Consider the following 57,671-nt stretch of genomic DNA (forward strand, 5'->3'; position numbering starts at 1 on the left):
GCTAATGCATTCTTAGGAGTATGTCACTCAATGGCTCATAAATTAGGAGCAGAACATCACATACCTCACGGTGTTGCTAATGCACTATTAATTAATGAAGTAATAAGATTTAATGCGGTGGACAATCCATTAAAACAAACAGCATATCCACAATATAAATATCCAAATGTTAAAACAAGATATGCTAGAATTGCAGATTACTTAAACTTGGGTGGAAAAACAGAAGATGAAAAATTAGAATTATTAATTAAAGCTATAGATGAATTAAAAGAAAAGTTAGATTTACCAAAAAACATTAAAGAAGCTGGAGTAACAGAAAAGAAATTCTATAGAACCTTAGATGAAATGTCAGAGCAGGCTTTTGATGATCAATGTACAGGAGCAAATCCGAGATATCCATTAATAAAGGAAATAAAGCAGATGTTTATAAATGCTTATGATGCAGCAGAATAAATAGGCGGTATTTTATATAAATAGTAGTTTGGTAAATATTAATTGATTTACAAAACTACTCTATGTAGTAGTTTTTATTTAAAAGGATGGATAGTGACTATAAGATTTTTATAACTTTAAATTTGTCATTAGAAACGTACCACAAATTTGAACTTGTTTAAATTGAAAACGTATTTAGGATGATTTAATATATAAAGTGAAGGAGGCAATATTAATTAACATTGATGTAGTTGCTTAAAAATTAATCAAGACTCAAGTTATTTTAGCAGTATGGTCTCCAAATGAATGTTGACTAAAATGATATAAAAACTTGAAATAAGTCTGTGTCAAGTTAATGATTTTGTTTCTAATGGATGCATGGAATTTTTTGTGATTGGAAAATCTATTTTTAAAGAAACTAAAAAATTACAGCCAATAATGATTCAAGCATTCATGAAAATAGAATATTACAAATATGATCAGTTTGTGAATATAAAAAATAAAAAGTAAGTCAGGTGATATATTATGAATAGTTTAACGCCGAGACAGCAATTTATATTGAACACAGTGTTAAATGAAGAAACTTTTAATATTAAGCGGCTTCATAAAGATCTTGATATCAGTGAAAGAACTATTTTAAGAGAAATTTCTTCTATTAATAAAAGGTTGAAAAAAAATAGTGTGACTATATTTAATGATGAAAATATGAATTTAAGCATTTCAGGTAAAAAAGAAAATATAGAAGATATAAAGAAGTCATTGGAAATAGTTCCGATACCGTGGCTGTTTAGCAAAGAGCAAAGACAAGTAGTAATTATATGTGAATTGTTAGTTAGTAAGGAACCATTAAAGGCTTCATATTTTTCTCACAAATTTAATGTTGTAATGGGAAGCATAAGTCTAGATATAGATAGTATTGAAGAAAGGCTTATTTCTAAGAACTTATGCGTTATTAGGAAGAGAAGTTATGGCATAAGTATTCAAGGATCAGAATGGAATAAAAGAAATGCATTAGTGGAATTAATTTTTGAATTTAAACCATTTGAGGATCTATTAGCATTTCTTTATGATGAAAAAGTTGATCCTATAATTAAGAATTTTTTTAATATTATTTTTGGAAGTGAAGATATTAAATTAATAAAAGATATATTAAAAGATAATGATTTAGGTTACCTTAAGGGAAATGATGTAAAGTATTTCAGTCTATTTATTCAATTATTACTATCAATAAAAAAGACAAAAAATGGAGAAAATATATATTTACCTAACCATATTAAAGAAAATATCTTATCATTAGAGGAATATAAGAAAATACAGTACTTAGGTGAATTATTACAAGAAAAAAATATACATATAACTGAAGATGAACTTGTTTATTTGTGCTTGTACTTAAGTGACTATAAATATTACATTAGTAATGAGCAATTTGTAGAATCAGACATTAATTATGAGAATATAGCTAAGGAAGTTACGGAAGAAGTATCAAAAAAAATACATGTTAATATTGCAGAGGATGGGCAATTAATAAAGGATTTGGCCCAACATTTTAGACAAACATTTTATATGTTAAATTTAGGATTAAAAGTAATAAATCCATTAATTAATGAAATAAAAGAGCATTATACAAATTTATATTCAGTTATAAAAAATACTTGTAGATTAATATTTTCTAGATATAATTTAAAAATTCCACCAGAAGAAGCGGGATATATAACCATGCATATTGCTGTTGCAATACAAAAGCAGCAAGCAATGTTAGGAAATATTAAAGTGCTTGTAATATGTCCAAGTGGTATAGGAAGCTCAAGAATCTTATGTAATAAAATAAAAGAACTTTTTAGCGAAATAGGAATTATTGATGTAGTATCACTACACGACATTAATAATACTATCGATAAAAATAATTATGATTTGATATTGTCAACAGTACCAGTAAACTTAAAGATGAAAGATAATTTAATTGTAATTTCACATTTTATGACGGAAACTGATATAGATAAGATTGGCAATTTTATATCTAATTTTAAAGTTAATAATAGAGAAGAACTAGAGCTATTTGCTGAAGCCGAAGATGATGGGGTTACAAGTAATGAATATGAATTGGCTAATACTATGGTTAAAAATTTTCAATTAAAAAAATCAAACAGTGAGTCATTTGTTGATTTGATAAATTTTATTGTAGAAGATATTCATGAAATAAATATTGGTAAAGATAAGGAAATAATAAGAAAGCTTATTTTTAAAAGAGAAGAAAAAGGGAATGTAGTTATTCCCGAAACTAGTGTAGCACTTATTCATACTAGAAGCGATGAAATAGTAAGACCATTTGTAGGAGTATATAGGATTAACAACCCTCTTTCAATGAAAAGTGTGGGGTTTTCAGAAGAGAAGGTAGATACATTTATAGTTATGTTTGCGAGAAATGATGAAAGTAATTATATACTTAAAATTCTTGGAAAGATAAGTGCATCCTTAATAGAAAAGAAAGAATTTGTAAAGGTTTTAAAGTCAGGTAATGCTATAGAGATTAGAGATTATTTAATTAATATCATTAATAACGAGGAGGAAGATTAAATGGAAAAAGGAATATTAGCAAAAGACGGAATAGTATTAAATGTAAAATCAGAATCTAAGGATAAGGCAATAGAAAGAGTAGGTCATCTTTTAATTAGTGGCGGATATGTTAAAGATAATTATATAGAGGGAATGAAAGCTAGAGATGCAGAAGTTACAACTTATATGGGAAATGGCGTAGCAATACCTCATGGTATGAATGAATATAAAAAAGAAATACTTGAGTCAGGAATAGTTATAGCACAATATCCTGATGGAGTAGATTTTGGTGATGGGAACACAGCATATATAGTAATTGGAATAGCTGGAAAAGGTGATGAACATATGGAAATATTATCGAAAATAGCACTAACTGTTCAATACGAAGAAAATGTTGAAAGACTTAGAAATGCAAAATCTTCAGAAGAAATAATTAAAATTATAGAAGAGGGAGAGATGTAAAATGAAAGCAATTCAATTTGGTGCAGGAAATATAGGAAGAGGATTCATAGGTGCATTACTTTCCAAAGCAGGGTATAATGTAGTTTTTGCAGACGTAAATAAAGAAATAATTGATAAAATTAACGTAGATAAAAAGTATACAATACATGTTATGGATGTAGAGTGTGAGGAAATAGTAGTTGAAAACATAAGTGGAGTTATTTCAATAAATAATGAGATTTTAGAGGAGATAAAGGAAGCTGAAATTATAACAACAGCAGTGGGGCTTGTAGTTTTGCCAAGAATAGCCCCAACAATTGCTAGAGGAATAAAGCTTAGAAAAGAAGCCGGAATTAAAACTCCATTGAATATCATCGCGTGTGAAAATGCCATAAAAGCAAGCTCTCAGTTAAAGGTAGAAGTTGAGAAGTACCTAGATGAAGGAGAAATTGTTTACTTAGAAGAATTTGTTGGATTCCCAGATTGTTCAGTAGACAGAATAGTTCCACCAGTTAAAAGTGAAAATATTCTAGATGTAGTAGTTGAGAAATTCCATGAATGGAATGTTGAAGAAAAAGCTTTTAAAGGAACAATTCCAGAAATAGAAGGTATGAACTTAGCAGATAATTTAATGGCATATATAGAAAGAAAACTATTCACATTAAATACTGGTCATGCTATTACAGCATATATCGGAAATTTAAAAGGATATAACACTATAGATGAAAGTATAGCTGATGAAAAAATATATAATATTGTTAAAAAAGCTATGACAGAAAGTGGAATGGGGTTAGTAGAAAAACATAAATTTGATAAGGAAGTTCATCTTAAATATATTGATAAAATAATTGGAAGATTTAAAAATCCTTATTTAAAGGATGATGTATCAAGAGTTGGAAGGGAACCTCTTAGAAAATTAAGTGAAAATGATAGACTAATTAAGCCATTAATGACTGCTAGGGGATTCAATTTAAATGTGGACAACCTATTATTAGGAATAGGTGCAGCGCTTCATTATAAGAATGGAGAAGATCCACAAAGTACAAAATTACAAGAATTGATAGATGAAAAAGGAATAAAAGATGCTGTGGCAGAGATAGCAAATATAAATGATAATGACTTGCTAGAAAGGATAGAAAAAGCTTATACAGATATTTTAGAAGTATAAGAGCTTAAGGTGGATTTCTATCCACCTTAAATATATTGTTATATTATACATTAATGGCCAATCTTCCATAAGTATGCAAATAAGATTTATAATGGATTTTGTAATAAAAAAGTAATATTTGAATATATATAATATTATATAGACAATTGAAGATAATATGATAAAATAGTCAGTAGGCATAAAAGAAAGTGTGGAGGTGAGGCTTAAGGGAAGAGTAATTTGTATGTTAAAAAAGCGCCAGGACTAAGTGGAATTTAGCTTAAAGCGAATTTTTAGCGAGTTAGTTTTTAAGAAAAAGAATTTAGATGATAGAATCTTTTTAAAGGAAACTAGACTCACATTCGTTTGCTGAGTAAGCTCAACTAATCAAATCGAAGATTTGGAGTTTCACTTATGTTGACGAGGTTGGGGAGTATCGAAACTTCGGCGGGTGCCCCACGGTATCGCACTACCGTAAACGACTGGTAAAACTGTAAAGTGATTTACAGCACAAGTTCAGTCTGGTGTTAAAACCTTTGTTTTAGTTTTAATTCCTAGGATTATTATGCCTTTTTATTTTTTGCTAGGATGGAATTAAAAGAGGATTAAAATTTAATATGTAAAGAAGAGAGGAAGAATAAATATGTGCGGAATAGTTGGATATTTTGGAGACAAGACAGCAAAAAATTTCTTAGTAGATGGATTATCAAAGTTGGAGTATAGAGGTTATGATTCAGCCGGCATTGCTGTAGTTAATGAAGGTAAGGTAAATATAGTCAAGCATAAAGGTCGTCTTGCTAATTTAACAGAGAATTTAGATGGCAATAAAGCTGAAGGCACAGTTGGTATCGGTCATACTAGATGGGCAACTCATGGAGAGCCATCAGATATTAATTCACATCCACACCAAAGTTCAAAAGGAGATATTACTGTAGTTCACAATGGAATTATAGAAAACTATCTAGAATTAAGACAATGGCTTAAAGGACAAGGATATGAATTTATATCTCAAACAGATACTGAAGTAATACCAAATTTAATTCACTATTACTATAAAGGAGATCTTTTTCAAGCAGTAGTAAAGGCAACTGAAAGATTAGAGGGAAGTTATGCTTTAGGAGTAATAAGTGGACAAGAACCAGATAAATTAGTAGCAGTAAGAAAGGATAGTCCATTAATTGTAGGCTTAGGACAAGGTGAAACATTTATTGCTTCAGATATTCCAGCAATAATAAGTTATACAAGAGATATTTATCTTTTAGAAGATAGAGAATTTGTTGTTATAACTAAGGATGGAGCTAAAATTTTAAGCGGTGATGGAACAGAAATAAAGAAAGATGTTTTCAAAGTAACTTGGAATGAGGATGCTGCTGAAAAAGGTGGGTATGATTCATTTATGCTAAAAGAAATTAATGAGCAACCAAAAGCTATTAAAGATACATTGGCTTCAAGATTATCAATGAATAATGACATTAACTTTGAAGATTTTAAATTATCTAAGGAAGATCTTGATAAAATAGATAGAATCTTTATAGTAGCTTGTGGAACTGCATATAATGCAGGGCTAATGGGAAGTGTAGCTATTGAGAAATTAGCAAAAATTCCAGTTGTAGTTGATATAGCATCGGAATTTAGATATAAAGATCCATTGGTAACTAATAAATCTCTTGTAATTACATTAAGTCAATCAGGAGAAACTGCTGATACATTAGCAGTTCTTAGAGATTGTAAGAAAGTTGGAGCTAGAACTTTGGCTATAACTAATGTTGTAGGAAGTAGTATTTCTAGAGAAGCTGACAATGTAATCTATACAATGGCAGGTCCAGAAATAGCTGTAGCTTCTACTAAAGCATATACAACACAAGTAGTTGTAATGTATTTAATGGCAATGTGTTTTAGTGAATTAAGGGGATTAATGACTAAGGAATTAGATAAAGAATTAAGGGAAGCTTTATTATTAGTACCTGAAAAAGTTCAAATAATTTTAGATAAAGCAAACGAAATAGAAGAAACTGCAAATCTTTTAGCTAATGAAAAAGATGTATTTTACTTAGGAAGAGGTGCTGATTATGCATTATGTATAGAAGCATCATTAAAGCTAAAAGAAATTTCATATATCCATTCAGAAGCTTATGCTGGCGGAGAGTTGAAACATGGAACAATTGCACTAATAGAAAAAGGAACTAAAGTAATAGCTCTATTAACTCAAAAATCACTTAGAGAAAAAATGATAAGTAATATAGTTGAGGTTAAGGCTAGAGGAGCAGAAGTAATTGGTATTGCTTATGAAAATGATGTATTAGATGAATCAATTTTCGATAAAGTAATCAGAATTCCAGAACTTTATAACTTGGTTTCACCAATAGTAGCTATAATTGCATTACAACTTTTAGCTTATTACACAGCTAAGAATAAAGGCTGCGATATAGATAAGCCAAGAAACTTAGCTAAATCAGTAACTGTTGAATAATTAGTAGGTTAAAATATTTTACTGTTGTGAGTTATAATTAATGTTGTCATATGCTATAATTAATATTGTCATAATGATTATAATTAGCATTGTCACAATTATGTATTTGCTGTAAGCAATAAAGTTTGTTTAAAAGTTGATGATATGAAATATATAAGGCATAGAGTAATAAGAACAATATTGTTATATTACTCTATGTTTTATTTTATTGCTTCATAAATTTTATTAAGGCTGTTATGTAAAAATAAAGTAATATTGTAAGTTTTAAAGTATAATGAAGATAGGGTATTTGGGAATAAATACCTTATCTTTTTTATTGTGTGCTTTAGCGTTAAAAGACCCCCCCCATGCTATGAGGGGGTGAGCAAGTGGTTATATAGGTATTCCTTCAAGAAAGCTAGTCAGTACGAATATTCCATTGGAAATGAAAAAGCTATATAAGGGATTATTAAATGTGTTATAACTTTCGTAGCAACGGTCGGCAATAACAATTACATCGCCAGATATATTTTTATACCTTGCTCTTTTGAACGATATCAATGTCATTTTGTTAACTAAATGACATTGATCATTTAAGTCGTGAATTTAAGGAATATCTTGGTTTTACTATACATCAATATATTGTAAAGAAAAGACTTCTTATTGCTAAAATTCTTTTACATGATGGGGCCTCTATAGATTCTGCTTATATTTATAGTGGATTTAATAATTATCCTAATTTTATAAAAGCATTTAAATATGAATTTGGGTTCTCTCCCAAAAATATGTTAAATCCCTTGGTGAAAATAAATTATGATATACTACTTAAACTTACATAAATACGATATAGAAAATCTTACATTATTATTTCTCGCTTCCTTTTCAATGAAAGAAATATTATTAATTGAATATGATACTTTTTAATTAAAAAGTATCATATTTTCTAAAGTTCTTTGGTTTTAACATAATTCTTCTATCTTCTTTTCTATAGCTGACAGCTTATTTAAAATACGACCTTGCGTTGTGTATTTAAATTCTTCTGCAATATATATTGACAAGAAGGCTTCTCCAGTATCTTGATCTATTTGGTATAAAACTTCACTTACATATCCATATAAATTTTCCTGCTGTTGATTAAATATATGAACCTTAGAACCTTCTTTGGTTACAATATTTAAAATATCTTTTATTTCTTCTGAGTCTTGAACGACTTTAACTTGACCACCATCAGCATAACAAAATTCAACTTTCATCGTCTCACCACCTTTATACAAACTAATTATACCAAACTCAGTAAATTCCTTCTAGATATATACTTAGAATTTTTAGAAATAATGAAGAAATTGTTGATTTAGATTATTGGTATAAAATATTAATTTAGTATAAACTTTTTTTCAACGCATAATAAAACCATTAAATAAATGACTAGGAGAATTCAATTGAATCCTATGGATTTGATGCTGGCTCATCTTAATAACTAATTGTATCTGATAAGATTATGATGGATAAAAGCTTTATAGAAACCTTAGATAGTTTCAAGAAATTTATGTTAAGTAATAATGTTCCTAATTATGTTGTTCGTTATTGTGTACAGCTAAATAAGATTATTGAATATGTTCTTAGTGAGGATTACGAGTAATATAAAGAAAAATTAAAAGTTCAAATTTAAATGATATAATTTTATCTCCATTATCAAAAATAAAAAATCCTTCAAACTTGCATTCAAGAGCAATAGCAGTTTCTATTAGTTCCTGTTCTGAAAAATTATCTCGATTTAATTTATTAGTTAAATTTTGACGAGAAGTACCAATCATATCAGCTAAATATGATATAGGTATTTTTTCGTCTTAGCAGGATTTTTGTCTTTTGCCTATAGTTAATACCCTGAATATTTACATCTTTAGCTTATTTATATATGACAATATACATTGAATAGATTAACTGAAACTAATGATATTTATAAGAAATAACAGGAAGAAAAGCGTTTTTAGATTCGCAATAAATGTATAAAAGAATTAGATCAATGTTTCTATGATTATTGATATAAAGTGAAAGAAACAATAAAATCACAGGTTAAGGGATACTGTGAAAAAGGTATCATTTTTTAGATTAGGTGTTCAGAAATGAATGCCTATTTTTTATTGCATAGGAAAGTATAGAAGTTTCAAATTTTTAAAGCCAGTTATATCAACACTTAAGAGGAATGTGCTTTGTGAGAATGTGATTAAAAGAGAACTTGGCACAGCTACTTTATTATTATTTGAAAACTTTACGGAGATATTGACTGAATTATTCCGTTTAATCTTAACTAAAACATTAAAAAAGCAATATGTGATAAAAAAACATTTATGATAAATAATGGTAATAATGCCGTAAAATGGTAAACGTTTGCATTAGGGGGTTCCACCAATATTATACAATAAAATTTAAAATAATTTAAAATAATTAAAAAAATCTAAACATTTACAGGAAAAAACTGTAGAATAAGCTGAAAAATTAAGTTGTATTTTATAATATTTTACAGTATAAACCATAATAGGAACGAGCTACAATGAAATTGTGATTGAGAAAATCAAACATAATAATATTAAGGCAAATTTAATGAGTAGCAGATCAATACATTTGTATATTTTTGAAATGTTATGTCGACGAGTTATACTAATATCTTTTACTATGGGCAAACCTACATACTAGTTTGACATAAAGTGAAATATCTCAAATGAATTTTATATTCTACCTGAATCTAGTTAAACTTCAAGTGCACTTTGATTAAGAAAAAATATACAGTGCATATTCGATTTGTTATTTTCTTTTATGTGCCTGATTAAATTTAGAATGGAGGTTTTAAGTTGAAAGGATTAATTTTTAACAAAAACAGAGAAATCGAAGTAAGGGAGGTTAATGAACCACGAATTTGTTCCAAATGTGAAGTTAAAATTGAAATAAAGTATTCAGGAATATGCGGAACAGATTTACAAGTTTTAAAAGGAAATTTAGAATGTAAATCAGATATTATTAGAGGTCATGAAGCAGTTGGTATAGTAACAGAAGTTGGGGTTAATGTGAAAAATGTAAAAGTTAATGATAGGGTAGTTATTGATCCTAATCAATACTGTGGGAAATGCTTTTATTGTAGAAATGATCAAACTAATTTTTGTGAAGGTGATAATGGAAAGTTAGCTGTTGCCGGAATGAATAAGGATGGATTATTTGTAAAATATTTTGTATGTGATGAAACTTTTGTATATAAAATACCAGACGATTTAAGTTTAGAAGCTGCAGTATTAGTTGAACCATTAGCTTGTGTACTTCATAATATTAAAGCTGCAAACATACAGCCAGAAGATTCTGTGCTTATTATAGGTTCTGGACCAATGGGGATGCTTTGTCAATTGATTTGTAAAAGAATAGCTGGGCTTACAGTAAGCATTGAAAAAAATGATTTTAGAAAAAGAATTTCACAAAGATTTGTAGATTATGCATATTATCCAGGAGAATTAACAATAGAAAAAGTAAAAAAAATAAATGAGGGCAAAAAATTTGATGTAATTATAGATGCAGTAGGAAATCAAATGGAAATATGTGAGGATATGATAGAAAAAGAAGGGAGAATTGTCATATTAGGAATAGATACTTCATATAATTTCAAATTTAATCCTGCTCATTATCAAAATAATGGAATAAGAATAATAGGTGCTGGAGAATATAATTTAATGTTTGAAAAAGCTATAAAATGCGCTACAAAGTTGGAAAATCTGGAAGAATTGGTGACTAAGATATACCCTATAGAAAAAAGCAAAGAAGCATTTAAAGAACTGCTATCTGGTGATATGGAATCTGTGAAAACAGTTTTTGAATTCCAGTAAAACAAATTTTAATATGAATTAAATTTAGTAATAAGCAGTTATTCAAATATAAATACTTTATTTATATTTTATTTAATCAAGATCCGTAATTTTAGGAATCGAAAGGAGAAAAATTATGAAGATAAGTAATTTAAGTAAAATAGATAAGTTTGTGAAAAGCAAAATATCTAAAGATCAATATCTAGTATGGATACCTAAAGTTTGGAATACTATATGTTTTCAAAATATATTGTGTGAAAATGAAAATGAAATTAGAGTTGATGCTTATGAATATATTTCTAATTTAATACAATTTTTAAAATCAAAAAATTATAATCTTCCAATGGATAATAATTTTGATAGGAGCTCTATTTACTGTTCACTAGTTAGATATTCAACTGCTTGGGATTATAACCATGATGGAAAATTAGAAATGGGAACCTTTTTAAAAACGATTATATTGTTACCAATGTTAAAGAATATAGGAATAGATATATTATACTTGCTTCCTATAACGGAATACAGCGAATTATATATAAAAGGGGATATTGGCGGACCGTTTGCAATAAAAAATTATTTTAAGCTAGATAAAAATTTACATGATGATATGTTGGATGACATGTATGATTTCACACTTGATGATGAATTTGCATCTTTAGTAGAGGCATGTCACCTTTTAGGAATAAGGGTAGTTAATGATTTTATACCAAGGGTTACTGCGCGTAACAGTGATATAATAAAAGATCATCCAGACTGGGTATATTGGATAAAAAAAGAATATATAAATGATTTTAAAGTGCCTAATATACCAGAATTAGGATTTTTTGAGGAATGTACTCACGATAATTTAGAAACAATATATAAATCAGAAGAAACTAAGATTCATTTAAGTAAATTTTCTAAGTCGCCAGATAAATTAGATAGTAGTTTGTGGAAAAAATTAAAAGAACAATCTGAAAGAACAGGAGAAGATCTGTTATTGCTAGTTGAAAAGGAAATGAAAATAACAACTCCGCCTGCACACTCAGACTGGGTAAATGATGTACAGCCGATTTGGACAGATATCACATTTTTGAAAATATATATGGACGTATATCCAGAAGCTAAAAAATTTTTAAGTGAGAATCAAGCACCTTATGTCATGTTTGATACTATAAAAGCTAATAAGTTTCCTGGCAGAGAGCCTAATTATGGTTTATGGCGACTTTTTGAAGATGTTTTACGCCATAATATCACTAAATATGATATAGATGGGATAAGAGTAGATATAGGACACACTTTACCTCAAAAGCTATTAAATCATTTATTTAATGTTGTAAAAGAGATAAAACCTAATGCAATATTTATGAGTGAAGATTTATTTAATAGAAATCATGAAAGAGCTTATGAAAGTGGATACAATATAATGTTGGGAAGTGAATGGTTAGAAGTGTCAAGGATAAGTAAAGATAATCTAATTAATTTCTTAACAGAATTACGGGACATGAAGATTAAAGTATTTGGATGTGCTGAAACTGCTGATACTCCAAGAATCGTAACTAGAAATGGTGGAATTCAATTAGCTCGTTCAATTGCAGTATTTAATATGTTTATACCCAATGTAGTTCCTTTTATAACTACAGGTGGAGAAGTAAATGAGGATGAACCTATAAATTGTGGGTTAGCAGATAATACAAATGGAGCAGAAATACCAAGAGCATTTTTTAATAAAATGAAGATTGAATGGACTAATAAAAATGCTCAAGCAATGCTTCAGTTATTGAAGAACTTAAAAGAGTGTAAAAGTGAATATTTATCTCTATTAAATTCCGAATATTTTGAAATTTTAAGCTCCTCAAGTGAAGTAATTATATATGCTTATAAAAATGGAAGGAAAGCTCTTGTATTATTATTTAACTTAAATATGAATAATGAAAAAAAAATAATACTAAATGAGTCAATTAACTTTATAGAAAATCCTAAAATTGTTATAAACAGTGTAGAAAATGATCAAAGAAGAGTATTAAATAATGAATCTGATAGGCTAAAACCTGGACAAGCTATTGTTTTAGTTGGTGATTGTAAAATCAATTAAAAGTATTTGAATTGAAAAACTGAAAATATTATATGATATGTGGAGGAATGAATAATGAGCATTGTAGATAAAAATGAAGTAATAATATGGCATGAATTTGATGGAAAGGCAGATACAACATTACGTTTATTAGAAGATATAACTAGAGAAGTAAGCGAAAGAACAAACGTAAATTTTAAACTTAAAATGATGAATATAGTAGATTTTATAAAAGGGCTCAGTGCCATTCATAAAACAAAAAATGGTCCGCATATGGCATTTATACCATCAGATTTAACTGTATTTGCAGAGAAAGGATTATTTTCAGAGGTGCCAGAATTGCTATTTAATGGATATGCTGATAAGAAAATATATGAAACAATGAGCTATAAAGGGAAACAATATGGTGTACCTATATTAGGTGGAAATAATGAAGTTATATATTATAACAAGAAGATATTAAAAGATATTCCAAAGGATTTTGAAGATTTAAGAAAAATGAAGGCTGGCTTTGAAGAAAAGGGAATTATTCCAATAGCTGTTGATATGGAAATACCTTATTGGTTTATACCATTTTTATCAGCTTTTGGTGGATGGCCAATTAAAGATAAAAATTTAGAATTAGATTATGAAGCCTTAAAAGAAACATTTTCATTTTTAAGAGAACAAATACAAGAAGGCATAATTGTTCATTGTAAGGCAACTGATGCTATGTTAAGTAATTTTATTGATGGAAAGATAGCATGCATGATGAATGGAGAATGGGTATATAATTATTTACTTGAAGAATGTGAAGATATATTAGGTGTATGTTTAATACCAACTATAAGGGGCAAGCAAGCAAAGGTAACTACCTCAACTATAGGATGGGTATTTCCTTGTAATTCATTGGAATCAGAATATAAAAAACCTATAATGGAACTTGTAAAATACATGATGAGTGATGAGTGTCAACTAAGGCTATTAAATGGAGTAAATAGAATACCTGTTAATAAAAAAATAATTGAAGAAGTTAAACAAAATGGATCTGAAACTAAAAAAGGTATTTTAGAACAACTTAATTTTAGTGAAACAATTCCAGTAAACTTTAAAATGAGAGAAATATGGGATGATATAGAAAATGGATTGAAAATGTTAAAAAATAATTCAATTTCAATAGATGACATAGTAAAAACTGTAATGCATAAAAAATAATTTAAGGCATCTGTAATAATAATTAATATTTCTTAGGAGGTACACAACACGGGAATAATAAGAAGAAGGATGTGTAAATATGAAAGTAACACTTTTTAGTCAAGTATCAATAGATGGAAAACTAACATTAGGAGCAGGGAGTTCTAGTAAAGATTTATTTACTCTTTTAGATGATAATGATAAAAAATTTATTCATGAGTTTAGAGGAAAAGTTAATGGTATAATGGTTGGTAAAAAAACTATAGATACAGATAATCCATTTTTGACTAATAGATATCAAGAAAATAGAAATCCAATAAGAATAGTTCCAACAAGTAAAATGGATTTAGATTTTTCTTCAAATATTTTTACCGATAACGAAAAGACAATAGTGGTAACAACGGAGGATGGAAAGGATGACGAAAAAATAGATTATATAAAAAGTATAGGTAAAGAATGTTTAGTTTTTGGAAAAGACAAAGTAGATTTTACAAATTTATTTAAACATTTAGAAAAGGAATTTAATATAAAAAGTATAATGCTCGAAGGAGGTGGATATTTAAATTGGACACTTTTTGAAGAAAATCTAGTAGATGAAATAATACTTATGCAATTACCAGTAATAATAGGTGGATATGACAATGTTTCACTAGTAGATGGGGAAGGATTCAAAGATATAGAGTCATTAAAGAAATTTGAATTTTTAGAGTGTAAACCAAGAAAAAATTACAGTATGCTAAGATTTAAAAGAAAAAAGCAGCTAGCAAAATTTGTGATTTAAAGTATAAGATTATCTAGTAACATAATATGCGAAATCAAGGAGGTAAAATTGAATAAACAATGTACTAAGGCAGTTATATTTGATATGGATGGAGTTCTTGTTGATAGTGAACCTATGTATTTTGAAATAGAAAGATATCTATTTTCATACTTCAAAGTAAATGTGTCTCAAGAGCAACATGAAGCTTTGGTTGGTACTAGCTTGGAAAATATGTGGGAAAAGCTTATAAAAGATAATAATTTAAAACAGAGCAAGGAGAAGATTGTGGATTATCATAAAAAATATGTTATAAAACATGTGGAAGGCTTACGTGAACTCTTGCCAACAAAGAATATAAAAGAGCTTTTAGAAGATTTAAAAGAAAAAGATATAAAAATTGGATTAGCTTCATCATCACCAAAAGATTTAATAAATATAATTTTAAATAAGTTAAATATAAAAAAATTTTTTCAAATTATTGTTAGTGGAGATGAGGTTGAAAAAAGTAAACCGCATCCAGAAATGTTTATAAAAGTTGCACAACTTTTAAATGTAGCACCAAATGAATGTGTTGTAATAGAGGATTCATCAAATGGAGTAAATGCAGCTGTTGCCGCGGGCATGAAGTGTATTGGATTTTCAAATCCCCATTCAGGAAAGCAAAACTTGGAGAATGCAGATATTATAATAAATGAATTCCCTAATATAAGTTCATATCTAGACATTTAGCGTATAAATTTATTTTGTTTCGGTATCGATACCAAGAATTATTAAGGAGAAGGTGTTAATAATGAATCTTGAAATAGATGATAAACTTAAAGAAGAATGCGGAGTTTTTGGAGCCATAGATTTCAGTAAAGAGTTAAATTGTAGTGAGTTAACTTATTATGGATTATATTCACTACAACATAGAGGTCAGCAAAGCTGTGGAATAGCAGTACACCTACAAGACAAAATAAAATATCACAAAGAGTTAGGCACTGTAAGTGAAGTATTTAATGAAGATTTGCTTAATGATTTGAAAGGAAATTTATCTATAGGTCATGTTAGATATGCAACGAATGGACAAAATTCAAGTATAAATGCACAACCTTTTATAATTGTTAACGAAGAAAAAAAATTAGCAATTGCTCATAATGGACATATTTTAAATACAAATGCTTTGAAAAGTCAATTGACTAAGTATAAATTAAATTCATCAATAGATTCAGAAGTGCTAGGATATTTGATATTAAAGGAACAAGAGAAGGGCATATCAATAGAAAATAGTATATTAAATTTGATGGATAATGTAAAAGGAGCATATTCTTTGATTATAATGACGAAAGATAAACTTATAGGAGTAAGAGATCCTTTAGGGATGCGACCTCTTTGTATTGGTAAATTAAATAATTCATATATTATAGCATCGGAAAGTTGTGCTTTAGATTCTATAGGTGCTGAATTTGTAAGAGATGTAGAGCAAGGTGAAGTGGTTACTATAGATAAGGAAGGAATAAGAAGCATAAAAAAACAAGTGAAAGAACAAAAAAAGCTTTGTATATTTGAATTTATCTATTTCGCAAGAGAAGATAGTAAAATAGATGGAATCAGCGTCTATAAAGCAAGAGAAGCCATAGGAAGGGAACTAGCAAAATTATATAATATTGATGCCGATCTGGTTGTAGGTGTGCCTGATTCTGGAATACCAGCAGCACTCTCATATGCTAAGGAAAGTGGAGTTCCATATGGACAAGGCTTTGTAAAAAATAAATATATAGGCAGAACATTTATACAATCTACTCAAAGTGAAAGAATAATGTCTGTTAAAATTAAGTTAAATCCAATAGAGGAAAATATAAAAGGAAAAAGATTAATATTAATAGATGATTCATTAGTTAGGGGTACAACATTAAAAGGTATAGTTAAACAATTGAAAGGAGCTGGAGCAAAAGAAGTACATGTTATAATTGCAGCTCCACCTATAAAATTTTCATGTTTTTATGGAGTAGCAACATCAAATAACAAAGAATTAATAGCATATAATAAGTCTATAGATGATATAAAAAAATATATATCAGCAGACTCATTAAATTTCATGAGCATTGAAAATTTATTAAAGTCTGTTAGAAAACAGAATAATAAATGTGAATTTTGTACAGCATGTTTTAATGGAGATTATCCATATTTAAAGGAAGTACAAATTAATTTAGCCAAAAAACTAAGTAATTTTTAGCTTGCTTACATATTAATAAGAAAGTTAATTATAAAAAAGAGTAACACTATATGTGTTACTCGCAAATAAGATGGAAATGAGGAAAAACATGATTGAAAAATTTTTTAAAAAGAGTCCATATTTAAGCACGATGTTAGCAATAGCAATACCGGTGTCCATTCAAAGCTTGTTTCAGGCTTCTTTAAGTGTTATTGACCAAGCTATGGTAGGACAACTGGGAGAAAATGCAATTGCAGCTGTTGGGTTAGGATCAAGATTTCCTAATATTTTTATTATAACTTTGAATGCAATTGGTGCTTCAACCTCTATTATGGTATCTCAATTTTGGGGTAAAAAAGACAAAGAAAATATAGCACGCTCATTTGGTGGAAATTTATTTATTGGACTTGTTATAACTTTAATATTTTCTATACTTTCGTTTGGATTTCCAAATCAAGTATTAAGCTGGTATACAAAAGATGCCAAAGTAATTGAATTAGGAAGTGAATATCTTAAGACTATTGCAGTTGGATATATACCAATACTTTTAATAACTATGTATTCATCGATTTTAAGAAGTACAGAACATGTTAAACTACCTATGTTTGCAGGAATATTTGGTATTCTAATGAACACTTTATTAAATTATATTCTTATATTTGGTAAGTTTGGATTTGGAGCAATGGGATTACAAGGTACAGCTTATGCTACAACTATAACTAGACTTTTAGAAGCTTTAATTCTTTTTACATGCATATATGCAAAAAAATATCCAGGAGCATTTAAAATAAAGGAAATATCTAACTTATCAGCTGAGTTTATTAAGAAAATTATAATTATATCTACTCCAATACTAATAAATGAATTTTTATGGGCAGTAGGGGAAACAATGTATTCTATTGTATATGGGAGAATGGGAACAGATGAAGTTGCAGCAATGACATTAACATTTCCAATACAAAGTTTAAGCATTGGTTTATTTTCAGGTGTTAGCGTTGCAGCTGGAATTATGATAGGAAATAAACTTGGTAAGAATGAAAATGAAGAGGCTTTTAAATATTCAAGAAAGTTTATTAAATTAGGTATTGTAGGTGCAGCAATATTTGGAATTGTGTTAATTATGTTATCTAAATTATATGTAGCTATATTTAATATCTCTAATGATTTAAAGGATTGTACAATCAAGATACTAATTATGTTTGCATTAGTATTATGGATTAAAGTTTCAAATATGATAATAGGAGGTGGAATTTTAAGAAGTGGTGGACAAACTAAGTATACATTATATTTAGATATGTTTGGAACATGGGGAATAGGAGTTCCATTTGGATTTATTTCAGCATTTATTCTCAAGCTTCCTATTGAATGGGTTTATTTGATAATTTCTAGTGAGGAACTAGCTAGATTAATTATTGGACTTAAATTGATGTATTCAAAAAAATGGATGGCAAATATTACTGAAAACAATACAGGAGAATGTAGTATAAATAAATAGCTATAACATATATTGAAATATTAAACAGACAAGCGAAAAATCAAGAGAATAAAAAGATTCCTGATTTTTTTAGTCAATAAATAGTTTTAAATAAATATTGCGTATATAAAAATATAATCCATAATTAAATTCATAACAATGGCTAACCTTTTGACTACAGTACTAAAATAGCATCTGCGAACGTAATGGTAAATTGTTTGAATGATAAAAAATTCTCTCGCAAAATAGGAGAAAATTTAGAAAAAACATATAAAATAAAAAAAGCTGCACTATAAGGCATCTAAACCAAATAATACAGCAATCTATCAATTTTAATGGTGCCGCTAGCCGGACTCGAACCGGCACGGTATCGCTACCAGAGGATTTTGAGTCCACCACGTCTGCCATTCCATCACAGCGGCATGTCAACTGACAAAAGTTATTCTATCACGTTTTAAAAAATATAGCAATAGGAAATTTTAAATTTCTTTATTTTAGTAAAAATTCTAGTATATATACTTATTGATATTTATTATATAATTATAATTGTAGAAATATTTAGACAATATTTTAGCAAATTAAACCTAATACATGTTATTTATTCATGTTAAGTGAGTATCTTGAAATAAAAGTAGAGAAAAGTGTATAAATTTTTAAATAAAGGTTGTGGGGAAGCAAATGATTTGCTAGAATAGGAATAGGGGAAATGTGCCCCAGCGGGTTATTTCATGACCAGCTACAATTTTAATGCTTAGAAATAAGATTAAGAATTTGTAATTATCTAATTAATTAGGGAGGAGCAAAAATATATGATGTATTCAAAAGAAGTTGAAGAAATGTGTGTACTTGCTAAAGGTCCTAATCACGGATCAGCGCCAATTCCTGTAGAAGGAAGATGGGTTCAATCAAAAGAAGTAACTGATATATCAGGATTAACTCACGGAATAGGTTGGTGTGCACCACAACAAGGAGCTTGTAAATTAACTTTAAATGTTAAGGATGGTATTATCCAAGAAGCATTAGTTGAAACAATTGGATGTTCAGGAATGACTCATTCAGCTGCTATGGCTTCAGAAATCTTACCAGGAAAGACTATATTAGAAGCATTAAACACAGACTTAGTTTGTGACGCTATAAACACAGCTATGAGAGAATTATTCTTACAAATCGTTTATGGAAGAACTCAAACTGCATTCTCAGAAGGTGGACTACCTATAGGAGCAGGTCTTGAAGATTTAGGAAAAGGTTTAAGATCTCAAGTTGGTACTATGTATGGAACTTTAGCTAAAGGACCAAGATACCTTGAAATGGCTGAAGGATATGTTACAGAAGTTGCTGTAGACGAAGATAAAGAAATCATTGGATATAAGTTTGTTAACTTAGGAAAAATGATGGAAAGTATCGCTAAAGGTATGGATGCTAACGAAGCATTAGAAAAAGCTAAAGGTCAATACGGTAGAGTTGCTGACGCTGCTGAATTATTAGACCCAAGACATAAATAATTATTTGTAAAGGAGGATTTTTAAAATGGCATTATTTGAAAGTTATGAAAGAAGAATTAACCAAATCACTCCAGTATTAGAAAAATACGGAATGAAAACTCTAGAAGATGCAAAGGCAGTTTGTGCTGAAATTGGAGTAGATCCAGCTACAATAGTTAAAGAAACTCAACCAATCGCATTTGAAAATGCTGGATGGGCATACGTTTTAGGTGCTGCTATAGCAATAAAGAAAGGTTGCACTAAGGCTGCTGATGCTGCTGAAGCAATCGGAGAAGGATTACAAGCATTCTGTATCCCTGGATCAGTTGCAGACGATAGAAAAGTTGGTTTAGGACATGGAAACTTAGGAGCTATGCTTTTAAGAGAAGAAACTAAATGTTTCGCATTCTTAGCAGGACACGAAAGCTTCGCTGCTGCTGAAGGTGCTATTAAAATAGCTGAAAAAGCTAACAGAGTAAGAAAAGAACCATTAAGAGTTATCTTAAACGGTCTTGGAAAAGATGCTGCATTCATCATTTCAAGAATCAATGGTTTCACATATGTTCAAACTCAATTTGACTACTACACTGGAGAAGTTAAAGTAGTTAAAGAAAAAGCATACTCAAACGGAGAAAGAGCAAAAGTAAGATGTTACGGTGCTGACGACGTTAGAGAAGGTGTTGCAATCATGCATAAAGAAGGAGTTGACGTATCAATCACTGGTAACTCAACTAACCCAACTAGATTCCAACATCCAGTTGCAGGAACATACAAGAAAGAATGTATCGAACAAGGTAAGAAATACTTCTCAGTAGCATCAGGTGGTGGTACAGGAAGAACTCTTCACCCAGATAACATGGCTGCAGGTCCAGCTTCTTACGGTATGACTGATACTATGGGAAGAATGCACTCAGATGCACAATTCGCAGGATCATCATCAGTTCCAGCTCACGTTGAAATGATGGGATTAATCGGAGCAGGAAACAACCCAATGGTTGGTATGACTGTTGCTGTAGCTGTTGCTGTTCAAGAAGCACTTGCAAAGTAATTGATTTTACTAGATTAAGGGCGAATTAGTAAGCTAATATAAACTATTTTAAATACACATATCTAATAGATTTTAATGTCTATAGATGTGTGTATTTTTTTATACTCAAAAAGAGACTCCCATCTATATGTGTGTGGAGGTGGATATTGTTGAAGAAAATTAATATGAGAATAAAAAGTATCAGCTTATTCAACAGGTGTAAGAAGGTCAACATTAATAAATATACAAATAAGTGATTTAGATTTAGAAAATGGATATTGTTACTATAGGCACACTAAAAACAGAAAAGCTCAAACAGTATCTATACCACCAAGTATGTGTAACATTCTAAAAGAATATTTAGAATATTTGCCAAGTGAATGTATATATTTATTTCTGACTATCTTAGGTGAGCAAATGAAAGTTGCAAGTCTTACTCACACATTAGAAGAATATAACCGTTCTAGAGATGTACAAAGGACAGGTATCCATAAGTTTAGACATTGGTTTTGTAAGAAAAGCGTACTGCTAGGAATGGATTTGATTAGGCTGCAAAAAATTGTGGGTCATAGTAATCTAGAGATATTGAGAAATTATGTGAATTTATTAACTCAAGATTTAAAGAAAGATGAGGTTGTTTTTAATCCGCTAGAAGATATTCAGAGGAAAAATAAAGAAGCAAAACATATAAGACTTAGAAAATAATTAAACTCTGGGCATTGTTCATGAGTCAAATTTTACTTAAAAATTATTCAGTAAATCAGACTTTGGTAAGAAAATAAAAAAATGACTTATTGTGGTGTAATAAGTCATTTGAAAATAGTACTGAGCTTGGACAATATTAAATTATAGTTGCAGTAATAATTTAACAAGCCTAACAATTATAATTATAAGAAGTAATTGTGACAACATTATGTCAAATTAATCAACTTGATACAAATTATTCTATTTAAGATAGTAAATGAAATGATGAGTAGATAATTATAAAAATAAAAAGGACAATCTCCTAATGGGTAACAGACTATCCTGAATACTGTGTAAAAGGGTAATATTATGAAAAATTATCGTCATCATGGTTTTATTATATTTACAAATGCACCTAATGAAATTATACCGAATATAGTAGAAGCTAATGTTCCATATCAAGGTTGTATAAATATAATGAAATCAAATATAATTTGGTATAAGTACAAAGAAAAAAAGAATTATTAATATAGAAAGGACTATCAAAAAACAGATAGTCCTTTCTTATGCAAAAAAATAGAAGCCTTGATTTTTCATTATTTAGAAAACCTGCAGGCAAATTAATAGTTACTTGCAGGTTGTTGCTAACATTTTCTATTACTGAGTAAATCCGAATTGACTACTGTTGTAGATTGATAGAAACAGACATAGTCGTTGGTTTCATCAAATACTTTGTAACCAGCACTTTTCAAGAGTTCGATCTCTTTTTTAAAATCTTTAATTGAAGTATCCTCTCGATGTATTTCGATTGATTCTCTAATTACCATCAAAGCCCCACCTTTATATAAAATATTATTGACTATTTGTATTTAGTTGCTCTTTGTATGCAGCAATGATTGCTTTATCCAATTTTTGACTTAACTTCAAAACATAGTCGTTGGTTAATTCTTTATTGTTTGCTATTTCTATATGTAACATATCTCTATACATATCTATATTGTATGATATTAAATCATCCATTATTCTCACTCAACCTCCTTTCATGCCTATAAATTGCTTGTATCTATGGATAAACTTGTTATTTATAGATATCATTTAGAAGCGAAAAATTATAATATGCATATTTGTTAATAATTAAATATACATATGAGAAAGTGTCGTTTCTTTTGCAATCCAGTTAGTTGGATTTTATATAAATTGTAATATACATATTTGATAATAAATTGTTACATTATATGAAATTGATATTTGTATAAAAACAACAACAAATTTTAAGTTTCCCTCTTAATACTACTTGCTATTTACTTTAAATGCTTATCACAAAATCAATTATAGAGGTATTTCCAGCAGTTTACAAATTTAAAAAAAGTAAGTGATTTCCATTAAATTCACTTACATTTTTCCTTGTTATCTTTGCAACATTTTTAGTCTTCATGTATTGAGTCATTTATGTCTAAATTTAATGATACTATTTTTGTATTCATTGGATACGTAAATTTTCCGAATAGTGCAATTTATTTTTTGTTGAAATAAGTGTGACATTTGAAAGCAATACTACTAATGCTATTGTTTCTAATATTATGTTATTTATGAAATTTAACATCTTTAAAATGTAAAAAGAGTCGACATTATTTTATTTATCATTGTAATATAATGATAAAATTTGCGATAAAAAATATTTTTTATGTTTTTTTAAAAATACGTTTAATTTTTATAGAAGATTCTGTTTGTTTAATATTTAGTTTTTCATCATTAGTCACTCCATAATACGCTCAAACCTTTGGATAATTAAAGAATAATCTATATTTAACTCTTTTGCTTTTTCAACATCTTTAACGCTTTACCATATTAATATTAGTTTTTTATATATCAACGCTCTAACATAGGATGTTTAACAATATAAGATTATTTATATAGAAATTTTAAGTAGATAAAACAATAAAGGGCTGTTTGCAACAGCCCTTTAATACAATTTTGTTATATAAGAAATAACACTTTTAAGTTTTGAATAAAGTTTAATTAAAATATCTAACTTTTATTGTTATTAATTTGGATCTAGTGTATTTAAGTGATATACATTATTTGGATCCACGCTAGACACTGTACTATTTTTAGTAATCTTAGTATGTGTAGTTTTAGTTGACGCAAATGCAACATTTGTTAATAACATTGATGTTGCCATTACTGCCAATATAATTTTTTTCATAAATTTCCCTCCTAAAAAAGTTTAGTTAAATCTATAAATCCTTTATTTAACATTATAGCATAATATTAGAAAATATAATGAAAAATTTTTTTTATCTGTTTCATTTTTTCTCTTGACTTTCTGCTGAAATATTTACTTTTTTCTTCATTTCGACCTCTATAATACTCTCCAATCTCTGAATAGATTAAAGAATAATCTATATTTAATTCTTTTGCTTTATCTGCCATCAGCATTAAATTTTCTTTATCTTCTTTTTTTATATAAATAAGCACTAACTCATAAATTACTTGTTCAATTAAACTTAGATTTTCCTTATCATTTTTTTCACATAGTTCTAATGCCTGTAAAAGATACGTCTCAACATCTTCATTTACATATATAAGCACTTTTGCAGCCAAATACAAAATCTCGTTAAGATATTCACTGTTTAGACTGTATATCAAAGATTCTTTGATATACATGGCTGCTGTTTTATAATCTTTTTTATTAAAATATAATTCGGAAAGATTCCTGTAAGTCATGGATATAAAGCCTTTATCATCATAGTTCATAGCAATACTTAGTGTTTCCTTGTATTCTTTTTCGGCTTCGTCAAATTTATGATAATCATTGAAACAATTAGCATATACCATTTTTACCTTTAATAACATTTTATAATCCTTAATTTCAAATTGTTTTAGTATTTCAAAATACTTTAAAGCACTATCATATTCACCTAGTTTTTTATATGTCAATCCCCTGAAGTGAAGTATCATTACAGAAAGATCATCATTCACTATACTATTATTTAGTTTTTCTGCGTAGTCTAATTGTTGCAATGCTCTAGCATAATTCTCGGTAAATATATTGTTTCTGGATTTATATATATATAAATTTACTTCCTCAAAACTATTTTGAGAATTAATGCTTATTTTTAATCCAAGATCACACATTTGATCACTTTTAGAATAACTATGTTTATAGTAGTACAAATCAGCAGATAATTTATAAAAATCTATTTTTTTATCATCTGTAATGTTATACTTTTCAATTAGTTTTTCGGCTTCAATAATTTTTTTTTCAAGAAAATTAATTTCAATTGAATTAATTTCTATTTTATGTAACTCATTTAAAATATTATTTTGGAAAACATAATTTGCTTGTTCATCTTCATCTATCATTAATTCCTTTGGTGTAAGTAATGATAAATCCATTCCTTTCTCCTTTGCAATTCTATTTAAATTTTCGGCAATTCGATATGCTAAATTATAACTTAACTTTTGCTTATTATTTTCGATCAGGCATATCATAGTTCTTGTACATACACCTGCTGAAATTTCCTCTTGAGTCGCTCCAAGAATTATTTGTCTTATCTTCTTTAATTTTTCACCTTGCATCATGATTTCATTATCAAACATTGTTATAGCCCCCCACTCTGCCATTTTTATCATTAGAAAATAATCATATAACTCTACATTACTAAAAATGGACTAAAAACGAAATGCACTTTTATGCTATTTTTAAGACGTTTTATTTTTTCATTTATATATAACACGAAATTTAACATATATTTCTATATATAAACATATTATACCAAATCGGATTAATATTCAATAAATCTTAACTTAATATTTGTATTAAATTGTTATTTTATTTAATATGCTTAAATTCTTATATCTCAAATTTTACAAGTTGATTCTTTTTATACATAAAAATGTATGTTTAATGACAAGAATATTAATTATTTGGTAAATGTAGTGTGTGATTCGAAAAATATATAAATAATTAATATGGGATAAGTGTTTATGGGGCAAAAAATTAAAGTGAATTTTATTAAGTTGGAGAGGAAATTAAAATATCCATCAGGAAATCGCCCAGAAATAATAAAAAGTAATGAATATGAAAGCATAGCTGTAACTTTAAATGTTATTGATAGTCTACTAGATGAAGAGCGTGTATGGGAATTAAAGATGAAAATGCAGATGAATATGTTGAAGCAGTAGATGATGATGAAAGCATTAAAGTATCAGTAAAAGATAACGAAGTAAATATAAATGATTTATTTGAGGGTCTTGTTAGTAACATAAGTATTGATGAAGTAATGATGTGAGAACCTTAGAAATTGAAGCATTAAGCAAAACAGTTTTGATGGATATAGAAAAAAAGAGTAGAATGTTCCAAAAACCGTTGTTATTTCACAACTTTTTTATTTACAAAGAATAAAGCAAAGTAATAGTATGATGTTGCAAACTAAAATGTTAATATATTCATATAGTGGAAAAATAGTAAGTGGCTATTATATAGGGATAATTAAGAACCTTTGTGTGAGAGGTAAACGTTGATGAGTGAGGAATATAAAATTTATTTAGATAGTTTTAATACAAATGAAAAGATTGATTAGTACAAGATTTGATCAAGATGGTGATCTAAAGTTTTATTGTAACAAGATAGAGATAATTTCAGTTGATGAAAGTAATTATAAATTATAGATTTATGAGAAGGAAAATGTAAATTAATAAGAGAGGACTAAATATAATGAATATAGATGTAATTAAAAACAGCCTTATTTCCATGGCTGCTCTGGATATTATTTTTAGTGAAGAGGAATGGTTAAGAGTATATACATGGTATTCAAATTGGAATGAAAAAAGTTCTTTAGCAGTAATTGATAATGGTGGTGGAGATACTATGCATATAGTATTTTCAAATGATGGATGTATTATCAAAGGGTTTGATCATGAATCTGAGTTATCACCTCATGCTCAGGAAGAATTTGAAGTCTGGAAAGGAATTTATGATGATGTTCCAAAGGTGTTATTAGACTTACTTGATGATGAAGAAATTGAAAAAGATGATGTGACATTCTGCATTTGGCAGGATAAGAATCATAAGGAGTGGCAAAAGGGAAAAGTAGAACTTCCAGAAGGTTGTGATGATGGTTCTAATTATATGCTTAGTAGAATATTTTCAGCTGAAGGTTATATAGATTGGGCAAAAGATTATTGGGAATTAGGAGAGAGATTAACTTTTGAAGATGTTAAAAAGGTATTTAACCATCAACCAATTACCGAAGAAATGGTAAGAAAAATAAATCCAGATAGAGACATAAAAAAGGTAATGGAGGAACTTATAAAAATAAATTATCCAGTAGAGTACAAAAGTTAATTAAATAGAAAAAATAATTAATGTGTAAAAGTTTTGTGTTAGGGTGTACTAAGCATAGATAAGAATAAGCAAAGTAATAGTAGGATGTTGCAAACTAAAATTTTAAAATATTCATTTATAAGCAATATATGGAGTTGATTTAAAATGGAAGAGAGAAATAAAAGAAAAGAACGAATGCAAGAATTACTACAAAAAAACAAAGAGAGTAGAAAATTAGAAATTGAACCATTATTAAAAGAATGTGTTGAGGTATTACAATCTAATGTAGAAATTTTATCACAAGTTGAATCAGAAGAGATGTATTATGCTCTGCAAAAAGCATTTCCATATACATCATGGGGAAGAATAGATTGGGATAACCTTAGAAATAAAATTAAAGTTGCAAACTTACAAGATATTATTGGTATTTTGAGTAAAAAATATAAAACAAGAGATTATGATATTATTACCTTATGGGGGTATGGAAATTCGCCAGTGATTAGAACAAATTTACAAAATGCCATTAAGCATATTGAGTCTATAAATGCTATCGGCAGCGACCAGTGGGTATATTGTCCTTCATATAAATTTGTAATAGAATTTTATCATGATGACAGTATAGTAATAGGATTTCATAATTAAAATGCAATATTATTTGATGAAAAATATTCCTAAAGATATAAAAATTAAAATTTACAAAAATATAAACTTAGTTCTTTTTATCAGGAAAGTTGGTGATAGTGTGGCATGTATTGCTGAGTTTGGTATTATAAATGAATTTGAAAAAGATAAAGATTATTCATTGGAATATAAGCCGCAAAAATACAATTGCATTGCAATTGATGATAATATTTTAAATGATTGGTGGAACGAACTGATTTTAATTAAAACTTACTTTAATAGTTATTCTAGGCCAAACTTTGCATTAGCAAGGTGGGGAGTTACTCTTATTCCACCAGAATCATTAGAGGATTTTTATAACATTGTATCAAAAGATAAACGTTCTAAATCATCAAAAGAATTGATTGATTTAATGATATTATTAAGAAAGGCAATTTCCGAAAATAAATTTATAATTCACTATGGAGTATAAATACAATTTTACTTAGTTAGAAATTTTATTGAAATGCATAAGAATTACAAATCTATAGTTTTTGCAGAAAATTAAATTTTGAAAATTAACTATTTACATTATTGAAATTATGTTTAGTTAAAATGAAGTATTAAAGGAGAGGTGAATTTTATGTTATTGAATAATGGAATTACTGGGTTTTCAGATGATAAAGCATTACTACCAATGATGAGTTGCGATGAATTTAAAAGAATTTGTTATGAAATCGCTATTAGCCTCAAGTTTAATATAGAAAGTTTTGACTTTAAACTAGAAGGGAAGAACTTTTATTCTGCTAAAGTTAAAATTAATAATGATACAATATTTATTTTACTTAATGCGTATTATCCGATTATTACCTTTGCATTAAAAATCAGTCCATTTAATAATGAATATTTAGATATTGAAATGCTAAGTAATGAATTCATAAAATTTTATCATATATTAACTGTTTCAGAATTAGAATCTTCAATAACAAATGAAGAAAAAGAATGTTTAAATGATTATGAATTGAAGCAATTAAAATATTATAAGCCTGATAATGTAGCAGGAGTTATTTTTAATTATTGGGATTGATAAGGATAATATTGAGTATTAAAACATGAAAAGTTTTTTGGAGGAATTCAAAATGAAATTAATTTCAAAATATGGGTGTTCAATAGTTCCTCAAGGTAACAGTTTTTTGTATTATGAGATGAATAGTAAAGGTGAAGAAATAGGCTATTTTAGATATTCTTTTGATAATAGTATTGTTAAGAGAGATAAGGATACTTATTCTGAATGCAAATATGGTAAAGGGTATAAGAACATATTAAAGTATTTTGAGAATGATGCAGTTGTACCAAGTTCTATAGTGTGTGGTGATGGCACAGTTATTGTTACGGAATTTAAGGATTCGTATATTCATATGTTTGATAGAAACGATAATTTGATTTGGATCAATGAATCAATGGGGTCATATAACAATATATACAGTTTAGCATATGAAATTGGCTTTCTTTGTGTGTCTATCCCACCTCAAATATGATAAAAAAATTTTCGTTAAATACCTTTAAAGAAGAAGTTTCAATTACTTAGAATAAATGTTTTTTTGAAGAAATTAACTAAATATAGTACAATTACACATATTATTATATTTAGGAGGACTTGATAAATGAACAGTAGAGAAATAAAAATAGGAAAGAAATATAGACATTTTAAAGGAAATGAATATTTGGTGCTTTATGTGGCAAAACATTCAGAAACCCTTGAAGATATGGTGGTTTATCAAGCTTTGTATGGAGAAAAAGGAATATGGGTTCGACCATTGAGTATGTTTTTAGAGACAAAAGAAGTTGATGGCAAGATTGTAAACAGATTTGAAGAGATTGATAATTAGACAGAATTAGTTTAAGAAATTTACTGTGATGTTGAAATTGCGATGTAGAAAATCATGTTGTTGAAAAAAGTTGCTATCCAAATGGCAATAGTAGGTTAATTTAAGTTAAGGTAAAAAAGGAGCGTTTAATTTGAATTTTATTGGTATAGATGTTCATTTGCATTCAGTAGTTGTTGCTGTTATAGATGAAAATTTAAATATTATAGAAGTTAGCAATGCTACTTTTGAAGATGCTATAATTAAAATTAGAGAATATTTGCCTAGTGTAATTTCTATTGATGCTCCATCAAGTTTGAATAAAGGTCTTATGAATGATGAGGAATATAGAAAAAATATAGGTAGAAAGATAAATGGTCACTATAATAAAAAGGTATCTGAATATGAACTTTCGAGAAGAGGAATAAATCCATTCCCAACACCGGACAATATAGAAAAAGTAAGAAGCAGAAATGATTTATCATGGATGGAGCAGGGATTTTGGTTATATAACAACTTATTAGATAAAGGATACAAGCTCTTAGATCAGAACAATTATGTGGATAGTATGGAGAAGGGGATAGTAGAAGTATTTCCTCATGCATCATTTTCAACTTTGGCAGGACAACTATTGCAAAATAAAAATACTGATGAAGGATTAAATCAAAGATGGTTATTATTACAGCAGTTAGGACTTAATAATTTAGACTTTATTATGAAGGCTGCAAAAAGAAAAGATAAGGATGATTATTTAGATGCAATTGTTGCAGCATATACTGGACATGCAATTAGTAATGGAAAAGGTAGTTTTGTTGGTGATGCAACTGAAGGACAAATTGCTTTACCAATTAGAGATATTAAGGAATCATATAAAAGAAGTAAATATAAAGAAAAATCTATTGTTAAGGAATATCAAGATGATTGTAGTTATGAATATGAATTTCTTCATAATGATAGTGTATTATGGTTAAAGTATTTTACACCAATAAATAATTCTCCTAAAATAAAAGAAGTGATAAATATTGAAGAAGGGAACTTTAGTGTATTTGCTATTATAACAAATAATGAGGGCAAATCAGCTGAGGTAGAATTAACTAACATGAGGGGAAAAACTCAAGGGGTAAAAGTTACTGATAAATATAAAAGCATTTTAAAAGAATTCTGGGGAAGCCATGGTGATGGTATTACATATTCAATTAAGATAATAAATTGATTTCAATAGTAATGGAAAAGTGGTATGAAAGATTATGTTATTCTAAGCTTAATAGAGATTATGCACATACATGGAAATTTTTTTGCTGAATTAAATGAAAAGGACAACTCGCTAAGGGGTAGCAAGTTATCCTGAATACTGATTAGTTATTTAAAGGGTAAATATTTATGAAAAAAAGTCTTATCAAGTTTATGTTTTTATTATAGGGGGAGTTTGTGACAAGTTTATGGCAAAATAATTAAATTAAGCTAAATAATTTATTAAATACAATTAAGGTTATTGAGGTGTTGAAATGGGACTTGTATTAGGTGTAATTGGTGTTTTGATAATGATCATAATTGGTATGCTTTTTGGTAGAATGATGCAGCTTGTGGGATTAATCATTGAAGCAAGTGTGAAATTGTTCAAAAAACTATTTTAAAATTATGAGATATGATAAGGAGAATCGTAAAATGAAAATTTCAGAAAAGTGTTTTAGTCGTACTAACATGGTTTTGTGTCTTTTTCCTTTAATATATATTATCTTTTCTGATACTTTTAATTTTCAAATTAATAAGTATGTAAAGTTTCTAAGTGTAGTTATTATTTGTACTGTTAGCATGCTGTTTGGGATTGGATATCATTTGACTAATAAACCAATTAAAAAGAAGGATTCTATTGGTCTAATATTTGGAAATTTGATAATAGTAAGCTTGCTGATTTGGTGGTATATTCGATTTATATATTAAATTATAATTAATGAAGATATTCAAATTTAATGGTTGTTTATGTGGAATTAAATTTATGTAGTTAGGAGAATGGTAATGGAAATTAAGTTTATGACGTTACTTATGAATTGGATTAATTTTGGATTAATAATTTTAATAATAATAGGAATTTATAAAGGGGTAAAAGGATTAAAAAGTTTTATAAATAGAAACAAGCAAATGAATGAAAAGATAGATGCTATTTTAGAGGAACTAGAAAAGAAAAAGTGAATAATACTAATAATATATTTTACTAAATACTTATACCATATTAATTTTTGATTAATATGTATGAGTATTTTTTTATTTATCTTATTTTCCGAACAGGAAAAGAACACTGGATTTTATTGAAAATTTCAGCGTTAAACCTCAAGGCTGTAATAAAAAAATGCAAGAAATTATTAAGTTAGGTAATTTTTAAAAGGAATTAATGAATCATTTGCACTTTAGAACTAAATGGTCAATGAATTAAAGAAATTAGAACCTGTAACAGAATTAATTCATAATAAGTCGTTCGTATACCATTTTTGCCATAGATTCGTCACTCTCTTTCATACCACTCTTACTCCATTCCATTAAGACATTATAAAAACCTCCTGCTATGAATGCATTGTTATATTTCTGAGATTCAATAGAACAATGATTTTTACATGAAATAGAACTACAAAGTGAATGAAGGAATTTAACAGATTTTTCGAGTATTAAAGTATTTAAATCAGAATTAATTAAATTAGTAATTAATTTTTGATGTTTTCTGAAGTGAGAGAAAAACGAGTATGTAAATTCATAGCTATCGGCCTCAGTATAATTTGAAATAAGATTAGAGTATTCTTCGAAAATTTCATCAAGATAAACACTAATAATATCTTCTAATATATTGTAATTTCTATAAAAAGCCATCCTAGATACGCCAGCTTTCTGAGTTACCTCAGTGATAGAAATGTTTTTAAAGTTTTTTTTCTCCATTAAGATCATAAGAGCTGTAAAAATGCTTTCTTTTGTTATCTTATTTTGAGTATCATTGTATTTATTTGCCATGAACATTATCCTTTCTTTTGTAACATCTTACGTATATACTATTGAACTATTTCTGTATTCAAATTATACTATACTCATCAAGGAGTTACAAGTGAAACGTCTAAAGGAGGATGTTATGAAAGTATTATATTTTACAGCAACAGGTAATAATTTGTATGTAGCTAAGAAAATTGGGGGAGAAAGCTATTCTATTCCTAAATTAATGAAACAAGGTCAATTTGAGTTTGAAGATGAAAAGATTGGTATTGTATTTCCGAGTTATTATGGAGGGGTTCCTAGAATTGTTGAGGAGTTTTTAGATAAAGTTAAACTAAAAAGTAAGTATATTTTTGTGGTAGTGTCATTTGGATCTTTTTCAGGAGCAGTCATACCTGAGCTTTTAGAAATTGGAAAAAGAAATCAAATCCAGTTTTCATACATTAATGAAATACTTATGGTTGACAATTACCTTCCAGTATTTGATATGGATAAAGAGATGAAAAAAGAGCCAAAGAAAAATATAGAAGAAAGTCTTGCACAAATAATCAAAGATATCCAAAATGAAAAAGTATATATCAAGAGACACGCTACAGTTATAAGATTTATTGAAGCAATAATAAAAAAGTTTCATTCTAGTACTAAGGGGAATCCTGAATATGATAAGAATTTCTATGTAGAAGATGCCTGTAATAGCTGCAAAATTTGTGAGAAAGTTTGCCCAGTAAATAATATTAATGTAGATACTAAACCTGTTTATAAAGGAAATTGCGAGCATTGTTTAGCATGTATTAATCATTGTCCACAGAATGCTATTAGGCTAAAAGGTGAAAGAAGTAAAACTAGATTCATTAATAAAAATATTGCATTGAAAGAAATAATAGATTCAAATAACTAGCTTTATACTATGTCACAGCAAAAAAAGTCGAGTCACGAAAAATAAAGTTGTGTTAAAAATGTATGAAATACTATGCAAAGAAGAGTGGAGCAATCTATAATCAAAATAATAAATTTCTTATATTACGAGAATAACCTGTTTTTTTACTTAACGAAAAATATTTTGTCAATCATGGTATCTTGAATTTGTTCAAGAATTTTTCTAATGTCCGATTCTTTGCCAGAAGTAAGAAGCCATTTAATTGTAGTTAGTACTAAAGAGGAGTAAATGGTTGAATAGTAGTCTAATAAAGAGTTGTCTTTGCAGGCATTATGAATTATTAGATATTGTTTGAAATTTTCTTTTAATAAATTTTGACAATCATCATATAGGTGGAGAGAGTCTGTTTTAATTTTCCATAATGCAAGAATGGTCTTTTTTTGGTCATAAAGATATTCGTAGGTTTTATAAAGAATAGAAAAAAGTTCGTTTTCTTTCATGTCACTAAAGCGTTCATTACTAAAAGAAGTAGCATTTTTCATGATTTCATTGATAAGTTGTTCTGCTAATTCATATTTGTCTGAATAGTGTTTATAAAAAGTAGAACGATTTATTAAAGCCTTATTTAATATGTTTTGTATAGTAATTTCATTAAAATCTTTTTCAGAAAGTAATTCAATAAATGTATTTCTAATATTTGCACGTGTTTTAATTACTCTTAAGTCTGTTTTTTGTTGCATATCCGTCATCCCCATTCCATAATTAATTACCATTAAATATATCAGATATTAATTACACATATAAATTTTAACAAAATGAAAATAAAAGGCAAGAGCAACAGGTTGTTTAGTAGTAAGCAACCTGTTGCTTTTTATTTTGAAATAAATAAAAAGTCTAGGAATTACTATTATTAATACATTCTATTTTGTATGGTTATGCAACAAAAAGTAGTATATTTGTTTGTTATCAAACAATTTTACGATTTTTATTGATTGAAAAGAATTGAAGGAAAAAATAAAATAAGGTTATACAATGATAATTAATCTCAATAAGGAAAGAGGAGGTAGAATTTATGATGCTTTTGATGGAATAAAAGTATGCGTATATGATGAGATTTTCAATAGTAAAAAAGAGATCAATAACTTAAAAATGGGATAACTAGAATGCATTTACGCAGCACAAAGTCAAAAATAATGAAAGGTGATGAATATTATGTTAAATAATAAAATAATAAAAGAAAAATTTCCTGTTGGATTTTATAATGATTTGCACCAAGATTTTAGTATCAATTTTCAGATGAATCGCTTTTATAATTGGTCAAATGATGAAGAGATGCTTAAAGAAATGAAAAAAGTTAGTCCATACATTCATAATTATGAAGAATATATTAATAAGTTTCTAGAATTGTCAGAAAAAGCATTGAAGGAAGGAAAAAAATTAAGGGCTGCTTATTACTTGAGAGGAGCAGAATTTTATATATCCGAAACAGATCCGAAAAAGCAAGCTTGTCGTAAACATTTTATTTCATTAATGCAAGAACATTTTCATGTCAAGGATAGTCAACACTACAAGGTTCCTTATGAGAATGGATTTCTTTCGGCTTATCGCTTTACACCAGAAGCGCCAAAGGGAACTTTTGTGATGTTTGGTGGTTTTGACAGCTATATAGAAGAAATATTTTCAGTAGCTATGATAATTAAAGATGAAGGATATAGTGTTATATGTTTTGATGGACCAGGACAAGGGGCTACTCTTGAAGATTATAAAATATCTATGACTCATGAATGGGAAAAACCTGTAAAAGCTATATTGGATTTCTTCAAAACTGATGATGCAACTTTATTTGGACTTTCTTTGGGTGGTTATCTTGCAATAAGAGCAGCTGCATTTGAAAATCGAGTTAAATGCGTAATTGCTGATGATATTTGTGCAGATTTTTATCAGATATTGCTAAGACAAATTCCTGTGAATTTAAGAGAAGAGTTTCAGGCTCTTATGTTGAATCAGAATGACCAAGAAGTGAATTCTTTAATAAAAAAATTAATGAAGGAAAGTCTTATGTTGGAATGGGCAGTAAACCAAGGCATGCATATTACAGGAACTCAAACACCTTACGACTTTATGAGTGAAATGATGCTTTTTAATACAAAAGAAATATCAGCAAAAGTAGAGCAGGACGTTCTTTTAATGGCTGCACAGGAAGATCATTATATACCACTTAACCAATTATTTGAACAAAGTAAATCTCTTATAAATGTACGTTCTTTAACAACACGTATGTTTACAAGAAAGGAGAATGCCCAAAATCATTGTCATGTAGGAAACATTGGACTTTCTATAGAGGTTATACTAAATTGGCTAGAACAAAATTCAAAACAGAAGACATTATTGATAAACAACTTGTAATTTAGACTTATGTGATAACTATTTTTTCATCTGGCTACTTGATTAGGTGCAGTTCAAATAGAACTAGATGCTTATTTTAGTTCGAAATTCATTCACATAATATGTTGTAATTAATACATGATAATTTATGTATTAACATAATAAGCAAATGAATAAAAAGATAGATGGAATTTTAGATGAACTAGAAAAGAATAAGTGAATAATATTAATAATGTGATTTACTAAATACTCACACTATATTAATTTTGGATTAATAGGTGTGAGTATTTTTATGCATAGAAGAAGATACTCCAATTTATAGGTGAGTGGATGTGCATGTCAAAGAAAAATGGAGTTATATTAAAAATTATTATAATAATGGAGAACAATCATTTATTATTTCATAACTTTTTATTCATTTGTTAGATAAAGAATAAGAAAAGTAATAGTAGGATGTTAAAAATTTAAATGTTAAAATATTTATATAAGGGAATGACTATTTTGAAGAAGATGTTCTTTAAAAATTTGCTATTACTGTAACAGTGTAAATGATTTTAAGAATAATGAAGACTTAAAGTTTTATTGTAAAGATTGAAATGATTTTATTGGTTGAAAGTAATAATGAATTATAGATTTTTTAGAAGAGATTTTAAATGAAATAAGGAAGGAAATTGATATGAGCGTGGGTTACTATATGATTAATAAAACAAAAAAAGAGCAAATAACATTTTCTCATCTTCCTGCTGAGACAGCTAGAGAATTAACAGGAAATCCAGTTACTTCAGCAATTACTACTTGGTACATGCTCAAAAACTTAGGTGATGACATAAGTTTTATTCCAGATCAATACTATGAAAATGAATCTTCACTAAAAGAAGTATCATTAGATGAAATTTTAGGTTACAATGATATGACAAATTTAATAATAGAAGATTTAATAGGTTTAAGTATATTAAAGGATAATGGAATTGAACATATTTTTGAGGATGAGCCTGAAGTGTATATAAGAAGATTAGAAAATGTATGGATGGATGAAAACTAAGATAAATTTTGAAAAGTGAAATTGGCTCAGCATATGAGAGGGAAAATAAAGAAGCGCCATGGAAAAAGGTTGAAGATTGATACAATTAGATTCTATGGGAGAAATAATTAAATTTAATATATAATTATAAACTGTTTTAAATGGTTAACAGGAGGAAAAGTGATAAAGTTATTAGAAAGAGATTATTTTAAAAATAAGGATTTTACAGCATATATTATTAAATCAATGCAGGAAGCACTTTCATATGGATTATTAGATGGAATTGATGATGAGCAAGAACTTAAGGATATGGAGGAATATATTGAAACAAATTATGATTTTTTAGATAACAATTGTAATAATTATAAAGAACAATATGTTTCTAGCAAGATACTTCATCTTAATATAAATGATATTAGTTGTTATTCAGATATTTTGGGAGAAAAACTAATTTCTTTGCTTAAAAGTATAAATGCAGAAAATATAGAAATTATACTGGATACAAAATGTGATTGGTTTAGTCAAAAAAATAACTATAAACCAGTTCGTAAAGCATTGAAGGAATTAAGAGAAATAGTTGGAATGAAAAACTATTATGGTGCTTTTGATGTAGATTTAAAGCATCTCAAACAAATGATAGAGATTATATTTTGGTTAGGAAGATGTAATGCTTCATTACCTTACATTCATTTAATTTGTGAAAAACAAAGAGTAAGTTTTATGATATGTAAATATGGGAATTTACATGTTGACACATATTCAAAAGAAATAGATAAAAGTATTGAGGAATCATATTCAAAAAGTGGTTTTATTTCTATAGATAATGAATATGAGTTTCTTGAAGATGAGTTTAAAGGAAGAAAAATCAAAATTTAAATTGTTGAGTAATAGGAGATTTAAGTTTAATGAGAAGAGTAAGAGATGTATTTTATATAAATGCAAATTTTAATGAGAAATATTTTATATATTATGGAATGGAATTTAAAGAATTTATTAAACATAATCCAATAAAGATAGAAAACATTTTGGTCACTGAAGGAAATTATATTGCTAATAATTTTAATAGAAGTTGGTTCTTGGAGACGGCTAATGGAAAAAATGATATTTTAGAGTTATCAAAGGAAGATATTTATGGTTTAGGTAATTTCCATTGGTTAGACTATAATAATGAAGTTGATTTAAATAGCTGCACACCAGAAGAAAAGGCAGAAGTATTATATTTATCACATTTTGGCAAGCCTTTGAATTCACCATTTTTTAGTGGAATAAATAATGACTTTGTTTATCTTTCTCATGATGACGGGTGGTTTTGTAAATTGTATTGCAAAGATATGTGTGTATTTAAAGATATAATTGCAAATAAAATTATAGAGAGTTTTTCCATAAATAAAAGAAGGAAAATATATCCTATGCCTGAAGATATAAAAGAAGAGATCCTTGAATTAACTAAAAAAGGACTTTTAATAGACTTCTCTAATATATACAGGGATAATAAATGTATTAGTTTAAATTATTATACTATTGGTCATTATGAAGATATGGACGAAATGTATAATAATCTCGAACGAAACAAGTACAGAGCGGATGTTAAAGGAATAATTGAGCATAAAAATAAGTCATGGAAAATACAAAGCAGAAATAATTAAAGTATTAATCTATTGGGTATCTTGCTAGTTGTCATAGGGCATCACCTTCTTAAGTAAAGATACAACATTATTATACCAAAACAAAAAGTGACTATGTAAGCCACATAGCCACTAATTTTTATTTTACGCCACGAAAAATGATTTTCACTTATATAAGCTAATAAGATCATTCACAAATATTTCTCCATTTGTAAAATGAATTTTATTGTTGCTTAAAAGTCCATCCAATGATTGAATTGTTTTTTCGATCATAGAAATTTTCCATCTTTTGCTTAAATCCTTTTTAAAACTAATATAAATTTCGTTTTTTAATGGTTCATATACTATTGAACACAAAGTATTCTCCTGACTAGTTTGACTTAAAACTTCAAAGGCTTTATTTATTCCAAAGCTATGAATATTATTATCAATATATTCATGAGCACAAATATATCTATCAGCACCTATACCATATACTTTATTATAATTTGCTTCCTTAAAATCCCCATTTGGAAAATTAGTCATAATAATAAAATCATTATTAATCTGACTTATTATATTTGTATCAATTCCTTCTTCCAGAATAAATGCATCACCAGTTTTATCAGCGATAATAGTATGTAGCCCTAAATCTGGGTATAATGGATTTCTAGGATACGAGATTATTCTTTTATTAAGAATTTCAAAAAATTCAGATGTTTTTCTTGTTTTCTTTAAAGCCTCATCAAAAATATCAAAAGCAAACCAATTATTTTCATCACAACTTGATTTAAAACCTGGACTATATTGTACTGCTTGAGTACAAATAAAAAGACCGTCACTATTAACACCAGCGACATCGATATATTTATTTTCCATTAATGCTGAAAAATTAAAAACATTTTTATCATTATAACTATTAATTTTCAGTTTTAAATCAATTTCATCAGTATCAAAATTCATACCATAAATAGTTTTTTCTTGACCGTATACTGCAAAACTTGTACACATTTTAGAAACTCCTTTTAATTTATAATTTTGTCATATATAGATATTCAAATTAATAATCAAACTTATAAATGTAATATATATGTACTATTGAGAAATTATAATCGTAACACTACACTAGAAATCAGATACATTTTTCTGGAAGCAGGCATGTGAAATTGAGCTGATGATGGTTCTTAAGCAGATAACCCAAATCTGTGATTTGGTGTGAATCGCTTACTCAGCGAACGAACGTGAGTCGAGTTTCCTCTATGGCTTGTTTCATTTACAGCTTATCCAAAAGTGAATGTCCAAAAAGTAAGTGTCCAAATTTTATATTTGGAAACACGAACTTTCTCCCTGGAGCTTTTATATTTGGAAACATGAACTTTCTCCTTGGGGATTTTACATCTGGAACACGCTGGAATGACGACAAGCCGACATTTAGAACCTTCCAGCGAAAATTTCACTAGTCCTGTGGAAGATAAATGCATCTGATTTCGGTAATTGTTGCATAAGTATAATCCTTGCATTATATATCTATAATATGCTTAGAGTATTTAGAGAATCATTTAGTTATTTTACCATTGGTTTCACCACTTTCTTAAACTTATATTTAAATGATATCACTGGCTACATCAATGTATCAACCTAATACATTTTTCAGAAACAAAAATGCGCCATCTAGCGTTTGCTTTATGGCACATTTTATTATTGATTTTCTTTTTTCATTCTAAAAATAATTTTCTGTATACTTTTGGTGGATAAATAATACATTTCAGAAAGACTTTTCACAGAAGTACCCTCTTGATATATCTTATAAATATCTGCATTTCTCGCAGAAGTTTCCTCTTTACTTCTAGTAGTTTCTCCCCAATGCTTTTTGTTGCATTCTTTTTTAGGAATATATATGTATTCACCCTCAACATATTTTTGAATTAAATCCAATAATTCTTGTGGCAACACATCTGTTGCTTTAATATAGCTCATTAGTATGCTCCTCCTAAATACAATTTCATTTTAGGATTGAGCAAAGGTTATTTCATATTTAATTATTGATATCTATGCAATAGCCTCTGCTATGCATTAACTACAGGTCTAGTCATAAGGCAATTTCCTCCATTTCTTCTCAGTTACTGTAAATTATATTTATTATTTCTCACATCTAATGTATAAGTTTAAAATATTATAGTACATTTTACCACAAATTAGGATAAAGCGACAACTATAAAATTGCGCAAAAATTAACTTATGAAAGTAATCATTTAACTTTATTTGTTCCTCATAGCAAAAAAGTCATGGATGTGTTTTATTAGGTTTACTGGGCAAATGTTTTTTTCTTTACTTGGTAATAAATAGATGATAAAATAGTTAAAAAGATTTAATTAAATGTATTTAACTATTTATATAGAAGGTGAAAAATTATGATTGAAAACAATATAGCCTTAATTGCAAATTATTTTTGGAAAGAATCTATTAACAATATTAGTAATACTTTATCTGAGGCACAAATTAGTAATTTTAATATGAATGATTACTATTACCTTACATCAATTTATCAACTAGGTGCGCCTAAATTGGGAGATTTAGCTACAAAACTTAATTTGACAAAGCCTGCAATTTCAGCATTAGTTAAAAGATTAGAGAAGAATGAATTAATAGTAAAAACTCAATCTAAAGAGGACAAAAGGGTTTATTTTGTGAGCCTTACTGACAAAGCAATTAAAATTATTGAAGGAGATAATAAGTTATATGCAAGTTTATCAAGTGTTTTTAGTGATTTCTTAACAAATGAAGAAATGGAGATTGTTGATAATTTATTGCAGAAAGTAGTAGATAAATTTATACAACTGTGAAGATACATTGCTAAATTGGACTTGGTTAGTTTATTGGGGGAAGTTATAATGAAAAATTTAAAGTATTTTGTTTTGATTACAGATATAGGATTCGTGATTTATTGGTTTATTACGCTGTTTCATTTAATTCCACAAAATTTATTGTTTAAAGATTATACTAATCCTATTTTATTTGCATGGAATTGGTCATTCTTTCCGCTTGATATGGCAATTTCTATAACAGGATTTTTAGGGCTATATTTGTATCGTAAAAAGAGTATATTATGGAAGAAAATTAGTTTGATTTCGCTTGTTTTGACAGTATGCTCAGGATTGCAGGCTATTTCATTTTGGTTAATAAGGTATGACTTTGATCCAATCTGGTGGATTTTTAATTCTTATTTGCTTATATATCCATTATTCTTTATAAAAGGTTTATTAATTGATAATTGTGAGAGGTGTTAAAAGTGAGTTGGATTTATTTAATTTTAGCAATAACATTTGAAATTTTAGGAACAACTTTAATGAAGTTGTCAGATGGTTTTTCAAATGTAAAATATGCTATAGCCATGCTTATTTTTTATGTTCTAAGCTTAAGTATGTTAACATTGGCTTTAAAGAAGTTAGAGATAGGAATTGCATATGCAATTTGGTCAGGTGTAGGGATAGTGTTATTATCTATTATTGGAGTTATATTTTTTAAAGAATCAATAAATTTGCCTAAAATAATATTTGTAAGTTTTATCTTGATAGGTACAATTGGATTGAATCTGAGTAGATAATGAAATCTTACGGTAGATTTTGGTTTGATCCTAATTCTGGAGGTATAAAAATATGATTTTTCTAAATTTTAAGAAGAATTAGTTGATTTAATGATATTATTAAGAAATAGGATTTCCGAGAATAAATATATAAAATAAAGAATTTATAAACCTATTAATAATACATATAAATTAGATGTTAAGGTTGGAGTTGAACATTAAACCTCCAACCTTAAAGAATTACTTAAATTATGATTAACACGAACTTGTTCTTAAATCAAAGGTTCCAATTGGTTCTGGACCTCTTAATATTTTTCTTTTTATATGAAGACTTCCATTTGAAGAAGTTCTAATCTTCCATTCAATCAACATTATTTGTCCGTGTACTATCTCAATGCCTTGTATTCCACTTGCTCTAACACATGAGCCGTCATTGAAATAAGGGATTTCATTCACTTTTGGAAAATGAGGTCTATGGGTATGCCCGCAGATGATCATAATTTTGTTAGTTTTAATCCAATTACTATAAATACGTTCAATTTTATGAATCTTTTCTGAACTTTTTACAGGGCTTGCAGGGTTTATAAATCCTACAGAGTGAAGAAATCTCCAAAAATATCTTACTGTGAGCCTAGTAAAAAACCATATCTTGTCATTCATTATATCTCCTTGATGACCATGAACGGTTAATATTTCTTGGCCTGTATCTTTATGCTTAAAAACTACTGACTCATGTACTTGGAGATTGGGGAATAATTCTATTTCTTCTTCGTTATAATCATCATAAAATTTATAATAATTCTTTTCTACAAAATTTTTATATTTTAACTGTATGTTATGATTACCATATAGCATAATCAATCTATCAGAATTGAAGAACTTTTTTAATATAGAATATACATCATCATGTGCAAGTCTTATGTGTTTAAAATTAGAATGTTCCCAAAGCTCATCTCCATCGCCAACTTCAACATAAGTATAGCCATTATTAAAATAGAATTCTAATGCAAATAAAAAGATATTTTGATTTTTTGCAAATTCATCAGATGGGGTACTATCTCCTCTATGACAATCACTGAAAAATATATATTTAGAGTTGTCATCAAAGTATTCAATTTTGGCGTTATTATAAGCTTCTGTTAATCTTTTTTTTGCTAGCTTCTTTTCTAATATCATATAACACCGTTACGCAAAATCTACTAAAATCTAATATTCGGAGTTTTATATTTTCTTTAAATAAGTTTTAATGATCTTTTCCTTTTATACTATTATTAGTTCTAATAAATTTATAACGGTTTTCACCGTCCTTCCAAATTTGAATTTTCCTTGTTGCTTTCGTGAAATAATCTCTTTAATTTATTATAACTCAAACAGATGTAATTAATCTGCCATTTTGAATAAGAATATATTTAAAATAATAAAACTGTCCATCATAAAGGGAGTATTTTATTATATGGGAAAATCAGAAGGTGTTGCAACATAGTCATATTATGTTTATAAGATTATTGTTTTGTATAAGAAAATAAAGTTACTTATAAAAATAAAAATATTTGCTACATAAGGAACATATGGTAAAATTAAAGATAATATTGTAGAAAGTAGGGGAAAAGATGTTAATATGGAAAAATGAATATTCAATAGGCGTTGACATAATTGATAAGCAGCATGAGCATTTGTTTGATATTGGAAATCAAGCATATGAACTATTAAAAAATGAGCTCCGTGTGGACAAGTATGATGAAATTGTTCAAATACTAGAAGATTTGCGTCAATACACTAAATTTCATTTTGAAACAGAAGAAAACTATATGGCCCAAATTAACTATCCTCAATTATCTAATCAGAAAATGGAGCATGAAAATTTTATAAAAAAAATATCGGATATTGATTTTAGAAAGTTGGATGAAAACCCTAATAAGTATCTAGATGATATACTTTCTTTTGTTTTTGGCTGGATATTAGACCATGTTTTGAATAAAGATAAATTAATAACGCAAAATCAAGGTTGAGTAAAGAGCTAATATTAAAGTTTAGTTTTAATTTATAATATAGATACACAGCGTAAGAATTAGATTTATGCAACAAATACCTAAATATGACACATTTATCTTCCGCAGGACTAGTGAAATTTTCGCGGGAAGGTTCTAAAGATGGGCTTGTCGTCACTTCAGCGTGTTCCAGATGTAAAATCCCCAAGGAGAAAGTTCATGTTTCCAAATATAAAAGCTCCAGGGAGAAAGTTCGTGTTTCCAAATATAAAATTTGGACACTTACTTTTTGGACATTCACTTTTGGACAAACTGAAATGAAACAAGCCATAGAGGAAACTCGACTCACGTTCGTTCGCTGAGTAAGCGATTCACACCAAATCAGTTTTTTAAATGAGGTTAACTCAGGAATGAGTTAACTAAGTTCAAGAAACCAAATCATAGATTTGGACTTTCACTTATCTTCTTAAGAACCTTCATCAGCTCAATTTCACATGCCTGCTCCAGAAAAAAATGTATCATATTTCTAGTGTAGTTTTATAATTTTAATTTCTCAAAAGTGTATACATATTCCATTTATAAGTTTGATTATTAAATTGAATATCTATAGCATTACTTTATTGTTTAAAATAAAGTAATGTTACATTCTTAATACTTGAATTGAGGACAGTTGAAATAGACTGTTCTTTTATTATGTAGAAAAATAACATTAGGAGCTTTGGTATTTATAATTATCAATCAATATTTTTTATCCTGTGAAAACTGAAAACAAATAATATCATATTAAAAAGTTAACAAATTTGAATTCAAAATAATATGATATAAAAATAAGTTATTTTGTTTGAGGAGATTATATATGGGGTACTATATTAAAGTAGAACCTAATGTAAAGATTTATGTAGAAGATCTTAATGAAGGAGCTGATAATACTATTTTATTTATACATGGCTGGCCAGGCAGTCATAAATTATTTGAATATCAATTTGATGTTTTACCAAAGTTAGGATATAGGTGTATTGGTATAGATACAAGAGGTTTTGGAGAGTCAGATAAGCCTTACAAAGGTTATAATTTCGATAGGTTGTCAGATGATGTCAGGTGTATAATTGATGCCTTAAAGTTAAGAAATATAACACTAGCAGGACATTCAACTGGAGGAGCAATTGCTGTAAGATATATGGCACGTCATAAAGGTCATGGAGTATCGAAGTTAGCTCTTTTTGCAGCTGCAGCTCCAAGTCTTATTAAGCGCCCGAACTTTCCTTATGGTTTAGATAAAGAGACGGTTATCAATCTTATTGAAGGAACATACAGTGATAGACCAAAGATGCTTCAAGGGTTTGGAGATATATTTTTCTATCAACATATAAGTGAAGCCTTTTCAAATTGGTTTTTCCAATTAGGATTACAGGCAGCAGGGTGGGCAACAGCAGCAATTGCAAATGCCTGGATAAATGAAGTTTTCTTTTCTGATTTAGAAGAAATAAACGTTCCGACTCTAATTATTCATGGGATTCATGATAAAGTTGTGCCTTTTGAATTAGGAGAGATACAAGAAAAATGCATTAAAGATTCGAAGCTTTTGCCTTTTGAATTTAGTGGACACGCTTCCTTTTATGATGAGAAAGATAGATTTAACAAAGAACTTATTAAATTTATTGAAGAATAAAATACTTTTAATTAAGAGTGCTAAAGTAAATATATTGAATGTATTTTAAGGTTATGCAAATGGGAGAAAATATTTATCCTATTTGCATAATCTTTTTTGATTCTAAAATTTTTAGAAGATTTTAGATAATATTCTTAGTTTAAAGTTGCACAATAAAACGAATAATAGCTTATTTAAAATTAAATCATAATACAATTTAATTAAAAAAATATTATAAAAAGACAAGAAATGGTGTAAATAAATGTCTGAAAAGTGAGAAAGTATATATAATTAGTATTATAATATTACAATATGTAAAAACAAAATTATGAAGAAAAAAACAAAAAATAGTATAATATGCTTAAAATAAATAATAAAATTTTGAGAGGTGTATTGAGTATGGAAATTAAATGGGATCAAAATTTAGCTGTTGGTGTTGATAAAATTGATAATCAGCACAAAGAATTGTTCGATAGAATGAATAAATTAATATTAGCAATGAAAGAGGGAAAAGGCAAGACGGAGGTTATGGATACATTGAAGTTTTTAGAAGATTACGTTGTTAAACATTTTAATGAGGAAGAAGAACTTCAAAAAAGAAATAATTACCCAAAGTATGAGACTCAACATAAGGAACATGAAGAGTTTAAAATGGATTTAAATAATTTTAAGAGCATGATTGAAAAGGAAGGTTTATCTTCTGCTTCAGCCATAAAATTACAAAATAGTATGTCACTTTGGTGGAGAAAACATATAAAGGATTTGGATATGGATTTAGGAAAATTTTTGATGAAGGTTTAATTGACATAGGTTTATTTGTTTAATTAATAGATTGAATAATATGGGTATGAAAGAACTATGCAAAGAAAGTAAGAGCAATCCTACTGAAAGGCATAGTTTTTTTATTTTATTTACAACAGAACGTAAGTTCGATATAATGGTTTTATAGTATTTAATTAAATAGGGGAGTAAGATAAGATGGATAAAAATGTTTATGAACTCATAAAAGATATTGAATTGCAGAGAGAAAATATTAATAATTGGGAACAAATAACTAATATATTTGTTAATTCTATCAAAAGAAGAGGGCTTAGTGAAGGTGAAGTAGAGAAAGTTAACAATATTATAATAAAAGGAATTAAAAACGAAGAATTATATTGAGTATGGTGTATAATTGATATAAAAGATAAAATGTTATGAATTAATTACTTTGATTAAGAGATACTAAAAATTTAACAAATAAGTAATTTAAATTTTATAATGGAGAAAAACATATGAAGGATTATATTGAATTTATCACTAAAGCATGGGAAAAATTTATAGATACAGGAAAAGTGGATTCAAAGGTTAGAAGAGAAATTGCTGATTCATGGATAAGATGCAGAAAGTATGGGGTTAATCCTCATAATGGGAAGGGAAATATTAAGCATCCAGATATAAATAAGTTAATCAATAAAAATAGTGAACTTATTTCTGTTGCAAGACCTGTTATAGAAAGTATATATAGTATGGTTCATGGATCGGGCTTTGCTATATTCTTGGTTGATAGAGATGGATATATTATAGATATAATAGGTGATAAGGATATAATGGAGAGAGCAGAAGATTTGAATTTCTTAAAAGGAGAATTGTGGTCCGAAAAAGTAGTTGGAACTAATGCTATAGGCACTGCATTATATCTCAATAAACCAGTTCAAACTATAGGGGCAGAGCATTATGGAATAAATCAACACTCTTGGACATGCTCAGCAGCTCCAATATATGATGAAGATGATAATTTAATTGGATGCATTAATATGTCTGGTAATTATTATAATGCCCATTCACACACTTTAGGAATAGTAACTGCAGCAGCTCAATCAATACAAAAGCAAATGGAACTGGCTATTTCATATAAATTACTAAATGCCACTTTTGATTCCATATCAGAGGGTATGATAGTTATGGATGAGCATATGAAAATAAAAAGAATTAATGGGCAGGCGTTAAAAATTTTAGACATAGCTTTAGAAGAAGCCATGAATATAGATATAAAGCATGTTTTAAAAGGAATTGATTTTTATAAAAGTATAAACAATATAGAATGGGATTTTTCTATAAATAATGAAAGAATTAGGTGCGTTATAAATATACGTCCAATAAGCAAAAATGGAAAAAATAGTGGAATGGTAATAACTTTTTCAAAAGTTGAAGTAGTACATAAATTGATTAATAAATTTGTTGGATACAAAGCTCAATATCAGTTCAAAGATATTACAACAAATAATTTAGAAATGAAAAAAATGATAGATTTTTCTAAGAAGGCTGCAAAGAGTGACTGTAATATTTTAATTCAAGGAGAAAGTGGGACTGGTAAGGAATTAATTTCACAGTCAATACATAATTATAGTAATCGAGCAAGAGGACCATTTGTTGCTGTGAATTGTGCTTCAATTCCAAGTGAACTTGTTGAAAGTGAGTTATTTGGATACGAAAAAGGTGCTTTTACAGGAGCGTCAAAGGAAGGACATCCAGGGAAATTTGAATTAGCAGATGGTGGAACAATTTTTTTAGATGAAATTGGAGAATTGCCTCTAGATATTCAAAGCAAACTTCTTAGAGTATTAGATAATGGAAAGATTGTTAGAGTAGGAGGAACCTTTGAAAAACAATTAGATGTGAGAATTATTGGGGCTACCAATAGGATATTGAAAAATGAAATAAGGAAGAAAAATTTCAGGGAAGATTTATACTATAGGCTAAGTGTAATGGAAATAAAAACAATACCTCTTAGAAGAAGAAAAGAAGATATAGATTTGCTTATAAATGAATTTATTAATAATTTAAATTTAAAAAGTAAAAATAACGCTGTAAGTGTAAAAAACTCCTATATTGATGAGTTGAATAAATATGATTGGCCTGGAAATATACGTGAACTTAAAAATGTTGTTGAAAGAGATTACTATATAAGTGAAGGTGAAATTGTAAATATAGATTTCTTAGATAGTAACAATAATCATGAAAAAATTATTGAACAGAAGTTATTAAAAGAAGGATTTGATATAATACCCCTTAGTGAGATTGAGGAAAAAGCAATAAGAAATGCTATAATGGAGTGTAATGGAAATATTCAATTAGCAGCTAAACTATTAAATATAGGAAGAGCAACTTTATATAGAAAGATAAAAAGTTATGGAATAGATGTATCAAAATGAGAATTAAGTATAGAGTGTATCAAAATGATAATAAAAAAATGTATCATTTTGATACATTTTTTATTTTAAATTAAGTTTACGATTTGCTATAGTTTTATTACGAAGCTTTAGAAAATAAGTCATGTGAAGTTGTTAAAATAAAAATATAATTTTATAGTGACAGCTTTGGCATAGATATTGCTCTATATAAATGTGAATAAATTAACAATTAGTTATTAGGAGGAGTTTATATGAAAGCTGCATTATGGTATGAAAAGAAAGATGTTAGAGTTGAAGAAATTGAAGAACCAAAAATAATAACAAGTGATGGTGTAAAGATCAAAGTAAAATGGTGTGGTATATGCGGTTCAGATTTGCATGAATATTTAGGAGGACCTATATTTATACCAGTAGGACAACCACATCCATTAAGCGGAACAACTGCTCCAGTTGTTTTAGGACATGAGTTTTCAGGAGAAGTTGTAGAGATTGGTAATAATGTAACGAATTTTAAAGTTGGAGATAGAGTAATAGTAGAACCAATAGTTGCATGTGGAAAATGTCCAGCATGTCTTGAAGGAAAATATAATTTATGTTCATCTTTAGGATTTCATGGACTTTGTGGAAGTGGAGGAGGATTAGCTGAATATACAGTTTTTCCAGAGAAATTTGTACATAAAATACCAGATGAAATGTCTTATGAGCAGGCAGCTCTAGTTGAACCAATGGCTGTGGCATTACATTCAATTAGAATTGGTAAATTTCAAACAGGGGATACTGCATTAGTTTTAGGCTCAGGACCAATAGGGCTTGCAACCATAGAATGCTTAAAAGCAGCAGGTGCAAAATTAGTAATAGTATTGCAAAGAAAATCAATAAGACAAGAATATGCTAAAAGAGCAGGTGCAGATGTAGTATTAGATCCTAATGAAGTGAATATAGTAGAGGAAGTTAAAAAGCTTACAAATGGATTGGGGGTTGATGTAGCTTTTGAAACTACAGGAGCTCAAGTAGGTTTAGATATAGGAATTGAAAGTATAAAATTCGAAGGAACCTTAGTAATAACAAGTATATGGGAAGGTGATGCTAAAATTAATCCTAATTCATTAGTATTTTCTGAAAAGAAGATTATTGGAACTTTAGCATATAGACATGAATTTCCAGCAACTATTGCTCAAATGAAGGATGGAAGAATAAAGGCAGAAGGGTATGTGACAAAGAAAATACATTTAGATGATATAGTTGAGGAAGGCTTTGGAGCACTAACAGGTCCAGAAAAAAAGAAACATGTTAAGATTTTAGTAACACCAGATAAAGGACTTTTAACAAATAACTAATATAAATAAATTTGAAGAGGCTATCGTTACGATAGCCTCTTCAAATTTATTAGGTTTGAATCTTTTCTTAAAATTGAGGAAGAAAGATTAAACTTTTTTAGAACACCTTCCATACCTTACAAAGTAGTGCTTCACAAGAAAATAGTAATTTTAATGAATTATTCTAAAATCTTTAACATAACTTGTATATATTTTTAGTTTGTTAAAAATTACTATGTATATATATAGAATATTTTAAAATAACTACCATATATTGATTGATTATTAAAATATGGTAATTGAAGATAAAATTGGTTATAGATTATAATGCATTTAGAAAAATAATATATTGGGAGGTGTTTTTTTTTGAACAGTGTTAATAAAAAATTTGAGATAAGTCATCCACAAAAGAGAATTTGGTACAATGAGATATTGTTTCCTAACACAACAATGCATAATATTGTATCGAAAATTCATATTGGTAGTAACTTAGATATTCATCTATTAGAGAAGACAATAAATCTAATCATTAAAAAAAATGATTCATTAAGGTTAAAATTCTGTGAAGAGGAAGGAAAGTTATATCAATACGTGGAGGAATACAAATTTATTAATATACCTTTTTTAGATTTTACAATATACAATAATAATGCTGAGAAAGAACTTAAAGAATTTTGTATGAATGAAGGTGTGAAAAGTCTATACAGACAAAATGAACTACTATTCAAGTTCTTTATTTATAAAATTAATAATGAAAGAATGGGAGTATGTTTTTTTATACATCACATTATCTTCGATGGTATGTCTTGTAATTTATTACTCGAACAACTTTCTAATATATATCAACAATTATGCAATAATCAAATTGTTGATTCTAATCTTGAAAATTCATATATAGATTTTATAGCTGATGAAAGAGAATACTTAAGTTCTGAAGAATTTAAAAAAAATAAGCAATTTTGGAACCAAAAATTTTCAAATCTAAACGCAAATTCTTTATATATAAATCCTAAAAGTATCAAATCAAAAACAAAAGCATTCGTATTAAATAGTGAGCTGCGAGATACACTTAAAGAATTTTTGAAGGAACATAACATTACTTTAAATAAATTTTTTATTTCTATTTCAAGTATATATATGAGCCGGATATTCGGGGATAATGATATAACACTTGCTGCTGCCTGCTTTAATAGAAGTAATGAACGCCAAAGGAAAACTATAGGTATGTTTACAGGAATTATGCCTTTAAGAATAAATTTAGAAGATGATATTAGTTTTAATGAATTTTTAAATTATTTGAATAGTGAACTCAAAAGCTGTTATGCTAATCAAAAATATCCTTATGACTTATTGGCTCAGGATTTAGAACTAAAGAAAAGGGGAGTTGATTCTTTATTTAAATTTTGTGTAAATTATTTTTCATTTGAAAGTTATAATGTAAAAAATAATTACAATATGAGTATTAGTAATGAGATTTTTGCTCAAGAATACACAAATATTCCATTGCATATTTTTATTAAAGAATTAAAAAAGAATGAAAATATCGAGTTAGAAGTTCAGTACAGAATAGAAGATTACACTGAAGAGCAAATTACACAAATGGTTAATAGTATGGAGTGCATTGCAAAGCAGATTATTAGTGATCTTAATATAAAAATTTCAGAAATACAGATAGTTTCTGAAAAAGAGAAAAATCTTATATTAAATGAATTTAATAATACAAAAAAAGAATATCCTAAAAATGAATCAATAGGTAAATTATTTGAAAAAGTAGTTGATGCCTCTAAGGATAAAATTGCATTGGTGTCAAAAGGTAAAGCTTTAACATATAGAGAGGTAAATGAAAGAGCAAATCAAATTGCAGCTGCATTAAGAAAAAGAGGAATAACAAGAAACAGCATAGTACCAATATTATGTGACAAAAATTTAGAAACTATTATAGGAATGCTGGCTATTGTAAAAAGTGGAGGTGCCTATTTAGCAATAGATGGAGAATATCCTAAATCAAGAATAGATTATATGTTAGAAGAAGTTAGAAGCAGAGTTATTTTAGGAAAAAAGAGTTCATTAGATAAGTTTAAATTTGAAAATTATATGGAAACAATAAATTATGAGGATGAAGAGATATTAAATGAAAGTACAGATAATCTAGAACAGATTAATACTATAGATGATTTAATCTATGTAATGTATACATCAGGTTCTACAGGAAAACCTAAAGGAGTATGTATAAAGCAAAAAAATGTAATCAGACTTATTAAGAATACTAACTTTATTGAATTTAAAGAAGATGACAGAATACTTCAAACAGGCTCTATTGCATTTGATGCATCCACTTTTGAGGTGTGGGGAGCTCTTCTTAATGGAACGCAGTTATTTGTAGAATCAAAAGATGTTATTTTAAATCCAGAATTACTTGAAGGTTACTTAAGAGAAAATAAAATTACAATATCCTGGTTTACCGCACCATTATTTAATCAATTATGTAAAGAAAATATAAATTTATTTAAGCCATTAAGATGTTTATTAACTGGTGGAGATGTGGTTTCGCCTATTTCTGTAAGCAAGCTAAAAAAGGCTCATAAGGATTTGATAATAATTGATGGATATGGACCAACTGAAAACACTACTTTTTCAACTACTTATGCTATAAGCGGAGAATGGGATGAAAATATTCAAATACCAATTGGTAAGCCTATTGCTAATTCAACTGCCTATATAATGGATAAGGACAACAACTTACTTCCAATAGGTGTTCCAGGAGAGTTATGTGTAGGTGGAGATGGAATTGCAGATGGATATTTAAATCGCGAAGAGCTTACAAAAGAAAAATTTATAGAAAATCCTTATGTAAATGGAGAAAAAATATATAGAACTGGTGATCTTGCAAAATGGCTGCCAGATGGGAATATATCCTTTATGGGACGGATTGATAATCAAGTAAAAATTCGAGGCTTTAGAATAGAGCTGCAAGAAATTGAAGCACAATTATTACAATATTCAAGAATAAAAGAAGCTGTAGTAATAGATAAAAATGATGAAAGTGGAAATAAATATTTATGTGCATATGTTTTAAGTGAAGAAAAGGTTTCATCAAAAGAAATAAAGGATTTTTTAAAAAAGGAACTGCCTAATTATATGATACCTTCATATATAATACAGCTTGAAAAATTTTCTCTTAATTGTAATGGGAAGATTGACAAAAGAGCATTGCCAAGCCCTGATTTATCACAAAAGGATACTGAATTTATAAAAGCTAGGAGTGAAATTGAATTAAAACTTGAAGATATTTGGTGTCAGATATTTAATCTTAAAGAGATATCAATAAAAGATAATTTCTTTGATATAGGCGGAAATTCACTAATGGCCATAAATTTAGTTTCTAAAATTCATAAAGAATTTAAGAGGAGAATTGTTGTTACAGATGTATTTAATAAGCCTACCATAGAAGAATTAGCAGAATATTTAAAAGTTATGTCTGTAGAGGAAGCTTTTAATTTTAATGAAATCGAGAAAGTAGAGGAAAAAGAGTATTATGAAGCATCAGCAGTGCAAAAGAGAATATATGCAATAAATCAAATAGATTTAAATAGTACAAACTATAATATACCTATTGCATATTTAATAAAAGGTAATTTTGATAATGGACGATTGGACAAGGCGATTTATGAATTAATAAATAGGCATGAATCGTTAAGGACAAGTTTTCATGTGCTTGATGAAAATATATTTCAAAAAGTTCATAAAAAAGTGAACTTTAAAGTTGAGCATATAAAAATAAATAGTAAATTTAATGAAGATAAAATTAAAATTGAAAATTTTATAAAACCATTTGATTTGGGTAAAGCACCGCTTATCCATGTTAACCTTATCAAATTTGATGACGCATCAATATTACTCATAGATATACATCACATAGTTTCAGATGGAGTTTCGATAAGCATAATAACAAAAGAACTATCTTCATTATATAATGGAGAAAAACTTGTAATGCCCAAAGTTCAATATAAGGATTTTTCTAATTGGCAAAATAATTTATATAGAAATGGGTTATTAGATGGTCAGGAAAAATGTTGGCTTAATATGTTTAAAGGAGAAATTCCTAAATTAAATATGCCTTCAGATTATAAAGAGATACCAGCTGAAAGTTTTAAAGGAGATATATTAACCTTTGAAATGGATGAAGCATTAACTTTAAAAATAAATCAAGTTATAAATAACTTAGGAGTAACAAAGTTTATGTTTTATATGGCAGCATATAATGTGCTTTTATATAAGTATACTGGTCAAGATGATCTAATAATAGGAACTCCAGCAGCGGGAAGAACTTCTGAAGAGTTGAAAGATACAGTAGGAATGTTTGTTAATACATTACCTTTAAGAAATAAAATAAATAAGAATAGTAGTTTTAGGGAGTTCTTAAAGGAAGTTAAGGAAAATTCCTTAAAAGCATTCGAAAATCAAAACTATGATCTTAAGAACATAATTGAAAAATTAAATATAAAGAAAGTATCACTTTTTAATGTGGTTTTATCTTTTCAAAATATAAATATTGATAATTTAAGGTTAGAGGATACAGAAATATCAGCATATAGGTTGAAAAGCACTATGGCTAAATTTCCTATTTCTATGATATTAAAAGAGGATAAGGACAAAATATCAGGTGAATTAGAATATCAAACAGAATTATATAAAAGGGAAACAATAGAAAGTTTTATAAAACATTATATTAATATAATAGAAAGAGTTCTTGAAGATTTGGATAAGCCTATTGATAATTTTGATATGTTATCTAAGTGGGAGAAAAATATTATATTAAATGAATTTAATAATAGAAAAAAAACTTACGCTCATAATAAAACAATAAAGGAGAGATTTGAAGAAGAAGCTAAAAATTTACAAAATAAAACTGCACTTGTATCAAATGGACAATATCTAGCTTATAAGGAATTAAATGAAAGAGCAAATCAGCTTGGGAATTTATTAATGAAAAATGGAATAGGCAGAGAAGACATTGTACCAATATTATGTGATAGGAGTATAGATACAATAATTGGCATGCTCGCTATAATAAAAAGCGGAGCTGCATATCTGCCAATAGATGAAGATTATCCTGAAGCAAGAATAAGATATATGCTTGAGGACAGTGGAAGTAAGATAATATTAATTAAAAGACATCAATTAGATAAGGTTAAATTAGAAAAAATAAATATACAATTAATAGATTTAAATAGTAAAGAAATATTTAAAGAAAGTAAAGAAAATCTTCCCAGCGTAAATTCGGTTACAGATTTAGTATATGTGATTTATACGTCAGGATCAACTGGAAAGCCTAAAGGAGTATGTTTAGAAAATAGGAATTTAGTAAACCTTGTAAGTAATTCTGAGTATATAGGGATTAGCAGCAATGATAAAATTCTTCAATCTGGATCTTTGTCTTTTGATGCATCAGTATTCCAGGTTTGGATCACACTGCTTAATGGAGCAGAATTACATTTGGAAGAAAAAGCTTTAATAATTAATGAGAATGAATTAGAGGATTATATTAATAAAAATGAAATAACAACAATGCTTATGCCAACCCCATTATTTAATCAATATTGTGAGAGCAATATAGAAATATTTAAAGATTTAAGATGTTTAATTGTTGGAGGAGATGTTTTATCTAGTAAGCAGGTAAGTAAAATAACAAAAATATATAAGAATTTAAAAATTCTAAATGCATATGGACCAACTGAAAATGCAGTGATTTCAACATTGTATGAAGTCAAGGGAAAATGGAATGAAAATATAGCAATACCTATAGGAACTCCAATATCTAATTCAACAGCGTATATAATGGATAAAAATAATAACCTGCTTCCAATAGGGATTCCGGGAGAACTATGTGTAGGTGGAGCCGGCATTGCAAGAGGATATTTGGATAGAGAAGAGCTTACAAAAGAAAAATTTATAGAAAATCCATATGTGAGTGGAGAAAAAATATATAAAACTGGTGACCTTGCAAAGTGGCTGCCAGATGGAAATATACACTTTATGGGAAGAATGGATTATCAAGTGAAAATTAATGGCTTTAGAATAGAACTGCAGGAAATTGAAGGAGAATTATTAAAATATTCAAAAGTAAAAGAAGCAGTAGTGGTGGACAAGAGTGATGAGAGTGGAAATAAATATTTATGTGCATATGTTGTAAGTAAGGAAAAAGTTTCTCCAAAGGAAATAAAGGAATTTTTGAAAAGGGAACTTCCAAGTTATATGATTCCTTCACATATAATGCAGCTTGAAAGGATGCCCGTTAATTCTAATGGAAAAGTTGAAAGAAAAGCACTTCCTACTCCAAAGTCATCTGATTTTAATTATGAATATATAATGCCTAAAAATAATATTGAAGAAAAAATTTCTAAGGCATGGAGTAAAATATTAGGGATAAAAAATATAAGTACTGATTTGAATTTCTTTGAAATAGGGGGAAATTCATTAAAGGCAATTTCAGTAGTTTCAAGATTAGCAAAGGAATTTAGTATTGCTATAAATGATATATTTAAGTACCCAACTATACAAGAATTGGCACTTAACATTAAGTTTATAGAAGAAATATCAAGATCAGAGGTTAGAGCAGCTAAGGAAGAGGTAAGTATTACAGAGATTGAGGAAGGAAACAAAATTCCCAAAGCCATAAAATCAGATTATGATTTATATATAAATAATATTAAAAAATATAGAAATTTTCGAGTAAATGATAAAGTGACTTACAAAAATATTCTGCTTACAGGTAGTACTGGGTATGTTGGCATAAATATTTTAAAAGAGCTTTTAATAAGCACAGATAGTAAAGTATATTTGTTATTAAGAGGTAAAGATATTAAAAAAGCTGAAGATAGAGTAATTAAAAAAGCTGATTTCTATTTTGGAAAAGAATTTTATGTCAGATATAAAAATAGAATAACAATTTTAATAGGGAATATATCAGAGGATTATCTAGGAATGGATATTGATACTTATAAAAAATTATCTTTAGTAATAGATTGCATAATTAATTCTGCAGCTAATGTAAAACACTATGGTAAGTATGAAGATTTCTACAATATAAATGTTTTAGGCACAAAGCATTTATTAGATTTTGCTGAAAAAGGTTTAATGAAAGACTTTAATCAAATATCTACCATGAGTGTTGGAAGTGGAAGAATTCCCAATAAAGAAGTTGTTATGTTCTCAGAATTGGATATTGATATTGGCCAAGAGTGCGATAATGTATATGTACGTTCAAAATTAGAAGCTGAAAAGTTAGTTGAAGAAGCCAGTAAAAAATCACTAAATACTAAGATATTTAGACTTGGAAATGTAACGTTTAATTACGAAACAGGACTATTTCAAGAAAATATAACAGAAAATGCATTCTATAAGAATATCAAAGCATTTATTAAACTTAAATGTGTACCAGAAATAAAAGGAAATGTTTTTGATTTTTCTTATGTAGATAAATTGGCTAAAGCAATTATTATTATTTTTAACAAGACCAATTACAGGAATGAAGTATTCCATATAGAAAATCCTAAAAAATTAAATGCAATGGATTTAATGTACGCATTAAGAAGA

General features: G+C 27.9%; 54 protein-coding genes, 1 tRNA gene and 1 pseudogene (2 of these 56 cut by a window edge). 45 read left to right on the forward strand and 11 right to left on the reverse strand.

Features of this window, described 5'->3' with window-relative positions:
* The 6 genes from L3B98_RS07885 to glmS all read left to right on the forward strand — a co-directional run.
* Positions 1-453: the end of an iron-containing alcohol dehydrogenase gene (locus L3B98_RS07885; RefSeq protein ID WP_238916415.1), read on the forward strand. 714 nt of this gene lie to the left of the window's left edge; only the last 453 of its 1,167 coding nucleotides appear in the window; its start codon lies beyond the left edge, outside the window; its stop codon occupies positions 451-453.
* Between the two features lie 357 nt (positions 454-810).
* Positions 811-942, forward strand: coding sequence for a hypothetical protein (locus L3B98_RS28875; RefSeq protein WP_275298392.1), 132 nt, complete (start codon positions 811-813; stop codon positions 940-942).
* Between the two features lie 15 nt (positions 943-957).
* Positions 958-3,006: a BglG family transcription antiterminator gene (locus tag L3B98_RS07890; protein WP_238916204.1), complete on the forward strand. Its 2,049-nt coding sequence runs from the start codon at positions 958-960 to the stop codon at positions 3,004-3,006.
* Positions 3,007-3,447, forward strand: a complete 441-nt coding sequence (locus L3B98_RS07895; protein WP_015392237.1) for a PTS sugar transporter subunit IIA — start codon at positions 3,007-3,009, stop codon at positions 3,445-3,447. It begins immediately after the preceding gene.
* Between the two features lies 1 nt (position 3,448).
* The gene (locus L3B98_RS07900) at positions 3,449-4,594 is read left to right on the forward strand and encodes a mannitol-1-phosphate 5-dehydrogenase (protein WP_238916205.1); all 1,146 of its coding nucleotides are present in this window, start codon (positions 3,449-3,451) and stop codon (positions 4,592-4,594) included.
* Between the two features lie 622 nt (positions 4,595-5,216).
* Positions 5,217-7,043: a glutamine--fructose-6-phosphate transaminase (isomerizing) gene (gene glmS, locus L3B98_RS07905; protein WP_238916206.1), complete on the forward strand. Its 1,827-nt coding sequence runs from the start codon at positions 5,217-5,219 to the stop codon at positions 7,041-7,043.
* A gap of 938 nt (positions 7,044-7,981) precedes the next feature.
* Here glmS and L3B98_RS07910 read toward each other — a convergent pair.
* On the reverse strand, positions 7,982-8,275 hold the full coding sequence (locus L3B98_RS07910; protein WP_015392242.1) for a hypothetical protein: 294 nt from the start codon (positions 8,273-8,275) through the stop codon (positions 7,982-7,984).
* Positions 8,276-8,641: 366 nt separating this feature from the next.
* A complete protein-coding gene (locus L3B98_RS07915; protein ID WP_238916207.1) occupies positions 8,642-8,836 on the reverse strand; it encodes a hypothetical protein in 195 nt (64 codons plus the stop codon).
* Positions 8,837-9,871: 1,035 nt separating this feature from the next.
* On the opposite strand from L3B98_RS07915, the gene L3B98_RS07920 reads away from it, so the two are divergent.
* From L3B98_RS07920 to L3B98_RS07950, 7 genes are all read left to right on the forward strand, one after another.
* A complete protein-coding gene (locus L3B98_RS07920; RefSeq protein ID WP_238916208.1) occupies positions 9,872-10,888 on the forward strand; it encodes an alcohol dehydrogenase catalytic domain-containing protein in 1,017 nt (338 codons plus the stop codon).
* Positions 10,889-11,003: 115 nt separating this feature from the next.
* The gene (locus tag L3B98_RS07925; RefSeq protein WP_238916209.1) at positions 11,004-12,941 is read left to right on the forward strand and encodes an alpha-amylase; all 1,938 of its coding nucleotides are present in this window, start codon (positions 11,004-11,006) and stop codon (positions 12,939-12,941) included.
* Between the two features lie 54 nt (positions 12,942-12,995).
* Entirely contained in the window at positions 12,996-14,114 is a 1,119-nt protein-coding gene (locus L3B98_RS07930; protein WP_238916210.1) for an extracellular solute-binding protein, read from the forward strand.
* A gap of 79 nt (positions 14,115-14,193) precedes the next feature.
* The gene (locus L3B98_RS07935) at positions 14,194-14,874 is read left to right on the forward strand and encodes a dihydrofolate reductase family protein (protein WP_015392247.1); all 681 of its coding nucleotides are present in this window, start codon (positions 14,194-14,196) and stop codon (positions 14,872-14,874) included.
* 48 nt (positions 14,875-14,922) lie between these two features.
* The gene (locus L3B98_RS07940; RefSeq protein ID WP_238916211.1) at positions 14,923-15,582 is read left to right on the forward strand and encodes an HAD family hydrolase; all 660 of its coding nucleotides are present in this window, start codon (positions 14,923-14,925) and stop codon (positions 15,580-15,582) included.
* Positions 15,583-15,643: 61 nt separating this feature from the next.
* Entirely contained in the window at positions 15,644-17,068 is a 1,425-nt protein-coding gene (gene purF / locus L3B98_RS07945; RefSeq protein WP_238916212.1) for an amidophosphoribosyltransferase, read from the forward strand.
* Between the two features lie 88 nt (positions 17,069-17,156).
* Positions 17,157-18,542, forward strand: a complete 1,386-nt coding sequence (locus tag L3B98_RS07950; protein ID WP_238916213.1) for an MATE family efflux transporter — start codon at positions 17,157-17,159, stop codon at positions 18,540-18,542.
* A 315-nt stretch (positions 18,543-18,857) separates the two neighbouring features.
* On the opposite strand, the gene L3B98_RS07955 is transcribed toward L3B98_RS07950, so the two are convergent.
* A tRNA-Leu gene (locus tag L3B98_RS07955) sits at positions 18,858-18,943 on the reverse strand.
* A gap of 387 nt (positions 18,944-19,330) precedes the next feature.
* On the opposite strand from L3B98_RS07955, the gene L3B98_RS07960 reads away from it, so the two are divergent.
* The 4 genes and pseudogenes from L3B98_RS07960 to L3B98_RS07975 all read left to right on the forward strand — a co-directional run bounded on the left by L3B98_RS07960 (position 19,331) and on the right by L3B98_RS07975 (position 22,241).
* Positions 19,331-20,023 carry a nitrogen-fixing protein NifU gene (locus L3B98_RS07960; protein ID WP_011968823.1) on the forward strand — a complete coding sequence of 231 codons (693 nt, stop codon included), beginning with the start codon at positions 19,331-19,333 and terminating at the stop codon, positions 20,021-20,023.
* 25 nt (positions 20,024-20,048) lie between these two features.
* Positions 20,049-21,050, forward strand: coding sequence for a GGGtGRT protein (locus tag L3B98_RS07965; RefSeq protein WP_238916214.1), 1,002 nt, complete (start codon positions 20,049-20,051; stop codon positions 21,048-21,050).
* A gap of 195 nt (positions 21,051-21,245) precedes the next feature.
* Positions 21,246-21,734: pseudogene (locus tag L3B98_RS07970) on the forward strand (site-specific integrase); the annotation flags it as partial.
* A 348-nt stretch (positions 21,735-22,082) separates the two neighbouring features.
* On the forward strand, positions 22,083-22,241 hold the full coding sequence (locus L3B98_RS07975) for a hypothetical protein (RefSeq protein WP_238916215.1): 159 nt from the start codon (positions 22,083-22,085) through the stop codon (positions 22,239-22,241).
* Positions 22,242-22,565: 324 nt separating this feature from the next.
* Here the strand turns inward: L3B98_RS07975 and L3B98_RS07980 are convergent, their stop codons facing one another.
* The 3 genes from L3B98_RS07980 to L3B98_RS07990 form a co-directional block, all read right to left on the reverse strand.
* Positions 22,566-22,733, reverse strand: coding sequence for a Spo0E family sporulation regulatory protein-aspartic acid phosphatase (locus L3B98_RS07980; protein WP_238916216.1), 168 nt, complete (start codon positions 22,731-22,733; stop codon positions 22,566-22,568).
* A 1,024-nt stretch (positions 22,734-23,757) separates the two neighbouring features.
* Entirely contained in the window at positions 23,758-23,919 is a 162-nt protein-coding gene (locus L3B98_RS07985) for a hypothetical protein (protein WP_015392255.1), read from the reverse strand.
* Positions 23,920-23,984: 65 nt separating this feature from the next.
* Complete coding sequence (locus L3B98_RS07990; RefSeq protein WP_238916217.1) at positions 23,985-25,316, reverse strand: transcriptional regulator; 1,332 nt, start codon at positions 25,314-25,316, stop codon at positions 23,985-23,987.
* Positions 25,317-25,703: 387 nt separating this feature from the next.
* Between L3B98_RS07990 and L3B98_RS07995 the strand changes: the two genes are divergently transcribed.
* The 12 genes from L3B98_RS07995 (at position 25,704) to L3B98_RS08045 (ending at position 31,697) form a co-directional block, all read left to right on the forward strand.
* Positions 25,704-25,901, forward strand: coding sequence for a hypothetical protein (locus L3B98_RS07995; protein WP_238916218.1), 198 nt, complete (start codon positions 25,704-25,706; stop codon positions 25,899-25,901).
* Positions 25,856-26,008 (forward strand): hypothetical protein, encoded by a 153-nt coding sequence (locus tag L3B98_RS08000; RefSeq protein ID WP_238916219.1) that lies wholly within the window; start codon positions 25,856-25,858, stop codon positions 26,006-26,008. Before L3B98_RS07995 ends, L3B98_RS08000 begins: the two co-directional genes overlap by 46 nt.
* A gap of 425 nt (positions 26,009-26,433) precedes the next feature.
* Entirely contained in the window at positions 26,434-27,063 is a 630-nt protein-coding gene (locus tag L3B98_RS08005) for a hypothetical protein (protein WP_238916220.1), read from the forward strand.
* 144 nt (positions 27,064-27,207) lie between these two features.
* On the forward strand, positions 27,208-27,684 hold the full coding sequence (locus L3B98_RS08010; RefSeq protein ID WP_238916221.1) for a hypothetical protein: 477 nt from the start codon (positions 27,208-27,210) through the stop codon (positions 27,682-27,684).
* Between the two features lie 16 nt (positions 27,685-27,700).
* Positions 27,701-28,135 carry a hypothetical protein gene (locus L3B98_RS08015; RefSeq protein WP_238916222.1) on the forward strand — a complete coding sequence of 145 codons (435 nt, stop codon included), beginning with the start codon at positions 27,701-27,703 and terminating at the stop codon, positions 28,133-28,135.
* Positions 28,136-28,285: 150 nt separating this feature from the next.
* On the forward strand, positions 28,286-28,729 hold the full coding sequence (locus L3B98_RS08020; protein ID WP_238916223.1) for a hypothetical protein: 444 nt from the start codon (positions 28,286-28,288) through the stop codon (positions 28,727-28,729).
* Positions 28,730-28,781: 52 nt separating this feature from the next.
* Positions 28,782-29,180: a hypothetical protein gene (locus L3B98_RS08025; RefSeq protein ID WP_238916224.1), complete on the forward strand. Its 399-nt coding sequence runs from the start codon at positions 28,782-28,784 to the stop codon at positions 29,178-29,180.
* A 126-nt stretch (positions 29,181-29,306) separates the two neighbouring features.
* On the forward strand, positions 29,307-29,531 hold the full coding sequence (locus L3B98_RS08030) for a DUF1653 domain-containing protein (protein WP_238916225.1): 225 nt from the start codon (positions 29,307-29,309) through the stop codon (positions 29,529-29,531).
* A 130-nt stretch (positions 29,532-29,661) separates the two neighbouring features.
* The gene (locus L3B98_RS08035; protein WP_238916226.1) at positions 29,662-30,720 is read left to right on the forward strand and encodes a DUF429 domain-containing protein; all 1,059 of its coding nucleotides are present in this window, start codon (positions 29,662-29,664) and stop codon (positions 30,718-30,720) included.
* Between the two features lie 292 nt (positions 30,721-31,012).
* Positions 31,013-31,141 carry a hypothetical protein gene (locus tag L3B98_RS28880; RefSeq protein WP_015392269.1) on the forward strand — a complete coding sequence of 43 codons (129 nt, stop codon included), beginning with the start codon at positions 31,013-31,015 and terminating at the stop codon, positions 31,139-31,141.
* Between the two features lie 31 nt (positions 31,142-31,172).
* Positions 31,173-31,448: a hypothetical protein gene (locus tag L3B98_RS08040; protein WP_238916227.1), complete on the forward strand. Its 276-nt coding sequence runs from the start codon at positions 31,173-31,175 to the stop codon at positions 31,446-31,448.
* Positions 31,449-31,523: 75 nt separating this feature from the next.
* On the forward strand, positions 31,524-31,697 hold the full coding sequence (locus L3B98_RS08045) for a hypothetical protein (protein ID WP_015392270.1): 174 nt from the start codon (positions 31,524-31,526) through the stop codon (positions 31,695-31,697).
* A 264-nt stretch (positions 31,698-31,961) separates the two neighbouring features.
* On the opposite strand, the gene L3B98_RS08050 is transcribed toward L3B98_RS08045, so the two are convergent.
* Positions 31,962-32,504, reverse strand: coding sequence for a TetR/AcrR family transcriptional regulator (locus tag L3B98_RS08050; RefSeq protein WP_238916228.1), 543 nt, complete (start codon positions 32,502-32,504; stop codon positions 31,962-31,964).
* A 115-nt stretch (positions 32,505-32,619) separates the two neighbouring features.
* Here L3B98_RS08050 and L3B98_RS08055 point away from each other — a divergent pair, with 115 nt between their 5' ends.
* Entirely contained in the window at positions 32,620-33,378 is a 759-nt protein-coding gene (locus L3B98_RS08055; protein WP_238916229.1) for an EFR1 family ferrodoxin, read from the forward strand.
* 143 nt (positions 33,379-33,521) lie between these two features.
* Here the strand turns inward: L3B98_RS08055 and L3B98_RS08060 are convergent, their stop codons facing one another.
* Positions 33,522-34,097, reverse strand: coding sequence for a TetR family transcriptional regulator (locus L3B98_RS08060; protein WP_238916230.1), 576 nt, complete (start codon positions 34,095-34,097; stop codon positions 33,522-33,524).
* Between the two features lie 292 nt (positions 34,098-34,389).
* Here L3B98_RS08060 and L3B98_RS28885 point away from each other — a divergent pair, with 292 nt between their 5' ends.
* The 5 genes from L3B98_RS28885 to L3B98_RS08080 all read left to right on the forward strand — a co-directional run bounded on the left by L3B98_RS28885 (position 34,390) and on the right by L3B98_RS08080 (position 38,409).
* Positions 34,390-34,515: a hypothetical protein gene (locus L3B98_RS28885; RefSeq protein WP_275298393.1), complete on the forward strand. Its 126-nt coding sequence runs from the start codon at positions 34,390-34,392 to the stop codon at positions 34,513-34,515.
* Positions 34,516-34,569: 54 nt separating this feature from the next.
* A complete protein-coding gene (locus L3B98_RS08065) occupies positions 34,570-35,763 on the forward strand; it encodes an alpha/beta hydrolase (protein WP_238916231.1) in 1,194 nt (397 codons plus the stop codon).
* 673 nt (positions 35,764-36,436) lie between these two features.
* On the forward strand, positions 36,437-36,784 hold the full coding sequence (locus L3B98_RS08070; RefSeq protein WP_238916232.1) for a hypothetical protein: 348 nt from the start codon (positions 36,437-36,439) through the stop codon (positions 36,782-36,784).
* A 159-nt stretch (positions 36,785-36,943) separates the two neighbouring features.
* The gene (locus L3B98_RS08075) at positions 36,944-37,639 is read left to right on the forward strand and encodes a hypothetical protein (RefSeq protein WP_238916233.1); all 696 of its coding nucleotides are present in this window, start codon (positions 36,944-36,946) and stop codon (positions 37,637-37,639) included.
* A gap of 29 nt (positions 37,640-37,668) precedes the next feature.
* On the forward strand, positions 37,669-38,409 hold the full coding sequence (locus tag L3B98_RS08080) for a hypothetical protein (RefSeq protein WP_238916234.1): 741 nt from the start codon (positions 37,669-37,671) through the stop codon (positions 38,407-38,409).
* Between the two features lie 144 nt (positions 38,410-38,553).
* Here L3B98_RS08080 and L3B98_RS08085 read toward each other — a convergent pair whose 3' ends face one another.
* Complete coding sequence (locus tag L3B98_RS08085; RefSeq protein ID WP_238916235.1) at positions 38,554-39,378, reverse strand: linear amide C-N hydrolase; 825 nt, start codon at positions 39,376-39,378, stop codon at positions 38,554-38,556.
* Positions 39,379-40,065: 687 nt separating this feature from the next.
* Positions 40,066-40,344 carry a CD3324 family protein gene (locus tag L3B98_RS08090; protein ID WP_015392280.1) on the reverse strand — a complete coding sequence of 93 codons (279 nt, stop codon included), beginning with the start codon at positions 40,342-40,344 and terminating at the stop codon, positions 40,066-40,068.
* A 434-nt stretch (positions 40,345-40,778) separates the two neighbouring features.
* Here L3B98_RS08090 and L3B98_RS08095 point away from each other — a divergent pair, with 434 nt between their 5' ends.
* Genes L3B98_RS08095 through L3B98_RS08105 form a run of 3 tightly spaced genes read left to right on the forward strand, consistent with a single transcriptional unit; the run spans position 40,779 to position 41,971 of the window.
* Positions 40,779-41,210: a MarR family transcriptional regulator gene (locus L3B98_RS08095; RefSeq protein ID WP_238916236.1), complete on the forward strand. Its 432-nt coding sequence runs from the start codon at positions 40,779-40,781 to the stop codon at positions 41,208-41,210.
* A gap of 48 nt (positions 41,211-41,258) precedes the next feature.
* A complete protein-coding gene (locus L3B98_RS08100; RefSeq protein ID WP_238916237.1) occupies positions 41,259-41,654 on the forward strand; it encodes a YvaD family protein in 396 nt (131 codons plus the stop codon).
* A gap of 2 nt (positions 41,655-41,656) precedes the next feature.
* Complete coding sequence (locus tag L3B98_RS08105) at positions 41,657-41,971, forward strand: multidrug efflux SMR transporter (protein ID WP_238916238.1); 315 nt, start codon at positions 41,657-41,659, stop codon at positions 41,969-41,971.
* Between the two features lie 234 nt (positions 41,972-42,205).
* Here the strand turns inward: L3B98_RS08105 and L3B98_RS08110 are convergent, their stop codons facing one another.
* Positions 42,206-43,126, reverse strand: a complete 921-nt coding sequence (locus L3B98_RS08110) for a metallophosphoesterase (RefSeq protein ID WP_238916239.1) — start codon at positions 43,124-43,126, stop codon at positions 42,206-42,208.
* Positions 43,127-43,560: 434 nt separating this feature from the next.
* On the opposite strand from L3B98_RS08110, the gene L3B98_RS08115 reads away from it, so the two are divergent.
* The 7 genes from L3B98_RS08115 to L3B98_RS08145 form a co-directional block, all read left to right on the forward strand.
* Positions 43,561-43,959, forward strand: coding sequence for a hemerythrin family protein (locus L3B98_RS08115; protein ID WP_077362209.1), 399 nt, complete (start codon positions 43,561-43,563; stop codon positions 43,957-43,959).
* A gap of 835 nt (positions 43,960-44,794) precedes the next feature.
* Positions 44,795-45,607, forward strand: coding sequence for an alpha/beta hydrolase (locus tag L3B98_RS08120; RefSeq protein ID WP_015392286.1), 813 nt, complete (start codon positions 44,795-44,797; stop codon positions 45,605-45,607).
* A gap of 378 nt (positions 45,608-45,985) precedes the next feature.
* Positions 45,986-46,387: a hemerythrin family protein gene (locus L3B98_RS08125; RefSeq protein ID WP_015392287.1), complete on the forward strand. Its 402-nt coding sequence runs from the start codon at positions 45,986-45,988 to the stop codon at positions 46,385-46,387.
* 177 nt (positions 46,388-46,564) lie between these two features.
* Positions 46,565-46,747, forward strand: coding sequence for a hypothetical protein (locus tag L3B98_RS08130; RefSeq protein ID WP_015392289.1), 183 nt, complete (start codon positions 46,565-46,567; stop codon positions 46,745-46,747).
* A 113-nt stretch (positions 46,748-46,860) separates the two neighbouring features.
* The gene (locus tag L3B98_RS08135) at positions 46,861-48,780 is read left to right on the forward strand and encodes a sigma-54-dependent Fis family transcriptional regulator (protein WP_238916240.1); all 1,920 of its coding nucleotides are present in this window, start codon (positions 46,861-46,863) and stop codon (positions 48,778-48,780) included.
* A gap of 230 nt (positions 48,781-49,010) precedes the next feature.
* Positions 49,011-50,096 carry a 2,3-butanediol dehydrogenase gene (locus tag L3B98_RS08140; protein WP_238916241.1) on the forward strand — a complete coding sequence of 362 codons (1,086 nt, stop codon included), beginning with the start codon at positions 49,011-49,013 and terminating at the stop codon, positions 50,094-50,096.
* Between the two features lie 345 nt (positions 50,097-50,441).
* A protein-coding gene (locus L3B98_RS08145) for a non-ribosomal peptide synthetase (RefSeq protein ID WP_238916242.1) crosses the window boundary here: on the forward strand, positions 50,442-57,671 show its 5' portion. 264 nt of this gene lie beyond the right edge of the window; only the first 7,230 of its 7,494 coding nucleotides appear in the window; it begins with the start codon at positions 50,442-50,444; its stop codon lies off the right edge, out of view.

It is taken from the genome of Clostridium sp. YIM B02555, from assembly GCF_022320955.1.
GTDB classification, from domain to species: domain Bacteria; phylum Bacillota; class Clostridia; order Clostridiales; family Clostridiaceae; genus Clostridium; species Clostridium saccharoperbutylacetonicum.

Excerpts from the sequence above, each read along its gene's own strand:
- L3B98_RS28875 (WP_275298392.1), top strand. The coding sequence starts at position 811 with ATGGAATTTTTTGTGATTGGAAAATCTATTTTTAAAGAAACTAAAAAA.
- L3B98_RS07950 (WP_238916213.1), top strand. The coding sequence starts at position 17,157 with ATGATTGAAAAATTTTTTAAAAAGAGTCCATATTTAAGCACGATGTTA.
- L3B98_RS07930 (WP_238916210.1), top strand. The coding sequence starts at position 12,996 with ATGAGCATTGTAGATAAAAATGAAGTAATAATATGGCATGAATTTGAT.
- L3B98_RS08050 (WP_238916228.1), bottom strand. The coding sequence starts at position 32,504 with ATGGCAAATAAATACAATGATACTCAAAATAAGATAACAAAAGAAAGC.
- L3B98_RS07975 (WP_238916215.1), top strand. The coding sequence starts at position 22,083 with ATGAAAAATTATCGTCATCATGGTTTTATTATATTTACAAATGCACCT.
- L3B98_RS08080 (WP_238916234.1), top strand. The coding sequence starts at position 37,669 with ATGAGAAGAGTAAGAGATGTATTTTATATAAATGCAAATTTTAATGAG.
- L3B98_RS08030 (WP_238916225.1), top strand. The coding sequence starts at position 29,307 with ATGAACAGTAGAGAAATAAAAATAGGAAAGAAATATAGACATTTTAAA.
- L3B98_RS08010 (WP_238916221.1), top strand. The coding sequence starts at position 27,208 with ATGGAAGAGAGAAATAAAAGAAAAGAACGAATGCAAGAATTACTACAA.
- purF (WP_238916212.1), top strand. The coding sequence starts at position 15,644 with ATGAATCTTGAAATAGATGATAAACTTAAAGAAGAATGCGGAGTTTTT.
- L3B98_RS07990 (WP_238916217.1), bottom strand. The coding sequence starts at position 25,316 with ATGTTTGATAATGAAATCATGATGCAAGGTGAAAAATTAAAGAAGATA.
- L3B98_RS08095 (WP_238916236.1), top strand. The coding sequence starts at position 40,779 with ATGATTGAAAACAATATAGCCTTAATTGCAAATTATTTTTGGAAAGAA.
- L3B98_RS08085 (WP_238916235.1), bottom strand. The coding sequence starts at position 39,378 with ATGTGTACAAGTTTTGCAGTATACGGTCAAGAAAAAACTATTTATGGT.
- L3B98_RS08025 (WP_238916224.1), top strand. The coding sequence starts at position 28,782 with ATGAAATTAATTTCAAAATATGGGTGTTCAATAGTTCCTCAAGGTAAC.
- L3B98_RS07915 (WP_238916207.1), bottom strand. The coding sequence starts at position 8,836 with ATGATTGGTACTTCTCGTCAAAATTTAACTAATAAATTAAATCGAGAT.
- glmS (WP_238916206.1), top strand. The coding sequence starts at position 5,217 with ATGTGCGGAATAGTTGGATATTTTGGAGACAAGACAGCAAAAAATTTC.
- L3B98_RS08090 (WP_015392280.1), bottom strand. The coding sequence starts at position 40,344 with ATGAGCTATATTAAAGCAACAGATGTGTTGCCACAAGAATTATTGGAT.
- L3B98_RS08045 (WP_015392270.1), top strand. The coding sequence starts at position 31,524 with ATGGAAATTAAGTTTATGACGTTACTTATGAATTGGATTAATTTTGGA.
- L3B98_RS08135 (WP_238916240.1), top strand. The coding sequence starts at position 46,861 with ATGAAGGATTATATTGAATTTATCACTAAAGCATGGGAAAAATTTATA.
- L3B98_RS08005 (WP_238916220.1), top strand. The coding sequence starts at position 26,434 with ATGAATATAGATGTAATTAAAAACAGCCTTATTTCCATGGCTGCTCTG.
- L3B98_RS07935 (WP_015392247.1), top strand. The coding sequence starts at position 14,194 with ATGAAAGTAACACTTTTTAGTCAAGTATCAATAGATGGAAAACTAACA.
- L3B98_RS08110 (WP_238916239.1), bottom strand. The coding sequence starts at position 43,126 with ATGATATTAGAAAAGAAGCTAGCAAAAAAAAGATTAACAGAAGCTTAT.
- L3B98_RS08055 (WP_238916229.1), top strand. The coding sequence starts at position 32,620 with ATGAAAGTATTATATTTTACAGCAACAGGTAATAATTTGTATGTAGCT.
- L3B98_RS07980 (WP_238916216.1), bottom strand. The coding sequence starts at position 22,733 with ATGGATGATTTAATATCATACAATATAGATATGTATAGAGATATGTTA.
- L3B98_RS07985 (WP_015392255.1), bottom strand. The coding sequence starts at position 23,919 with ATGAAAAAAATTATATTGGCAGTAATGGCAACATCAATGTTATTAACA.
- L3B98_RS08115 (WP_077362209.1), top strand. The coding sequence starts at position 43,561 with ATGTTAATATGGAAAAATGAATATTCAATAGGCGTTGACATAATTGAT.
- L3B98_RS08040 (WP_238916227.1), top strand. The coding sequence starts at position 31,173 with ATGAAAATTTCAGAAAAGTGTTTTAGTCGTACTAACATGGTTTTGTGT.
- L3B98_RS07895 (WP_015392237.1), top strand. The coding sequence starts at position 3,007 with ATGGAAAAAGGAATATTAGCAAAAGACGGAATAGTATTAAATGTAAAA.
- L3B98_RS08130 (WP_015392289.1), top strand. The coding sequence starts at position 46,565 with ATGGATAAAAATGTTTATGAACTCATAAAAGATATTGAATTGCAGAGA.
- L3B98_RS07960 (WP_011968823.1), top strand. The coding sequence starts at position 19,331 with ATGATGTATTCAAAAGAAGTTGAAGAAATGTGTGTACTTGCTAAAGGT.
- L3B98_RS08065 (WP_238916231.1), top strand. The coding sequence starts at position 34,570 with ATGTTAAATAATAAAATAATAAAAGAAAAATTTCCTGTTGGATTTTAT.
- L3B98_RS08000 (WP_238916219.1), top strand. The coding sequence starts at position 25,856 with ATGGGAATTAAAGATGAAAATGCAGATGAATATGTTGAAGCAGTAGAT.
- L3B98_RS08060 (WP_238916230.1), bottom strand. The coding sequence starts at position 34,097 with ATGCAACAAAAAACAGACTTAAGAGTAATTAAAACACGTGCAAATATT.
- L3B98_RS28885 (WP_275298393.1), top strand. The coding sequence starts at position 34,390 with ATGATAATTAATCTCAATAAGGAAAGAGGAGGTAGAATTTATGATGCT.
- L3B98_RS08020 (WP_238916223.1), top strand. The coding sequence starts at position 28,286 with ATGTTATTGAATAATGGAATTACTGGGTTTTCAGATGATAAAGCATTA.
- L3B98_RS07925 (WP_238916209.1), top strand. The coding sequence starts at position 11,004 with ATGAAGATAAGTAATTTAAGTAAAATAGATAAGTTTGTGAAAAGCAAA.
- L3B98_RS07900 (WP_238916205.1), top strand. The coding sequence starts at position 3,449 with ATGAAAGCAATTCAATTTGGTGCAGGAAATATAGGAAGAGGATTCATA.
- L3B98_RS08070 (WP_238916232.1), top strand. The coding sequence starts at position 36,437 with ATGATTAATAAAACAAAAAAAGAGCAAATAACATTTTCTCATCTTCCT.
- L3B98_RS07995 (WP_238916218.1), top strand. The coding sequence starts at position 25,704 with ATGGGGCAAAAAATTAAAGTGAATTTTATTAAGTTGGAGAGGAAATTA.
- L3B98_RS08100 (WP_238916237.1), top strand. The coding sequence starts at position 41,259 with ATGAAAAATTTAAAGTATTTTGTTTTGATTACAGATATAGGATTCGTG.
- L3B98_RS07965 (WP_238916214.1), top strand. The coding sequence starts at position 20,049 with ATGGCATTATTTGAAAGTTATGAAAGAAGAATTAACCAAATCACTCCA.
- L3B98_RS07910 (WP_015392242.1), bottom strand. The coding sequence starts at position 8,275 with ATGAAAGTTGAATTTTGTTATGCTGATGGTGGTCAAGTTAAAGTCGTT.
- L3B98_RS07890 (WP_238916204.1), top strand. The coding sequence starts at position 958 with ATGAATAGTTTAACGCCGAGACAGCAATTTATATTGAACACAGTGTTA.
- L3B98_RS08140 (WP_238916241.1), top strand. The coding sequence starts at position 49,011 with ATGAAAGCTGCATTATGGTATGAAAAGAAAGATGTTAGAGTTGAAGAA.
- L3B98_RS08120 (WP_015392286.1), top strand. The coding sequence starts at position 44,795 with ATGGGGTACTATATTAAAGTAGAACCTAATGTAAAGATTTATGTAGAA.
- L3B98_RS28880 (WP_015392269.1), top strand. The coding sequence starts at position 31,013 with ATGGGACTTGTATTAGGTGTAATTGGTGTTTTGATAATGATCATAATT.
- L3B98_RS08125 (WP_015392287.1), top strand. The coding sequence starts at position 45,986 with ATGGAAATTAAATGGGATCAAAATTTAGCTGTTGGTGTTGATAAAATT.
- L3B98_RS08015 (WP_238916222.1), top strand. The coding sequence starts at position 27,701 with ATGAAAAATATTCCTAAAGATATAAAAATTAAAATTTACAAAAATATA.